The 57,671-nt window shown below is 43.9% G+C and carries 55 protein-coding genes, 1 tRNA gene and 1 pseudogene (1 of these 57 running past the window's edge); 44 read left to right on the top strand and 13 right to left on the bottom strand.

Annotated elements, in window-relative coordinates; translation table 11 throughout:
- Positions 1-182, top strand: partial view of a MotE family protein gene (locus tag HMO_RS0105645; protein WP_010299859.1) — the 3' end only. It extends 586 nt beyond the left edge of the window; the window shows 182 of its 768 coding nt (coding positions 587-768); its start codon lies off the left edge, out of view; the stop codon is at positions 180-182.
- 185 nt (positions 183-367) lie between these two features.
- On the opposite strand, the gene HMO_RS0105635 is transcribed toward HMO_RS0105645, so the two are convergent.
- The 5 genes from HMO_RS0105635 to HMO_RS0105605 all read right to left on the bottom strand — a co-directional run bounded on the left by HMO_RS0105635 (position 368) and on the right by HMO_RS0105605 (position 7,889).
- Positions 368-1,648 (bottom strand): sensor histidine kinase, encoded by a 1,281-nt coding sequence (locus HMO_RS0105635; RefSeq protein WP_010299855.1) that lies wholly within the window; start codon positions 1,646-1,648, stop codon positions 368-370.
- Positions 1,623-2,537 (bottom strand): class I SAM-dependent methyltransferase, encoded by a 915-nt coding sequence (locus HMO_RS0105630; RefSeq protein ID WP_010299853.1) that lies wholly within the window; start codon positions 2,535-2,537, stop codon positions 1,623-1,625. The genes HMO_RS0105635 and HMO_RS0105630 overlap by 26 nt, the downstream gene beginning before the upstream one ends.
- Before the next feature lie 415 nt (positions 2,538-2,952).
- Complete coding sequence (locus HMO_RS13920; RefSeq protein WP_010299851.1) at positions 2,953-4,989, bottom strand: protein-disulfide reductase DsbD family protein; 2,037 nt, start codon at positions 4,987-4,989, stop codon at positions 2,953-2,955.
- Between the two features lie 548 nt (positions 4,990-5,537).
- Positions 5,538-6,680 carry a P-loop NTPase family protein gene (locus HMO_RS0105615; protein WP_010299847.1) on the bottom strand — a complete coding sequence of 381 codons (1,143 nt, stop codon included), beginning with the start codon at positions 6,678-6,680 and terminating at the stop codon, positions 5,538-5,540.
- A 522-nt stretch (positions 6,681-7,202) separates the two neighbouring features.
- Entirely contained in the window at positions 7,203-7,889 is a 687-nt protein-coding gene (locus tag HMO_RS0105605) for a hypothetical protein (protein WP_010299844.1), read from the bottom strand.
- 590 nt (positions 7,890-8,479) lie between these two features.
- Between HMO_RS0105605 and HMO_RS0105600 the strand changes: the two genes are divergently transcribed.
- The 9 genes from HMO_RS0105600 (at position 8,480) to HMO_RS0105565 (ending at position 20,345) form a co-directional block, all read left to right on the top strand.
- A complete protein-coding gene (locus HMO_RS0105600) occupies positions 8,480-14,542 on the top strand; it encodes an HNH endonuclease (protein ID WP_010299843.1) in 6,063 nt (2,020 codons plus the stop codon).
- Positions 14,543-14,553: 11 nt separating this feature from the next.
- Positions 14,554-15,099 carry an SMI1/KNR4 family protein gene (locus tag HMO_RS15505; RefSeq protein ID WP_010299842.1) on the top strand — a complete coding sequence of 182 codons (546 nt, stop codon included), beginning with the start codon at positions 14,554-14,556 and terminating at the stop codon, positions 15,097-15,099.
- Between the two features lie 92 nt (positions 15,100-15,191).
- Positions 15,192-17,222, top strand: coding sequence for a tetratricopeptide repeat protein (locus HMO_RS0105590; RefSeq protein ID WP_010299841.1), 2,031 nt, complete (start codon positions 15,192-15,194; stop codon positions 17,220-17,222).
- A gap of 227 nt (positions 17,223-17,449) precedes the next feature.
- Positions 17,450-17,692 carry an HNH endonuclease gene (locus tag HMO_RS17630; RefSeq protein ID WP_075261227.1) on the top strand — a complete coding sequence of 81 codons (243 nt, stop codon included), beginning with the start codon at positions 17,450-17,452 and terminating at the stop codon, positions 17,690-17,692.
- Positions 17,682-18,086, top strand: coding sequence for a hypothetical protein (locus tag HMO_RS0105585; protein ID WP_010299839.1), 405 nt, complete (start codon positions 17,682-17,684; stop codon positions 18,084-18,086). Before HMO_RS17630 ends, HMO_RS0105585 begins: the two co-directional genes overlap by 11 nt.
- Positions 18,087-18,283: 197 nt before the next feature.
- Positions 18,284-18,664 carry an HNH/ENDO VII family nuclease gene (locus HMO_RS0105580; RefSeq protein WP_010299838.1) on the top strand — a complete coding sequence of 127 codons (381 nt, stop codon included), beginning with the start codon at positions 18,284-18,286 and terminating at the stop codon, positions 18,662-18,664.
- A complete protein-coding gene (locus HMO_RS0105575) occupies positions 18,661-19,107 on the top strand; it encodes an SMI1/KNR4 family protein (RefSeq protein WP_010299837.1) in 447 nt (148 codons plus the stop codon). Before HMO_RS0105580 ends, HMO_RS0105575 begins: the two co-directional genes overlap by 4 nt.
- Positions 19,108-19,254: 147 nt before the next feature.
- Entirely contained in the window at positions 19,255-19,578 is a 324-nt protein-coding gene (locus tag HMO_RS13910; protein ID WP_139016839.1) for a DUF7716 domain-containing protein, read from the top strand.
- Positions 19,579-19,703: 125 nt separating this feature from the next.
- Positions 19,704-20,345: a hypothetical protein gene (locus tag HMO_RS0105565; RefSeq protein ID WP_010299833.1), complete on the top strand. Its 642-nt coding sequence runs from the start codon at positions 19,704-19,706 to the stop codon at positions 20,343-20,345.
- Positions 20,346-20,555: 210 nt separating this feature from the next.
- Here HMO_RS0105565 and HMO_RS16760 read toward each other — a convergent pair whose 3' ends face one another.
- Positions 20,556-20,801, bottom strand: coding sequence for a hypothetical protein (locus tag HMO_RS16760; RefSeq protein ID WP_175282093.1), 246 nt, complete (start codon positions 20,799-20,801; stop codon positions 20,556-20,558).
- A 33-nt stretch (positions 20,802-20,834) separates the two neighbouring features.
- Here HMO_RS16760 and HMO_RS0105555 point away from each other — a divergent pair, with 33 nt between their 5' ends.
- The 22 genes and pseudogenes from HMO_RS0105555 (at position 20,835) to HMO_RS17510 (ending at position 34,899) form a co-directional block, all read left to right on the top strand.
- Positions 20,835-22,151: a polymorphic toxin type 28 domain-containing protein gene (locus HMO_RS0105555; protein ID WP_010299831.1), complete on the top strand. Its 1,317-nt coding sequence runs from the start codon at positions 20,835-20,837 to the stop codon at positions 22,149-22,151.
- 2 nt (positions 22,152-22,153) lie between these two features.
- On the top strand, positions 22,154-22,729 hold the full coding sequence (locus HMO_RS0105550) for a hypothetical protein (RefSeq protein ID WP_010299830.1): 576 nt from the start codon (positions 22,154-22,156) through the stop codon (positions 22,727-22,729).
- A gap of 45 nt (positions 22,730-22,774) precedes the next feature.
- On the top strand, positions 22,775-23,341 hold the full coding sequence (locus tag HMO_RS0105545; RefSeq protein ID WP_010299828.1) for a VENN motif pre-toxin domain-containing protein: 567 nt from the start codon (positions 22,775-22,777) through the stop codon (positions 23,339-23,341).
- Positions 23,334-23,687, top strand: coding sequence for a hypothetical protein (locus HMO_RS17230; protein WP_010299825.1), 354 nt, complete (start codon positions 23,334-23,336; stop codon positions 23,685-23,687). The genes HMO_RS0105545 and HMO_RS17230 overlap by 8 nt, the downstream gene beginning before the upstream one ends.
- Positions 23,688-23,708: 21 nt before the next feature.
- A complete protein-coding gene (locus HMO_RS0105535; protein WP_010299823.1) occupies positions 23,709-24,095 on the top strand; it encodes a hypothetical protein in 387 nt (128 codons plus the stop codon).
- Positions 24,096-24,150: 55 nt separating this feature from the next.
- Positions 24,151-24,531 carry a hypothetical protein gene (locus HMO_RS0105530; protein ID WP_139016837.1) on the top strand — a complete coding sequence of 127 codons (381 nt, stop codon included), beginning with the start codon at positions 24,151-24,153 and terminating at the stop codon, positions 24,529-24,531.
- On the top strand, positions 24,528-25,520 hold the full coding sequence (locus HMO_RS0105525) for a hypothetical protein (RefSeq protein ID WP_010299819.1): 993 nt from the start codon (positions 24,528-24,530) through the stop codon (positions 25,518-25,520). The genes HMO_RS0105530 and HMO_RS0105525 overlap by 4 nt, the downstream gene beginning before the upstream one ends.
- A 144-nt stretch (positions 25,521-25,664) precedes the next feature.
- On the top strand, positions 25,665-26,027 hold the full coding sequence (locus HMO_RS16080; protein ID WP_075261226.1) for an HNH endonuclease: 363 nt from the start codon (positions 25,665-25,667) through the stop codon (positions 26,025-26,027).
- A complete protein-coding gene (locus HMO_RS13900) occupies positions 26,024-26,425 on the top strand; it encodes a hypothetical protein (RefSeq protein ID WP_010299814.1) in 402 nt (133 codons plus the stop codon). The genes HMO_RS16080 and HMO_RS13900 overlap by 4 nt, the downstream gene beginning before the upstream one ends.
- A gap of 213 nt (positions 26,426-26,638) precedes the next feature.
- Positions 26,639-27,064, top strand: coding sequence for a hypothetical protein (locus tag HMO_RS15500; protein ID WP_010299811.1), 426 nt, complete (start codon positions 26,639-26,641; stop codon positions 27,062-27,064).
- Complete coding sequence (locus HMO_RS0105500) at positions 27,061-27,405, top strand: hypothetical protein (RefSeq protein ID WP_010299808.1); 345 nt, start codon at positions 27,061-27,063, stop codon at positions 27,403-27,405. The genes HMO_RS15500 and HMO_RS0105500 overlap by 4 nt, the downstream gene beginning before the upstream one ends.
- A 34-nt stretch (positions 27,406-27,439) precedes the next feature.
- A complete protein-coding gene (locus HMO_RS0105495; protein WP_029448497.1) occupies positions 27,440-27,712 on the top strand; it encodes a hypothetical protein in 273 nt (90 codons plus the stop codon).
- Complete coding sequence (locus HMO_RS0105490) at positions 27,705-28,328, top strand: hypothetical protein (RefSeq protein ID WP_010299802.1); 624 nt, start codon at positions 27,705-27,707, stop codon at positions 28,326-28,328. Before HMO_RS0105495 ends, HMO_RS0105490 begins: the two co-directional genes overlap by 8 nt.
- Positions 28,329-28,616: 288 nt before the next feature.
- Positions 28,617-29,372 carry an HNH endonuclease gene (locus HMO_RS0105485; RefSeq protein ID WP_175282092.1) on the top strand — a complete coding sequence of 252 codons (756 nt, stop codon included), beginning with the start codon at positions 28,617-28,619 and terminating at the stop codon, positions 29,370-29,372.
- Positions 29,365-29,847 carry an SMI1/KNR4 family protein gene (locus HMO_RS13890; protein WP_010299799.1) on the top strand — a complete coding sequence of 161 codons (483 nt, stop codon included), beginning with the start codon at positions 29,365-29,367 and terminating at the stop codon, positions 29,845-29,847. Before HMO_RS0105485 ends, HMO_RS13890 begins: the two co-directional genes overlap by 8 nt.
- A 97-nt stretch (positions 29,848-29,944) precedes the next feature.
- Positions 29,945-30,766, top strand: coding sequence for a hypothetical protein (locus HMO_RS0105475; RefSeq protein ID WP_010299798.1), 822 nt, complete (start codon positions 29,945-29,947; stop codon positions 30,764-30,766).
- Between the two features lie 4 nt (positions 30,767-30,770).
- Complete coding sequence (locus tag HMO_RS0105470) at positions 30,771-31,151, top strand: hypothetical protein (protein WP_010299796.1); 381 nt, start codon at positions 30,771-30,773, stop codon at positions 31,149-31,151.
- A 134-nt stretch (positions 31,152-31,285) separates the two neighbouring features.
- On the top strand, positions 31,286-31,558 hold the full coding sequence (locus tag HMO_RS0105465; RefSeq protein ID WP_010299795.1) for a hypothetical protein: 273 nt from the start codon (positions 31,286-31,288) through the stop codon (positions 31,556-31,558).
- Between the two features lie 465 nt (positions 31,559-32,023).
- Positions 32,024-33,007: a hypothetical protein gene (locus HMO_RS0105455; protein WP_010299791.1), complete on the top strand. Its 984-nt coding sequence runs from the start codon at positions 32,024-32,026 to the stop codon at positions 33,005-33,007.
- 452 nt (positions 33,008-33,459) lie between these two features.
- Positions 33,460-33,636 carry an FAD-binding protein gene (locus HMO_RS16075; RefSeq protein WP_010299790.1) on the top strand — a complete coding sequence of 59 codons (177 nt, stop codon included), beginning with the start codon at positions 33,460-33,462 and terminating at the stop codon, positions 33,634-33,636.
- 12 nt (positions 33,637-33,648) lie between these two features.
- Positions 33,649-34,440: pseudogene (locus tag HMO_RS17515) on the top strand (FAD-dependent oxidoreductase); the annotation flags it as partial.
- A 177-nt stretch (positions 34,441-34,617) separates the two neighbouring features.
- A complete protein-coding gene (locus HMO_RS17510; protein ID WP_280956248.1) occupies positions 34,618-34,899 on the top strand; it encodes an FAD-dependent oxidoreductase in 282 nt (93 codons plus the stop codon).
- 387 nt (positions 34,900-35,286) lie between these two features.
- On the opposite strand, the gene HMO_RS0105440 is transcribed toward HMO_RS17510, so the two are convergent.
- From HMO_RS0105440 to pdxH, 3 genes are all read right to left on the bottom strand, one after another.
- A tRNA-Lys gene (locus tag HMO_RS0105440) sits at positions 35,287-35,362 on the bottom strand.
- A gap of 426 nt (positions 35,363-35,788) precedes the next feature.
- The gene (locus HMO_RS0105430) at positions 35,789-36,658 is read right to left on the bottom strand and encodes a cation diffusion facilitator family transporter (protein ID WP_010299784.1); all 870 of its coding nucleotides are present in this window, start codon (positions 36,656-36,658) and stop codon (positions 35,789-35,791) included.
- Entirely contained in the window at positions 36,655-37,248 is a 594-nt protein-coding gene (pdxH, locus tag HMO_RS0105425; protein ID WP_010299782.1) for a pyridoxamine 5'-phosphate oxidase, read from the bottom strand. Before pdxH ends, HMO_RS0105430 begins: the two co-directional genes overlap by 4 nt.
- 99 nt (positions 37,249-37,347) lie before the next feature.
- Between pdxH and HMO_RS0105420 the strand changes: the two genes are divergently transcribed.
- Positions 37,348-39,006 (top strand): putative bifunctional diguanylate cyclase/phosphodiesterase, encoded by a 1,659-nt coding sequence (locus HMO_RS0105420; RefSeq protein WP_010299779.1) that lies wholly within the window; start codon positions 37,348-37,350, stop codon positions 39,004-39,006.
- A 20-nt stretch (positions 39,007-39,026) separates the two neighbouring features.
- Here the strand turns inward: HMO_RS0105420 and amaB are convergent, their stop codons facing one another.
- The 3 genes from amaB to HMO_RS0105405 form a co-directional block, all read right to left on the bottom strand.
- The gene (amaB, locus tag HMO_RS0105415) at positions 39,027-40,565 is read right to left on the bottom strand and encodes an L-piperidine-6-carboxylate dehydrogenase (RefSeq protein WP_010299777.1); all 1,539 of its coding nucleotides are present in this window, start codon (positions 40,563-40,565) and stop codon (positions 39,027-39,029) included.
- A gap of 61 nt (positions 40,566-40,626) precedes the next feature.
- Entirely contained in the window at positions 40,627-41,508 is an 882-nt protein-coding gene (gene mmsB, locus HMO_RS0105410; protein ID WP_010299775.1) for a 3-hydroxyisobutyrate dehydrogenase, read from the bottom strand.
- 3 nt (positions 41,509-41,511) lie between these two features.
- Positions 41,512-43,002 carry a CoA-acylating methylmalonate-semialdehyde dehydrogenase gene (locus HMO_RS0105405; protein ID WP_029448490.1) on the bottom strand — a complete coding sequence of 497 codons (1,491 nt, stop codon included), beginning with the start codon at positions 43,000-43,002 and terminating at the stop codon, positions 41,512-41,514.
- A 149-nt stretch (positions 43,003-43,151) separates the two neighbouring features.
- Here HMO_RS0105405 and HMO_RS0105400 point away from each other — a divergent pair, with 149 nt between their 5' ends.
- Both HMO_RS0105400 and HMO_RS0105395 read left to right on the top strand, forming a co-directional pair.
- Positions 43,152-44,804 (top strand): hypothetical protein, encoded by a 1,653-nt coding sequence (locus HMO_RS0105400; protein ID WP_010299769.1) that lies wholly within the window; start codon positions 43,152-43,154, stop codon positions 44,802-44,804.
- Positions 44,805-44,814: 10 nt separating this feature from the next.
- Positions 44,815-45,870 (top strand): hypothetical protein, encoded by a 1,056-nt coding sequence (locus tag HMO_RS0105395; RefSeq protein WP_010299767.1) that lies wholly within the window; start codon positions 44,815-44,817, stop codon positions 45,868-45,870.
- Here HMO_RS0105395 and hrcA read toward each other — a convergent pair.
- Positions 45,848-46,891: a heat-inducible transcriptional repressor HrcA gene (gene hrcA / locus HMO_RS0105390; RefSeq protein WP_010299763.1), complete on the bottom strand. Its 1,044-nt coding sequence runs from the start codon at positions 46,889-46,891 to the stop codon at positions 45,848-45,850. The two genes, HMO_RS0105395 and hrcA, sit on opposite strands and share 23 nt — an antisense overlap.
- Positions 46,892-46,972: 81 nt before the next feature.
- On the opposite strand from hrcA, the gene rph reads away from it, so the two are divergent.
- From rph to HMO_RS13875, 9 genes are all read left to right on the top strand, one after another.
- Entirely contained in the window at positions 46,973-47,689 is a 717-nt protein-coding gene (gene rph, locus HMO_RS0105385) for a ribonuclease PH (RefSeq protein WP_010299761.1), read from the top strand.
- Complete coding sequence (gene rdgB / locus HMO_RS0105380; protein ID WP_010299759.1) at positions 47,689-48,285, top strand: RdgB/HAM1 family non-canonical purine NTP pyrophosphatase; 597 nt, start codon at positions 47,689-47,691, stop codon at positions 48,283-48,285. Before rph ends, rdgB begins: the two co-directional genes overlap by 1 nt.
- A 227-nt stretch (positions 48,286-48,512) precedes the next feature.
- Positions 48,513-49,655 (top strand): radical SAM family heme chaperone HemW, encoded by a 1,143-nt coding sequence (gene hemW, locus HMO_RS0105375; RefSeq protein ID WP_010299757.1) that lies wholly within the window; start codon positions 48,513-48,515, stop codon positions 49,653-49,655.
- Positions 49,652-50,113, top strand: a complete 462-nt coding sequence (locus HMO_RS0105370) for a RidA family protein (RefSeq protein ID WP_010299755.1) — start codon at positions 49,652-49,654, stop codon at positions 50,111-50,113. The genes hemW and HMO_RS0105370 overlap by 4 nt, the downstream gene beginning before the upstream one ends.
- 36 nt (positions 50,114-50,149) lie before the next feature.
- On the top strand, positions 50,150-51,739 hold the full coding sequence (locus HMO_RS0105365; protein ID WP_010299753.1) for a serine hydrolase: 1,590 nt from the start codon (positions 50,150-50,152) through the stop codon (positions 51,737-51,739).
- Positions 51,740-52,196: 457 nt separating this feature from the next.
- Positions 52,197-53,303 (top strand): NHL repeat-containing protein, encoded by a 1,107-nt coding sequence (locus HMO_RS13885; RefSeq protein WP_010299751.1) that lies wholly within the window; start codon positions 52,197-52,199, stop codon positions 53,301-53,303.
- Positions 53,251-55,128 carry an autotransporter family protein gene (locus HMO_RS13880; RefSeq protein WP_175282091.1) on the top strand — a complete coding sequence of 626 codons (1,878 nt, stop codon included), beginning with the start codon at positions 53,251-53,253 and terminating at the stop codon, positions 55,126-55,128. Before HMO_RS13885 ends, HMO_RS13880 begins: the two co-directional genes overlap by 53 nt.
- Positions 55,129-55,462: 334 nt before the next feature.
- Positions 55,463-56,614, top strand: a complete 1,152-nt coding sequence (locus tag HMO_RS0105355; protein ID WP_010299748.1) for an NHL repeat-containing protein — start codon at positions 55,463-55,465, stop codon at positions 56,612-56,614.
- On the top strand, positions 56,565-57,671 hold a 1,107-nt coding region (locus HMO_RS13875), incomplete at its 3' end, for an autotransporter-associated beta strand repeat-containing protein (RefSeq protein ID WP_033444550.1). The genes HMO_RS0105355 and HMO_RS13875, both read left to right, overlap by 50 nt.

Here is a 57,671-nt window from a genome sequence, read left to right as displayed (position 1 = left end):
TTGATAAACTTGAATTGACCGCTTTAAGCCAGATTATTAAATTTATGAAGCCTAAAAAGGCGGCCTTAATCCTTGCCCGTATGGATAAGGCAAAAGCGCGCACTGTTACCCTTGTTATGCTTCAGGATACAGCCTCTAAACTAGCAATCAAAGAAGCGCAGCAAGCTAAAGGTAGCAATTAAACTAGGGTATATTAAAGGATCCTTTGGAGTGAGGCTTGTTGATAGATATCAACGCATTAAGGGGGTGGCGTGCAAGATTTTGCAAACTTTATCATTTTTAGCCCTGTTATCCTTAAACTTTGATCTATTAGCCTTCTAGCTTTGTAGTGCGAGAAGGCAGCTTTGGTGAGGAATATAGAGGGCACTTATCTTTTTACACGGGGGAAACTTAAAATAAAGTGGCTAAATTCACCCTCGATTGAGTGGCAGGTAATATCTCCCCCTAGTCTGCGCATCACCATTTTACAGAAAGCCAAGCCAACACCGGTCCCATGGTCAGTACGGCTATAGAACTGATCAAAGATATAAGGCAAAATTGTTGGAGAAATACCTTGGCCCGTATCTTTAAAATGGAGCTCATTTACTTTCTCGCCTGTCTCAGTCCAGATATAAATCTTTCCTTTCCCGGCTGCCTTAACATAGTGAAGCGAGTTCTTGAGAAGATTAAAAAAGACATGCTGAAGAAGTTGTAAATTTGCTTCAAGTTCAAAGTTCTCAATAATTTCAAGAGAGATCAGCTCTTGTTCTTGCTCTGTCAGTGCATAGGCAGTAAGCGCAGACTTGACACAGTCCGCAATGAAGCATTTTTCAGCAGTAATCTTTTTCGGTACTTCTTGAAGATTTATAAGAAGAGTATCGATAACCGCAAAAGTATTTTTGGTGACTCCTTCCAATTCAGTTGGTATTTCTTCAAGATATTCTAATTTTTTAGGGTTAATAAACTGTACCTCTTTATCTTTGTCCTGGGTAAGTCTCTGAGCTTTTATAAGGGAAGGTAGATATAATTTTAACGCTTTGGCCATGAGATTTACCGCCGATAAGGGGGTGCGCATCTCATGAGCAATAGCAGCTGCTTGCATCCTAAGGGACTGCTGTTTTTCTTTTTGGATAATGCTATTCCTCGTAAGGAACAGTTTACCAAATATTATTATAGAACTATATGTTATTAGCACAGGTTGAATACGGTCTAAGGGATAAAAAGGCTGACTGGTGGTGAAATCATAACACAGTATTCCTAAGCCTACGCCGATGGGTAAAAGGACTAATAGGGAAGATATATCTATAAAAATAATACATAAGACAAAGCCAGTTAAAGAGTTTAAAGACCATTCATAAGAAAAATTATTTTTTAAGAGCATGAATGTAAAGAAGAAAGGTAAGGAGTAAAGTATAGTAATATACCAATAATAAGGCAGAAGGTCTAAGAACTTAGCCGACCAATATCTGTGAAATAATAAAGGGATGCATAAAATGTTGATAATTAGCCTAACCGTAAAGCTTTCGTAGGTGGTATTGTCAAAGCAATACCAAAGCAGATAATATATAGGATTGCTGATTGTTTGAAATAGGGCATATACAAAGTAGGGATAACTCTCTTCTGCCGCTTTATCTCTAATCTTACTAGTAACTATTTTTAGTAAGCTCATTCTTTATAACTATAAAATATTGATATATTTCCATCTTATAGCTGTTATTTCCTAAGGAAAAATTACTTTCTATATATTTTTCTAACTCTTCCTTGGGAGCTTTGCCATTAGTATCATGCAGATGCAGACCACAGATATGAAGCATCGTAGTTAAGTCTTTAGCATAAAATGACTCTTTGGATAGAAAAACCTCTACTTTTTTATTGGTTCTGCTGAGTTGATGGATAAAACTTTCTATAGAGTGAGTTTTCCCATTAAAATTATTTCCCAACTTCTCTCTATCCAGTCCACTATTGATGACAACTGCTAATGTTCCCTCAGGTTTTAAGGCATACATAGCGCTTTCTATAGCATTTATCCATTTCTCTTGTGGGAAATGATAAATTACATGGGATAATAGGATGAAATCAAAATAGTTTTTAGGAAGAATAGTTTCTAGAAAAGGCCGACAGATTTTTTTTAGAACAGTGGAACTTGGATAAGATTTTGGCTGTATATTCTCTAAAACTTGCGGTACTGGATCTATGAGAGTTACTTCCTTAAATTTTCTTCCGATCCAACTTGTGATCTTACCATTTCCTGGGCCGACATCTAAGAAGGTATCAAAGTTCGGAAAATAAGGCAGAAGTTTTTTAAGAAGAAACATCCCTCTATTCCGAGTTTCCTCTGTTGCCTTTATGAATAAATCTACTGTTGATAAATAGTCAGCATCACATGAGAATTTACCAAACAAAGAAGGAAGCTTTAAATTCCGGGATGCTTCGGAAAGATAACGTAGCCTTTCAGGATTTACTTCTCTTCGAATAGAGGAATAAAAATTTTCATCCAGCAAGATAAAAGGAAGATCGCAGATAGCAAATTCTTTGTTTAGTAAAGATAATTTTTGCATTTTATTTTTTATTAATATTTATTAGAAGTTAAAGTGTTGCATTATTATCCATTATTTTAAATAATTAAATATAAATAAAATTACGGAAACTAATAATATTTTCATGTCAATTATTGATATATCCATTATAGGTATGAACGTCAATACCCATGGTTGAAAATATCTCCTTATGGTTGACAAAAATAGAGGAAAAAAGGTTATGTTTTTGAGTTTGCTTAGGCGATATTTTAGAGTTGATTTGAGCAATTGAACAACCAACTTTAAGCAGTTATCTTCTTAAAGGCTCCCACGCCCCACTTAAGGGGAAGGTTCAAGCTAAAGATTTATGGAAGATTTCTCTAAATAGGGACTCCTTGAAAAAACAGAGAAAAATCAGGCAGGTTAACCCTGCCTATTTTATATCCTGTCTGCTCTTTTATTTACTAAATTCTTCCTGGGATATCGCCTCAACAATAATTGTTTCTGTTAAGATTTGTGGCAAAATCTTAGATTCCCCGGTCTTAGGATAAAACACGTAGAGCGGCACACCGCTGCGGCCAAAGCTGCTCAGATAATCTGTGATCTCACTATCTTGATTGGTCCAGTCCGCTTCTAAAAGCGTTATATCTTTATCTTTAAACAGCATTTGTAAGGCGGCTGATTTGAGGGAAAGCTCGTTCATCTTACAGGTGATACACCAAGCTGCCGTTGCATAGACGAACACGGGACGATTCTGAGCTCTAAGCTCTTGGAGCCGTTGCCGCGAGAACTTTTCGATGCGGATAATTTCGCTCGGTTCCCGTAGATAAGCTACCGGTGAGACTGTTAAGGCGCTCAGACACAGCGCTATTAGCGCCTTGTTAAACTTTGTCTGTGGGCGATGGCGCTGCCAAACCCAGATGCTGAAAGCCATCAACACCAAACCCATTAAACATATAATCAAGCCCCGAGAGCCCGCTTGCTGGACAAGTACCCATAACAACCAAGCCACCGTCGCATACATAGGAAAGGCCATAAGTTCTTTGAAGGTTTCCATCCAGCGACCAGGCCGAGGCAGAACTTTTAGGATGACAGGGAAAAGACTAATAAGAAGATACGGTACCGCAAAACCTAGGGATAAACTTAAGAAGACTAGCATAATAATTACAGCTGGTTGAGTCATGGCATATCCAATAGCAATCCCCATAAACGGAGCTGTGCAGGGCGTAGCAACTAAAACAGCCAGCATTCCAATCCAAAAGCTGCCCCATTTATTATTTTCATCATCGATGGTGGCTTGCATGTTGCCGAATAGCATCGGCAAGTAGATTACTCCTGATAAACTGAGGCCAATAAAGAACATTAAATAAGCCATAAATACAATAAAATAGGGGTTCTGCATTTGGAAGCCCCACCCCGCAACATCCCCCGTGTGCTGAAATGTTATCAATGCAAAGGCTAGAAGCATGAACGTGCTAATGACGCCAGCCATATAAAGCACGCCTTGCTGACGGACAAAGGCAGGCTGGTAATGGGCCTTTTTAGCAATGGTCAAGGCTTTAAGAGATAAAACCGGAAACACACAGGGCATTGCATTTAAAACTAGTCCCCCTAAAAAGGCAAAGATTAAAATGCCCCATAATGTTCCTTCCAATCCCTCATTTACCGGTGGAACGTCAACTTTGCCAAAATAAAGCTGATACGAATTTATGGTCTTCGTTTCGGCATCGGTGGCTCGGATTAAGCCTGTAATTCGGTCAGGAAAGGTGTGATTCTTGGTGATTTTAATAATAATACGATTTTCCTTAAGAGACCAATGTTGAGTCACCTTATTTTGAATTGTTCCCTTCTCTTCTGGGAAGAACGTAATGTCGCTAATCTTTTTATCGGTTAGAAAGCCAGGAGGGAGATAAAATACCAAGTGATCGCCCTCAATGCGATATTCCCCAAACTGATGGGGTTTTTCTGGTAACTCGCTGACAAGTTCATCAATCAAGGCTTTATGTTGGCTATAAAGCGTATCATTTTCCCCAGATCGATCCAGTGTCAATGATAATTGGGCTTCCTCTGGGATACAGGTTTCTTCACATACAAGCCATTTGGCTTGCACGGAAATGGTGACTTTACCTTCGGGTAAATCCTTGGGCGGCGTAATTTGAACTAGATGATAAGCTTCATTGGTGTACCCAAAAGAAATAAAGGAACCTTGTGGCAATCTTTCTGGCGGCAGCCATTGTATGGGTGAGACTGAAAAGCCATCGGGAAGCTGCCAATTTAACTGAGTCTCGAGGCCAGAATCGCCGGGGTTCTTCCAATACGTATGCCAGCCAGGCTTCATGGTGATTTTAAAGGCTACCCAAAATGGTTGTTGTGGTTTAACAGATTCTACCTCACTTAGTAATTCAACCGTGGTATGTTCTAATTTTGCTTGGGTGGCGAGCCCGGGAAGAGCGATGGCCCAGAGTCCAGTAAGGAGACACTTTAGGAAATTCATGGCTGGTAGATACCCCTAAACATGATGAGATTTATGCCAATTTTAAACGATAACAATTTGTTAAGCCATAGGGTAAATGGACGATTTTAATTTTATTGGCCATGGTGGCAGGTGAGTCAGGGGAATTGGCGAGATTCTGCTTCTAAGGTTTTAATGGTAACAGCCTCAGTGGCGGTAATGTTAGAATAACTATTTAAAGGTAGACAAGGGATAAAACGGCATTCACGGATACATTGCTTCTGGTTGAAGTTGTACCATGAGAAATAGGGTAATGGTTGCCAAAGGCTTCATTAATCAGGCTGTTGGCAATATAATTAGAAGCATCTCACCATTCCTTGTAAGCTTCCTCCCCTGTCATTGCCAAGCTCCTATTATCTTTATTGAGAGGAGAATCTTTAAGGTTGGTAACCTTAATTCAGGGAACTCTCATCCTTTGCCGCATTACTCACCAAAATTGTTACTTTATTGAACTGATCAAAAATTTGAAAAATAAGTCTTTATAATGGAGGCTAAGGACCATTAAAGCAGGACCCTTGCCCCCGTAAATATTAATTGTTGGCTCTTGGGTCGTTATCCTTAATGCTATTCAGTACGCTATAAACCAGAGGGGTTTTTTCATATAACTTAGCTAATTCTGCAGCATCTGGGTTATTTTTGAGGTTAATGTTTAAGGAAGCAATAATAGTGGGGGTGCGAGCCCAGATCTCAGAGCCCAAAGCTTCTAGCAACTTGGAAGGAGCAATATCGGCGGCAGCGGCAGGACCCACGACACTAAATTTGATATACAATTTTTTATGCTTTAACACCGCTGATATAATGCCATTCTGGTACCCCACATACGGTTGGTGGGAAACGAAGACAATGGTCTTGATATCTTTATGATCTGCCAGCCATTTACTGAGCTCAAGAATAGTGGTCTCGGTGGTAGGCCGCGGCAAATTGCCGGCAGGGGTATCAATAATTACTACTTCAAATTTATTGACCAGATCTGAGTTCTCATAGATATCCTTAATCAGATCCGTCTCAGTTAGCATGTCTACTGAGCTCTTTCCTTGGCGTAGCGCTATCTTTGACAAATCTTCTTCACTACCGTCCACGCCAACGGTCACCTTTCTTTCGCCGGCTAAGAGGATTAAATAACGACTTGTCAAGGTTCCCTGTTTAACCAATTTACTGGCATAGTTCATTCTAATCGTCATTGAGGGATGGGTGGATCCCAGGATGCAAATGGCATTGGGTTTTGTTTGAAAAGGATAAATCTCTCGGGTTAAGCCGAGTTCTGTCAACGCCTGTTTAAGCTTTCCCGTATCCTCTTGCATCCAGGAAGGTGTCGTTACTTGCCATCGTTCTTGGCTCCCTTGGCGGATAACAAATTTTTCCTGGGCTGCTTTAACAAATTTCAGGATATCCCTAAAAAGGTCATCGTTATTATGACGCGGTGGAAACTCCTTTTGCAAGTTGGCCTCTTCTTTAATACTCCCGGATTTCTTGAGTAAATACTCTAAAGCTTGCTTCTTTGCTTTAGAATCACAGCCATATAAATCGAGGACCTGATACAGCGAATTAAATTTTGTTGTTTTTGCTGCCTGGCTGTCGCCAATAAAAACTTGCAGAACAATAATGGCAATAAAGGTATTAACAGCGGCTTGCCGCACTATTTGCAAGAAGGCTGTAGATTTCTTTAATTTCATGCTGTCATCCTGTTACTTTGCTCCTACTGGAAATAGGAGAAATTATATAACTGAGGATTATTATCTGTGATCAGCTGCAGAAGTTATAGGTAAAATAGTTTTGTAAATTCTATTTGGCGGTGAGTGCTCAAGAGTAAAACAGGGCTCTTTGAGGAGAGGGAAAAGCCTCCTTACCCTATTGAAGCTGATGAATGTTTTGAGGTTAAAGATAAGGGAAGCTTAATTGTAATGCCATGATATAGGAGAAAACCACGCTGATATTACAAAGGGCTCACAAGTCTGCTGAGAGATTAATCAATAGCCCAGCTATGACTAGAAATTTAACCTTTGACACTGTTCTTTGCCCTTTTAGCATCTCTATTTCAACCTCTTGCCCGTTTAAGGTTCTATTCGTTTCAAATTATCTTAGATTATTTTGTTCCGCTACCCTCTAAACTTCCCAAACTATTGCAGCTGCAGTAAAAGCTGACAATAAAACGGAAGGATGCTTTTTATCCTTCCTTATGTTTTAAATAGGAGTTTCTAGTAGAGAATACCTTTATACCTGTCCACGCCACGGATCATCTTATCGGTATCATCAATGGTCGTGGCAACATAATCATAACTGACGGAAGCGAAAGCTATACTCACCCCTATAGGGGCCAGAGCGGTAGTTACCACCCAGGTAAGCAATGGAGAAGGTCTTACCCCCGGAAAGATCCTATTTCCTACACCATGGCTTAGTACTATGACAGTGCCGATGACCGGAGCTCCAATTAACCCGACGGTGCCACCAATAACACCCCCGACCGCAGCGGCAGGAACACCAATAATCCCTTTAAGGGCGCCGGTCGCAATTTTACTAATCAAAGGCTTATGTTCTGCTCGAGATTCATAACGCTCAATCATTATTTCAGTAGCTTGGTCATGTAATTTAAGTAATTCAAGTTTTCTATTAAAATTATTTGTTGTTTCCTCACTCACAGTGGCATTGTCTTCTGATATTGCCTCTGAAATATCAGAGTCAGTATAAGTGCCAGTTATGCCGGACGCAGTATTGTCCTTTAATTCGCTTGAGATTGCAGGGGTATCAGCGTTAGAAAGGGAAGCTGATAATAGAGAGGGTGCGGTTATCTTCTCATTGGAAGGCATATCTTGGGCGTCCAAGGCCGAACAATGCATTGATGTCATAGAAGCGATAAAGGCAAGCAGGGTTAAAAAGTCTTTCATACAAATCTTCCTTATACTAATTGCTTATAAAATCTAACCTGGAATAGTGAATCCACAATTCCCCTTAAAATTTCAGCAGTAATTTTACAAAAATTAAACTAAATTATTTAAAATTTTATATATAAAACACTGCGGCTTTTTTAAAGAAACAATATACCGTCGTAATATCAAATACTTCACAAAGATAATCTAGATTGCTTTTTTACGCTTACCTCTAATAGTCCACCATTAGGCAAATAAGTTGTTCACCTTGCTGACGAGTAAGTGGCACTATACAAAGGTACCTCAAAAGCAGCCAAATGCTCGTTAGTCTCTGCTCTATACTCTTAAGTCTTGAGATAAGCACAATAAAGAAAAGGATAGAATAATAAGCAGACTCTTTGAGAAAGGAAGCCTTTATCAGGCTCACCAATAACTAGATGCCCTTAAGAGGTAGGAAATGCTTTCTCAAGCAAGCGCAAAATTCAGTTGCTTTTTGCTCGGTATGGAAATATATTTAAATAAAATAAATTTAACATTTAAATAAAAGTACATAATAAAAACTTCCGTGCCAGACTGAAATCACCAATAAAGGCCGGCTCAGGGCTGCGGTGGAAAGAGCTGACCAGGCTTCCCGCATTGATAATGAAGGCGTTTTTGAGACCCGCTTTAACTTGGAGCATGACGGCGCTTATCAACATCAGCATTACTTCTTCGAGAAGTATCTGCATAACAGCGGGTACGTGACGGTTCTGGGGGATTACCGTCCCCGGACGGAGAAGCGTGATGAGAGCCCCATCCTGCACTTATTAACCTACGAAGGAGAACCGATTCGAGTCACCGGGACCCTGTATTTGCCTCTGCTCGATTTATACGTCGGGTACCACTTTTTAAAGGATAAGATTCGCCCTGCGCGCTTGTTGATTGAGGCTCAAGGCGAAGATGTGGTCTTCGATATTGAGGATGCGGATTGGAGCTTTGCCAAGCAGGTGCACATTCGCAACGGCAGACACGTGGTCTTTAAGCAACCGACCACAGTCAATCACTTGCGTTTAGAAGCCATTGACAAAGTTTTTGTGGATCGTCTGCTTCACCTAATTTATGGCGATCTAACCACGCAAGATATCACCTATTTCTATGTGGGCCGAGATAACGACCACATGGCGGAGATTCAAGCCGACGCTGGGGCTATCGATATAGAGGGTCACTATCTGATTGATGCGCGCTATGGTAAGCTGCGCTCTCAGGGGCGGTTGCGCTTACGCGCCCCCCACGGCAAGATTCAGATCGGTGAGCAGGTGGTGGTGCCGGCAAATGAGGTGGCGAGCCGTGTCAAGGTCAATGCGAGCGAGTTGTTAGGCTGTGCTAGCTGGGAAGGGCACACCTTTTACCAAGATTTTTACCTCAGCAATGGCTCGACACTATCGAGTCAGGGCGGCCAAGTGATCTTGGAGGCTCAGCAAGAAATTAACGGGCGATTTGCCACAATCTTGGCGCGTCAAGGCTTAAGGGCCGTGGCCCCCACCATTGATCTGCTGAGTGCTAACCTCATCTTATTAGCCAGCTCTCGTCTCCAAGCCGATCACCTGCTGTTCCATCGCCCCCTCAATAGAGAGGCTTCTTCTCCCTGGCCTCTAATGCATGCTATCGTTCAAACTTCTTATGTGCCTCTGCTGATGGTGCTCGGGGACTTAGAGCTCGCTGTTCAACAGCCGGTGCTAAAAGGCGTGGATATCTTAGTGTCAGGAAGCTTGATCCGTCCTCAGTCTAGCTCCCAAACAGCCCTGATCAGTGAGGCTTATGAACATAAGCGTTATTATACTCCTCCAACAGCGTATAGTAGCAGCGGAAGCAGTTTTCTGGCAGGTTTTGCATTTGCCATTTGTGATGCGCTCAATCGTAGTTTAGCAAGCCGCATTAATATGTACGGCACCAGCGGTGGGAACGTTTTCTTTGGTCAGGAGCTGCGTTTAACGGGGGATGATCTGCTGGTCATCGGCGGCGGTGTGTCCGCGCAGCTTCTCACTGTCGCAGCCAATACCTTAACGCTGCAGGCGTTACGGGCCCATTTACCGCGCGTGGCTTTGGAAACTGCAGGATTAGATAAAGTGGCAGAACGGTTATCTCAGTCGATGACCACGCTGCGTCGCACCAGTTACGGCGGCTTAACTTTGAAGCCGGAGCTGCGAGAAGGGGAAACGGAGCAAGCTGAGCCTAAAACCGCGCCTTTCTGGGATGAGACAACGCAACGCTTCACCCCTACCTATCCGACTAACATCCCCTTCTATCTCGACAATGCCTTAGAGCAGATCGCCTTTACCGAACAGATGCGCGTCAATACCGGGCGCATTTATGATGATCACGGCCATAGTGGGGAACGGGTGGTTCAGGAATCTGTCCGCCGGGCCCAAGAGTTAGCCACTCAAGAGGCCGGTATTACCGAGCAGACCCTGGCAGAGACTCGCACCTGCTTACTGTTCTATCGCTTGCAAAAGATTAATGGCCAAGACTTCCTCGTCGCGACCGCTCATATTCCACAAACCCTCCAAGAAGATCGCATTAATGCCTCGGGCGTCGCGCGCGCTGAGCAGATCCACAGCAAGACTCAGACGTTTAACAGCCAAGGCGGACGCACAGCAGCCACCGGGCCTGGTCAGGCGATGAATCTGGAGACGGAAACCAAAACCGCTGCCTCGGTAAAGGTGGGCGGGCAAACCGTGCGACCCACGGAAGCGGTGGAACGCGGCGACTTCAGGCAAGCCGTGACCGGGGAGGTCACAGAAGAAGGTCTGATTAGTACTGTGGCGGGTAATCGCTCGGTGCGCGTGGATGGCAATCTAACGCAAACCAATTGCCAGAATAACGCCGCCAAAGCTACCACCGTGGAAGTCGGCGGCAAGGCAACGCTCCAGTCCAGCAGCTTTATCAGCGACAAGGGCCCGACCTATCTTAAGGCCGCAGCCTTGGAAATGGAAACCCTGCTGGATACCATTTATACCCATAACGGGTACTATCAACGTCCTCGGGCGGATACGGTGTTAGCCAGCCGCCATGCCGGGCTGGTCGTCGATGTGGCCACGGACATGAAAGCGACCGGCGCCTTGTTTGGCGGGACCTCAGTTGATATTCATGCGGACGGGAGCCGCGAATTCGAGGCAACTCCCATGAGTTGGCATACTGTGGACTCTGGTAAAAAGAGGACCACCACCCGTGACGGCTGCATTCATTTTCCGACCCGCATCGTGGTGACTCAAGCCACAGAGGCAGCGGCTGACCCAGCTCCTCGCGTGTTGGGCAGCGCTCTGCTCTGTCCCGCCCGGGACAGCGACAGCTTAACCGATTATTATGAGAATCCTGTCTCCGGAGACGGTAATGACTGCGCCTTTAACTGTCTGGGGACCTCGCGCACCGAAGCCATCCTTAAGCTGCTGGCCGAGAAAGACAATGAAGAGGCTCGCCGTCTGGTGGCTCCTGAAATTCTCCAGGCCTTCCTTAGCGGTGACATTGATCGCTTGCCCGGCTTCCAAGGTCTCGAAGTTTACCAAACCCTAAAAGCCCAGCAACACCGCCAGCGCTGGCTGAACCAATTTATGGAAAGCCACGGTGCTGAGCTCGGCTTAACTGCCGGTCATAGCTGGCTTGACGCTTACCAGGCCATGGTCGCTCAAGACCGTGCGGAGGCCTACCCAGAGTTTATGCAAGCGGCCGAGAAGTATCTCAGCTTTATGGACGACTTACAGGCCTTTGCCCGGGATGCTGAGGTTTATGAGCGTTATCTTTATCGTTATTTTGACACCAATGAAATGATGGGCTATCTGCCGGATCAATATAACGCCAGCACCGGCACCTGGCGCCGTACCAGCTCCGCCTTTGATCTGTTAGCGCGCTTACAGGGACAAAAGCTGCGGATTATGGTGAAGACAGAATCGGGCGACTTTGAGCTGCTCCATGAAGATGATTTTGACGGCGAGCCTGTTACGCTATTGCATACCTTAGCGGGTGTTGAGGGGGGCTATGCTGCTCCTAAAGAAGCGACCGAGACGGGGCTCAATCACTTCAATGTCTTACTGACGTACGCTCAACAACAAGATTTTAATCGCTTTTATGAGCACAAAGCGGCGGAAGGTCAGGTGTATCTATCGTCTGGCGGCAATGCTTTCGAGCAAGGGCTGCAAACTCAAGCCTTAAAGGGGGTAACCAAACGGTCAGGCGGGGTGTTAGTCGAAGTCGCCATCCAAAACTGGATGCGTGAGCACACGGTCACCCGCAAGAGAAGCGGGATCGGGCGTAAGAAAAACGTGCAGACCACGCACTTCACCCTCCAGAATCAAGGCTGTACCACCGTCACCAAAGAAAACGATGTCGAGTACTATGCCGCCCACGGGATTGCCTTACAAGCCAGCATTATCCGCGCCCGTAAGATCCGGTTGCAAACAGCGGAAGGGGTAATCAAGCTGCTGACCGCTTTGAATGTGGACTGTGTTGAGACCAAAAAGCGCTCCAAAGATGCCGTTTGGCAATGTCAGTCCCAGACCTTTGACTATAACGAAACCCGTCTGCCGTGCCAGTTCTTCTATAATGAGGAAGACGGTATCGAGTTTATCGCTCCAGAGGGCATCGTTGTCGAGTTGGTGCAAGAAAAGCACTCCCGCGCCGACGGTGATGTGGATAAAGGCAAGCCAAGGGAGTGGCACCGTTTTAAGGATTACAGCACTCAACCGGGCTATGAATGGATGAAGCTCCTGGACGCCCGTGATGACGTTATCCGCATCTACGTTGATGAACACCATGACTCCGAGGCGGCGAGTTGGACAAAACAACTGCAAGAGGCCTTCTGTGAAAGCCTGAAGACGGGCATGGCCAACACTGTGGCCAGTGGCCTTGTCTATGGCAACTGGCGTGAGCAGTTGAAAGAAGCCGGCATCAATCTCGTCACTGATACCGCGGCTCACTTTGGCGCTGCCCAAATCGGTGGCAAGCGTTTGGAACAGATTGAGGCTGATCTCAAGGCCGGCAAGACGGACATCTTTAATTATGTTTCCCATAAAGTGACGCATGCGGCCTTAGGAGCGGCCACCCGAGCTGCTGCCGCCGAGATCGTTGCTGAACAAATGATGCCTAAGACGATAAACAGCATTGAAACCCAGCTCGGCGAAGAAGGCCTGCGTTCGGGAACAAGGCGTTACTTTGAGCGTAAGCAAGAGCTTTTGAGCACCGAGCTGATCCGCATCAAAGCTTATGGCCAGATTGCCGCGGTCCTCACAGCCAAAGCAGTAGGCGGCGACATCCATGCGGCCCAAGAAGCCGCCATCAATGCTATGACGTTCAACACCACTCAAGTGTATGAAGGAGTTCTGCAGAGTAACGACCCTGATGACTTATTTGCCGCTATGGTCGAGGCTCAATTAGAAGAAGAGGAGGAAGAGAACTTATGGGGTGATAAGAACCAGGAACTCGAGCAAGAGCAGTATGCTGACCGACGCTCCTCCTCGAGTACTTCTAAAAGCCACTCTAAAGGGAAAGAAAAAGCAGTAGACGAGAATGATTACGAGGATTTAGAAGAGACTGACTCCTTCATAACGGAGAACATTGATACGCAGTTTACGGATAAAAATAACTTTCAGAATCTAATGTGGCATATTGCCGAAGAGGAACCGCGCGGCCGGAGTCGGACACGCGAGCCTCGCTCAAGTTCTTCTCAAGGAAACAGCCCACCAAGGGATCAAAAGGCAAGCTTTGAGAAGTTTAGACGTATGATGAGCGATACGCGTGACTTTCTTTATGAAGGCCAAGCCCGTTTTAGAAACGGTGAAAGAAATGTAAAGACCTTCTTGAGAGCTCATGGTGCAGATTGGTTAGATACTCTTGGGTATGCGGCAAAGGCTGTGGACTTTGTTAGCGGAGGGACTTTCTCGAAAGCAGGAGAACTGATGGGTCAAGCTTCTCAGTCCGCAAACACGAGCATCCGGCGAGGGCTACGGGATCTCACTGGAAATGCTACGTTTGCTCAAGAAACGGCTGACTATATAATGTTAGTTGCTGAGATGGTCACGCCAGGCACCGCGGCAAAGGCTATGAAAGTGGGAGGTGCTAGCAAAATTGCGAGCAGAAGCAGGCTGGCTGCGTTGGATCTGGCTGGGGTAAATCAGGGTAGTGGCACTCGTAAGAGTAGTACGTCGCTAAGGAATGCAGAGAAGCAGCAGCAATCAAGAACATCTAATTCCTCAGTGACAGATCAGAAAGGTTTGCTGCATACTGAATTCAGTAAAAACGTTCGAGCTTATATCCACGATATGGAAACAAGAAGTGGAATTAAGTTTACTAAGGAGCAGAAGGACCATTTGGCTGAAGCTTTACGTAATAATGAGTTTAATAAGTTGAGTGCTGATGCTGCTAAGAAACATAAGGCGCCCTATAAAAATCCAGAGTTGAAGAAAAAACTAAAACAAGAATGGACCCAAAATACCGACCAAGATTGGTTAAAATCTTCACAAAAAAATAAGAGGACTGGAATGGTAGAAGAAGTGGATCATCAATTTCACCATATTATACCTCAAGAGTTAGGTGGCCCCCATACTTGGTGGAATGGGGTTCCAATCAAAGCGGGGGATCATCAAGGAGGAATCCATGGTACAGGGTCTCCTCTAAAAGAAGTATTGAAGCAGGCACAATAAGAGAGGCAAACATGGATAACACCTATGAGTATTTAAAGAAATATAATTGGCAAAATTATGGTAAATCTATAGTTAGGATAGGTAGAGATAACATATTTTATGATTGCTCATTAGAAGAGATACAAAGAGCTGAGGAGCAGTTGGGAAGAAATTTTCCTTCTGAGTTACGTAGTTTTTATTTATCAATTGGATACGGGCATTTGACAACAAAGAGTGGCGAACAAGAAGACGCCATTTTCCCTAATTCAAACGAGATACTACCCCCTCACATAGCAGTCGACTATATGCAGGGCATTATTGAACACCCAGAGGAGGATCCGTATTATATGTCACCTGATACCTATGAGGATTTAGAACCAGGAGATTTGCCGTTCTTTGAGATAGGTGATGGTTCAAGTTTTATGGTAATGAAACTTAATTCCAAAAATCCGAATGCTGTTTGGAGTGACTGTGGGGTAAAAATAGAAGACTCATTTGAAAGATTTATATGGCGGCTTTACTATGAAGACCCAAGTTTTTATGGTCCTATCATCGAAGCATATTATGCTAAAAAATGATAATTAAAGAGCCAGATTAGAAGCCATCTTAACGATATGAAGAATTCCCAAGGCCAACCACAATAATTGAAAACAAAACAAATGGAAAAGCTATGTTGAAAAAAATCTATAAAATAATCCTTTGGCTTCTCTTCACGCTAATCCTGTCAGTTCTATTCGGTTCAGGAATGATATTTACTCAATATTATGAGTTCTACGCTTCAGATTTAGTAAATCCTGAAAAAAGCATCTGGCTTTTAGGGATGCCATTATTTAAAGCAATATTCTCACTTCTCTTTGTCCTATCTGTGCTGGGAGCTCTGATTATCAAGCTTCTTCCTAAGAATAAGTTATCTATAATAAAGCTGCTCTTTGGATCCTCCCTAGTGTTTTTTACTTGTGGCGTACTCGCCAATTTTAACGGGACTCATTATAAACGGTTACTCAATCTTAGAGCATATATGGATACCATTAATAAAATGCCATCTTATCAAAGGACTATCAGCTTAGAAAAGCTCGTAGGAATACATTTCATGGTGATGGCAGCTATTAGAGCAAAAATAGAGACCCTAGAAAATAAGTATCTCCCCTACAACCTAGCAGAAGATTTTATCGATGTCTTAAAAGGAAATAGAAAGCTGGAAAATAGAGAAGCTTATGATCCTTTTATTATGTTGATTAAAGCAAACTTAGAAAAAATCAAAGCTTGCCGACAGGATTATATAGCATACATGAGTAATTTTCTAAGTTTAGACGCCTTTGAAAAGTATATTCATAATTTTCCAGCATTTCATAGATTATCGAGCAAGATTCCTCCGCATGCACTGTATGGAGTAATACTTTATTATATGTTTCCCCTTGTTGAAAGGCACATGTCCTCCAAACTTATTACTTTCCTCACTCTTCTTGATAAAATCTATGAATTAAATGAGAACTATCTTTACCTTACCAATCTAGTAAAAGAAAATTTTATTAACTATACAGTTTATGAGGATAATGGGCCTATTGTGAGCGAAATTGTAGCGACAGAGTATCATCGGCGAATTGAAAAAATAGAGATGCTTGAAGCTGAAATCGATAATCTCTATGAAGCTATGAAAGAAGAGGAACAAGAAAAAAGAGAAACCAACATTAGCAAACATATAACTGAGTGGTCTTTACCAGGAAACTATCTAACCTTATTAGAAAATGCAGGTAAAGGGGATAGTAATGCTCAAGAGGAAATGTGCGCTTTCCTATATAAAGGTATTCTACGCTTTCCAGATAATACCAAAGAGGCTGACCAATTATTGTTTGATTGGTTAAAAGATGAGCACTTACAGCATAGTTTTCAAAGAAAAGTGGCTCGCCTTTTCTATATGCGTGGTCATGTAGCCGATGCAGAAGAAATCTATGAAGCCATTCAAGCTCTAGCTGAGCAAGAAGATATAGATGCTCTACGCTTGATGGGTAATTGCTACTTTTATACCGATGCCATTGGAAGTCAAGATCCTACTATTGCTCTCAATTGGTATAAGAAGGCTGCAGATAAAGGTCATGCTCGTGCCCAGCTGAGTCTTGCAATAAGGCACTTTGATGGTATGGATGTTGAAAAAAATATTGAAGAAAGCTTAAGATTGCTAAACCAGGCTGCAGAAGCCGGGTTACCTGAGGCTCAGCGTCACTTAGGGGAATTATGCCTTATAGCTAAAGTTATCCCTCTCGATATATTCAAAGGGTTTAAACTTCTTACACTAGCTGCTAAAGGGGGCGACGCTTCAGCAAAAAGTATCCTAGCACAATATCATCTAGGCATTCTCAATCTCCCTTTTCCAATAAACAAAGATGTTGATAAGGGTTTAGAGTTATTAGAGGATGCTTGTAGAAGTTTAGATACAGAAGCAATGTACTTTTATGGCCTTCAATTATATGAGGGAAAACATTTGCCCTTGGATCAAAAGAAAGGCTTAACTGTTATTAAACAAGCAGCAAAGTTAGGTTATAAAGAAGCTAAAAGATTCTTAGAAACTGTCGAAAAATCGAAAAGTTTATTCCTTAAAGATACCCCTAATTCTAAGAGCAAAGACAAGCCTAAAGGACCTATTAGCGAAGCGATGGAAAGAAAAGACAAAAGTCTTCATTATTATAAATCCTTAAATTCATGAATCTATAAATATATTGAAACGATATTTGTTTTAAACAGAGGAAAGCTATTATCCTCTGCTTTTTTATGTTTGCACTTATTTGCTGTTTATTGCAACTAAAGGCACTGTCAACTTTAGACACAAAGAAGCTGTAGAGCCGCCTCCAGCCAAATAGCCTTGGCGGCAGAAAAAGCAAGTCGTTGATCGGGAGCTTTATTCTTATTATGACCCACTTCCACTGAAAAGATATTGCGGTCTGTCAACACCGTGCATTAAGAAATGATATAAATGTAGGAAAGATAGATGCGTCCATATTTACGCTAGAACAATTATCAGCTATCAATGGGGGAAAGGCAAAAATTCCTGAGTTGACATGGCATCACGACCAGCAGGCAAGAAGAATGCAATTGGTTAATACACGTACTCATAATAATACGCACCATACGGGAAGTATCAGTTTATTAGAAATGGTGAAAAAGAATGAAAGTTGATCTGAGAACATTATATGAAAATCTATCATTTATAATGGATGCGAAATATTCTGGAACAATTCATTTCCCTGAATTGATAGAGTGGTTATATAGGCAGATCAAGATTTACTCTGATCTGCCTACATTCATGTATGATCTGATTGATTCTCATGAAGAGGGAGACATATTCAGAAGAATACCTCTACCTCATTCAAAGTATATCTATACTAATCTTAGTAATAGCGAACATAGAGCACTAATCGGCATAGCGTACAAACGTGGCCTTTATACCAAAGAAGACCCATGTGATGTCTGTACTGAAAAAACAGCGCTTAAGAATCTTGAGAAGAACCCCCACATTCTTGAAAGGTTTAAGCAAACCTTTCCGTTCATAAAGTTAGAGTGGGGTGAATAATTTCTCCCCTTAAAACCCTCTTCCTGCTTCCCTGCAAAAACAGCTGCAACTCTTCACTGATGAAGTTTTTGAGAATAATCTAAGAGAGGAAGAAAAAGAGGCAGTAGCAGCTCTCCTTGGGAATAGTGAGAAGCGCGACTTAACTGAGGAAGAACTTGAAGCCGCTGTTCAGGGTTACTTTTATATCAAGCGCCGTAATGAAGTTGTCATTAGAATATTTGGGGCCTGGTAGAGTATTATATGATGGTGTAGAATTCAGAGCAGTTAGAGATTTAAGCCATTTAAGTGAGGCTGAGCTAAAGATAATGGCTGCTAAAGGTATAGCTGCAAAGGATCTCAATGGTAAAAAGTTAGATGGTCACCACTATCAACAGCTTTCTCACCGCTCGGCTGATGGGTTTATTGTAGAAATTCCAGAAAATCTGCATGACTATAATAATAAGATCCAGCATCCTAAAGGGAAAGGAGCTGGCTTAGAAGAGCAAGCACGTAAAGAATGGAATAATACTTTAAGAAAGAATTATTGGAAAGAAAGAGCCAGAACAGAATTGCTAAGAAGAGAGAATAAACCTAAATGAATATAGACTTAGTTAAAAGGCTTGACGAGAGCCTAAATGAGATAGAAGGTTTACAGGGAGGGCCTTGTAGCAGGGATGAAATAATGAGAGCAGAGGCGCAGCTTCTCTGTAAATTTTCTAAAGAATATAAAGATTTCTTAGAAAAATACGGAGCAGCTATAATGGATGGGTATATTATCCATGGTTTAAGAAAGTTACTCCTAATGACTGATGATTGCTGGTCAGTTATTGATAGAACTAAGTTTTATAAGGAAGATCGTCATTGGCCAGGCATTGAGAGCTGGTATGTGATTTCTGATGACGGTGCCGGCAATCCTATTGGTATTGATCCGGAGGGGAGAGTATGGGTCTCTGATCATGACGCTGATTTTGAAAAAACTAAACTTGCGGATAATTTTGAAGAGTTCTTAGACAAAATCCTCTCTGATACGCTGTATCAGTAAACTTGTTTAGGCTTGAATTTCCTATATTCTAAAAAGTTCTGCATGAAGTGGAAAGCTTAAGTCGTGTGCTGGGTTTGGGGAACAGGAGTAATATTGTATTTTATCAAGATGACCGATTAGTTCATAGTGTGAGTTAGCCGGTATTTTGTGGATGATCTCATAACAGTAGGGAGAAGAGCCGGTTTAGCGAAAGAGGTAAAGATGAAATTAAGGGATGTGATTAGCAAACTTTCAGAATTAAATGAGTTAGATGATATTTCAATTGCATCAAACTATAAAGATTTGAGCCCCGATGCTGAATGTGATATTGGTCAGGATCTTCAAAGTGACAATAAGATAATAGTGTCAGTTTATGAGCTTGAGGATATCATACTTAACTTGAAGGAACAAAAAGAGAATTACTCTGAGAGCGATTATATACGGGCAATAAAATTCTATATCAATAATGATGCTTTTATAGAAATAAACTAAGGCAATTTCTTAAGTAACTCTATCAGCTGTGTTATTCCCTATTTGTCTAAGGAATCTCCTGGATGAAAGTATTAAGGACACAAGTAAACTATTAGATATATATGAAAAAAATATAGGTAAGCCCAATGGTGGATGAAGAAGATTTTGATTATATAATGACTTTTGAGGAGATCAAGCAGATCTTTGAAGAAGCTAAGAAAACACCTAGAAATGATGAAGGATGCTTGCCTGAGAAATTGGAAATCAAAGTAGGTAGAGCAATTGCAGATGCTGGGCGAGAGGACTATTATCAATTCACCGACGATATCTGGGCTTATTTAGATTACCCGTGGGATCATCTCCAAGAGGAAGCTATTAAATCTTTAGGGTACCCTCATAAGATCTTTGATCGAGGCTTCAGAGATGAAGCTTACAAGATCTGGCATGATGAAAATAGAACTGACCTAACACGAGGCATCGCTTTTGGAATCTGGTATGGTTACTATGATAATACAAAAGATGCAGCCGTATTAGCAGACTTGTATAGAGTACTCACACAATCTTCTAGCTACTTTATGAGAGTAAAAGCGCAGCTTGGTATTTTAGACGTTTGTGGGATCAAAATTTCTTATCAACAAAGCATGGCAATAAGCGATCTAGATGAGAAGGACTCCCATGAGTATATTAATGAGCATACAGATTGGGATAGAATTCACCAGTTGATGCGTCAGTATGCACCGGATGTTAAGCTGGTCGATGTTAAAACCCTTACTATTCCGAACCCTTAGTTCTCTAGTAGCTAAGTTAAGGCTCAACTTGGGCCTTTATACCACTTCTTGTATTGGTGATTACTTCAGATCTGTATCATTTTTTAAACCAGTGTTAACAGAATGAATTAATGCTTGCTGTTTCTAATGATGAAATTAGTTAGTTATCATTCCAGGAAAGCTACCCTCTTAAAATATTAAAACCTAAGATGCTGCGAGGCTGGTCCGTATTTATGTTACTGAGCGCCACGACTCTGGCCGCTTTGCCAGCCAAGGCATGACCGCAGCCGCGAAGATTGTCTTATCCCTGATCATTACGGCCATCACCATGGGCGCAGGCTCATGGTTTGCAGGCGCCGGGGCCGCAGGATCGGCGGGAGCAGGAGCTGGAACAGCGGCTGGCGCAACGGCAGCTGGAACCACGACCATGGCCTCTACCGCAGCGACATCGCTTTCTTGGGCACAAACCGTCGGCAATGCTGCGCCCTTAAACTGGGAATGACCGGCGCCATGGCAGCTAATTTCTCCGCAGGAGTAGCCGCTTCACTTGCCTGTTTAACGTCAAAAACGATTGTCTCTATGGTTGATCATCGCGGCAATATCGCTGAAGTAGGCCATGACTTAGCCAAAGCGAGTACTGTTAAGGAAGTTGTGGGGGCGGGTTTGACCGCCGGCATTACAAAAGGCGTGACCTCCACTCTTAAGATTCCCACTACGGACCTCTCAGGCTTTTCTCAGCACTTTAATTACAATGCCACACGGGCAGCCGTGGGAGCGGGCGTTGGGATGGCCATGGGAGAAAAGCCTGGGGATGCTTTGCGAACAGCAGCAGCCTGCACGGTGGCCAATACCTTAGCGGGTATGGCAGCTAATGAATTGTCGGATCTGCGCAGTGATATGCTGAACGAAGGGGATAATCTTCTTAAGAATGGACTTCACAAAGTCGGGCACTTCGCCGGGGCTGCGGCTTCTTACGGGATTGGTGCTGCTATCCAAGGCGAAGATATAGGCCGAGCTGCGCTGGCAGCGGGAACCGGAGCCGCGGCGGGCGAGATCTTTGGTGAAACTGTTGGCCTCAACGCCATGCGCAAGGGGGCGGTGACAACCGAAACTCTAGAGCAAAATAAGGGCTCGCTTGTTGCGATGTCCAAGGTGGTCGGAGCAACTACCGCTATGCTCAGTGGTCTTGACGCCGGAACCGCTTCGAGAGCTGCTGAGAACGCGGTTGAGAATAACTTACTCCCTGCGTTAGCTGCTGTCGGTGCTGCGTGTGGCGGAACCGCAAGCGTTGGCGGCGGGGTTGCGGCTATAAGTGCAGGAACGCAAACAGCGATCGCTGCCGGTGTAGGCATCTTAACCGCTGTTGGCCTAAATGCCTTGGTTAACAAAGATGGGGAGGGGGAGACACAGTCCACCAATACCACTCAAGGGGCGGCAAGCAGCGGTGGCGGAATGCCTGGCGACGAGGATCCGGAGGATGATAAAAATTATTCAGAAAGAACACAGAAGCTTTTAGGTAGAACAAATGATTACAAAGAACAATTATTTGAGAGAGCTGGTAAAACTAAGCAAGATACTACCTTAAATGCAGCTCGAAGTGAGATAAAAGGAGAGCAAATTGATCTAGCCAAGCATCGCGGTGTAGAATATGATCACATTACGAAGGTTCAAAATGCCCAGAGAGGTTTAAAAGGGCATATTGATAACATTAATAAACGCCTAGAATTTGTAGAACTGCCTCTTGCGGAGCGCCAAGCTTTAAATAGAGAGTTGTCAAATGCAAGTAAATTGCTTGATTATACAGAGCAGTTTGTGCCAAGGAATTAAAAATGGTTAAAAATATTAATACGATCAAGGATGAATTGATAGAGAAAGGTCGTTTATCTCCTCAATCAATTCAAGACTTAAAATGGCATCTACAGAATGATTTACGGCCACACATGGCAATAATATTAGCAACAGATGCACATTTAAAAGAGTTAGGCCCCCTTATTGCTACCAAATTAGATGATGAGGATGATTTTATCCGGGAAGTAGCAGTAGGTTGTTTAATAGGCCGTCTATTCTTAACCGAGTATGCACCGAAGGCGTTAGAGTTAGCTAAAGAGGACCCTTACGAAAATGTGAGAGGATTAGCCATATCAAATTTAGGTGCTGTAATAGATGCGGTTGACAAGGAGCTAAAGAAAGAAATTTCTTCTTATATTTATGAGATCATAAGCAACTCCTTGTATAATGATTTTCTTAAGGAATGTGCTTACCATTCAATTGTTGTAGCAATGGAAGTACCAGTAGATAAATGGCCAAAAGTTAAGAAGGATGGTGATATCCACAAGCTAATGGATAAAGAAATACTTGAGGCTTTCAAGAAGAAATATAGTATAGAAAAGCAATCAAATAAATAGATTAGAGCATACTTTTCCACAACTGCAAGAGTTAGTGGCGATGCTTTGCGAACAGCAGCCGCCTCCACGGCGGCCAATACCTTAGCGGGTATAGCAGCTAATGAATTGTCGGATCTGCGCACTGGTATGTTGCAAGAGGGAGATAATCTTCTTAAGAATGGACTTCACAAAGTGGGGCACTTCGCCGGGGCTGCTGCTTCCTATGGGATTGGTGCTGCTATCCAAGGCGAAGATATAAGCCGAGCTGCGCTGGCAGCGGGAACCGGAGCCGCGGCGGGCGAGATCTTTGGTGAAACTGTTGGCCTCAACGCTGTTAGCAAGGGGGCGGTGACAACCGAAACTTTACGGCAAAATAAGGGCTCACTTGTAGCCATGTCTCAGGTAGTGGGGGCAACCACTGCTATGTTGAGTGGTCTTGACGCCGGGGTTGCTTCGAGAGCTGCTGAGAATGCGGTTGAGAACAACTTGTTGCCTGCGTTAGCGGCTATCGGTGCTGCGTGTGGCGGCAAGCAGCGGTGGCGGCGGGGCTGTTGGTATAGGTGTAGGCGCACAAACGGCAATTGCAGTAGGTGCAGGGATTTTAACGGCTGTTGGCTTAGATGCCTTGGTTAACAAGGAGGGGGAAAGCGAGACTCAGTCCACCAATACTACTGCAGGGGCGGCAAGCAGCGGTGGCGGGATGCCAGGAGATGAGGATCCGGAGAACAATAAAAAGGAAGACGATAAATGGGTTCGAGAGCCAGCTTCCCTGCAAGATGAAATGGCTTTAGATGCTGCTAAAAGAGGAGAAGGAAGAAGAATTATTAAAGGATTAAACGATCCTCGCTATAAAGGTATGGATAAAATGGAGTATAAGGTTAAATCAGGTAATGGAAAAGATACGGTAGTCCATTATGTGAGAGATCCTAAAACAGGAAGGATAATGGACTTCAAATTCAAAAAGAGAAGTGTCGACTAATTTAAATTAAGGTTAAGAGCTATGATAAAGGTAATGTGTAAATATGAAAAGTTAAGTGATATTGCTAATCTTTGCATAGACAATTATAGGAATGATGTAAATCCCCTTGATTATGATTTCTATCTTACAAGTGGCGTATTTTATCAGCTTCTAGGTGTAACATGTAGGTCTTCTATACCATGGCTATATATTATAAGACATGATGAGGAGAATAATGTAGATATATTCCCCGCAGTGCTATTTGACTTTAATTGGCAAAGAGTTCCTGAAAGCTGGCGCATGCGTATCAATGGCCCTTCAGGGGAAAACATTGAGCTATTGCCAGAAAAGTTAGCTTCAATTGAGGACTGGTTTGAAAGATATATCGACGAAGACTCTGACATATTAAATCTCTTGAAGAACTTATAAGGGTTCTCTTCTTTATTCTTAAGATTATCTAGGGGTTAAGCTGTTAGCGCAAGTCTTGTTGCAAGGGGGGCCCCTAGTAGCAAAGTCGATGACGGAGGCGGCCACCAAGACAGCAGCTGAGGCCGCCACTCAGACTGCGACTCAAGCGGCAACCCAAGTTGGCACCCAGACAGCGGCTGAGGCGGCGAGCTGGACAAAACAACTGCAAGAAGCCTTCTGTGAAAGCCTGAAGACGGGCATGGCCAACACTGTGGCCAGTGGCATTGTCTATGGTAACTGGCGTGAGCAGCTGAAAGAAGGGGGGATCAATCTCGTCACCGATACCGCGGCTCACTTTGGCGCTGCCCAAATCGGTGGCAAGCGTTTGAAGGAGGTTGAGGCTGACCTCGAGGCCGGCAAGACCGACCGGCCCAAGAAGCCGCCATCAATGCCATGACCTTCAACACCACTCAAGTGTATGAAGGCCTTGCCACGCACCTTTCTGCCGCCACCGAAGATCCGTTCACGGAAGTTCTTAAGCAGAATTCTCGTCCGGCCTTAAAGAAGTCAAAATCTTTTACGGAACTGCAGCAGCTTTATGAAATGGAGATCGTAGAATCTGTTGATGAAGCGGTGCGCGATGATGCCTTAAACAGTGACAGCATTTTTAAAAAGTTTCTCTATTATGCTAGCACGGCTATAGGGGAAGTTGAGGGAACAACTCCTATGCATGCCCATCGGGATCGTTCACAGATACGACGAGCTTATAAGGATGCGCCAAAGGTTTACCGCGAAAGCAAAGCATTGTTGCAGGATCTATGGCATGGACGCTCTCTCGATGATAGTCGTTTGGATGCCTACGGTCAGCTTTTTGGGGATTGGGCCGCAAATTGCACTGGAGTTATGTCTGGCTTTGTTGGTGGGGGTAAGCTTGGACGTGGCCGAGCTTCGTGGATGCGAACGCCGCATCAGCAGGCCGCAGCAAATGGCCACCTGAGACCTGGAATCCCGTTATATAACCCCGCCAACCAGAATCGTGCTCCCGCGGGCACGCAACGGTCCGCTAATGCTAATCGTCTGTATGAGGATATGAGAGCTGTTGCGAATGGTGGTAGTACTCATAAGTCAGCTTTCTCAGACTTGGGAGCTAGAACTGCAGGCACAAAGTTTGGCATGCCCGAGCGCATGTCTGGTGAACAGTGGATAAATAGAAGCACTAATGTACCGAGTATATCAGCGAGCTCAAGTGGGGGCAGTAATGCCGGCAGAGATGGTTCCGCTTCTACCTCGACTGGCTCTTCATCTGCTCCTCGCTATGGTGCTACGAGCAGCAGTGGTAACCTCACAAGTGACAAGAGGGCGAGTGGATATACAAGCAAGCTAGGCCGCACCCTAGACGGTAAAAAAGAAAGAAAAGGTAAGGAAAGAGAGGGAGGACCACGTTAAGAAGGTAATGTAGGAGCAAGTGACGCTGCTGTCAATCAAGGAATATATGATCCTCATGCATGGCGGCAACATCTTGAGAATACACATGCTGATAAAAAAGTGTCGTCATCGACCCTGCAAAGACCTGGAACGTCTGGCTATAAAATGGCAGGCCAAAGACACGAAAAATCAGATATTGTTTATGACTCTAGAGGAAATCCTGATTTTACCCCTGTCATGAAATATGAAACCTTTATAAAATCAGAACAATTTTATGGTAAATCTAGAGTGGATCACATGGAAGCGGCTACAATGAATTTATGGCAGGATATTATATCTGGTAAAGTCAGTGCTAGTATTTTTACTCACCGACAGTTGAAGGATATTGAATTAGGTAAGAGCAAAATAAAAGATTTAACTTGGCATCATGATCAACAAGCGAGAAGAATGCAATTAGTAAAAGAAAGCGAGCATAAAAAGACTGGGCATACTGGGAGTGTCGGTTTAAATGGGGGAAACAAGTCATGAAGGAGATCACAGAATTAGAAGCGGAAGTTGGTTTTGTATTAGCATCAAGGTTTTCAGGTGCTATATTATTTCAGGAGATAATTGATTGGTGTTTCTATAAAATTGAATCATTTTCGGATTTGCCTACTTATATCTTTGATATAGTTTCAACCTCGAGTATAAGTGAATTGAGGGATGCTGTGGGTATATTGCAATATGGTCGTTTTAATTATGAACTATCTGACTCTGAGTGGGAAGCACTCACCGGCATAGCTTACAAACGTGGCTTTTATACCAAAGAAAATCCATGTGATGTCTGTACTGAAAAAACAGCGCTTAAGAATCTTGAGAAGAACCCCCACATTCTTGAAAGGTTTAAGCAAACCTTCCCGTTCATTAAGTTAGAGTGGGGTGAATAATTTCTCCCCTTAAACCCCTCTTCCTGCTTCCCTGCAAAAACAGCTGCAACTCTTCACTGATGAAGTTTTTGAGAATAATCTAAGAGAGGAAGAAAAAAAGGCAGCCAAGGCTTTCGTCGGGAATGGCGAGAAGCAAGAATTAACTGAGGAAGAACTTGAAGCCGCTGTTCAGGATCACTTTTATGTCAAGTTCCGTAATGAAGGACGGGTAAGATGGAGCTTAAGGATAAAGGAAAGGTGGGGGAGGGAGCTAGCACTACTCAAGGGGGCTTAAGCAATACCGTAAGTTCCTCGGTTAAGGATAGAGGTGGAGCTAAAAATATGACAGACGCTCTTCGTCACAAGGTGGTATTGAGGCTTCAAGAAGGAGGAATACTTACATCTGATGGGAGGCTTACAGAGCAAGCTATAAAGGAGGCAAAACTTATTGATTTGAGGGATGTAGAAATTAAAAATACTGAAGTGGTAAAGGTATTAACTCAGGATGGATCTCTAATAAAGGATTGGAAGAAGTTTACGACAAACACTGTAACTCTACAGAGTGGTCAAAGAGTACAGGTTCATTTTTATATGAATGTTAAAACTGGTAAGATTGATTATCAAACTAGGGACTTTAAAGTGAAAGGAATGATTAAATGATTGTTAAATTTAAAAATCAGGAACGCCAAGATTCTTTTTTGAAGCTCAATAAAGAATACATAGTGTTATCAATGCAGAATAATGAAGAGGGTATTTTTTATAGCGTTTTAGCTGATAACGATAATGGTCCTATTATTGTTAATGCTGATAACTTTATTCTTACTGATAACAATATCCCTTTTGACTGGGTCTGTGAAGTTGATGAAAAAAGGTTATGCATTCAACCCGCAGATTTTTCCAACGATTTTTGGGAAAAATATTATGAGGAAGATGAAAATGCGGAAAAAACTTTCTATAGAGTTTACCAAAAACTGAAAAAGTTTCATGGTTGGGCTGATTAGAGGATGATAACTTTTTGAAAAAGAATTCAGAAATATGGTGCAATTCTGGAAATTATGGGCTGAGAAATATCCGGAAACATTGAGTGCGAGGAACTTAGCAGCTATTTATTCTAAAATCGCACCAAAAGTTGATAATCAATGGCTACAGTATTTTCCAGAGCATCAGCATTATGTAGGAAGAACTTTGGTTCATCATCATATTGAGCATAACCATCTAACAACAGCATTACCTGATAAGCTACATGGTACTGCACCAGGGAGATCAATGTTCCATGCGAACTTAGGAGGGAAAAAGAAGAATGATTAACTCAATTGATGAAGTGCAACAGATGTGCCTATTAAAGGCATCCTTGGAAAATGACCCACTGTTTAAGAGATCATATATGATGCTCAGTCCGGGAAGCCCTACGGAGAAACTCCAGGATTTAATGCAAATGCTGCCTCAAATTCCAGAAAGTTATACTGATATTATTAAATTGTACTCAATTAATGGATTAGAAATCGCAGGTTTTAATGTTTCACCTTATTTCAATACTAATCCAGACGTGGTAGAAGATTTAATTGAAGCATATGAGGATCCATTTTTTCCTAAAGAATTTATGCAAAAGCACAAAATGTATCAGATTGGCTCTTGGAATACAGATATACTTTGTATTACTGAAGGAACGGATCAGTTTGGGGAAGGTGAAATCCTGTACGTTGAAGAAGGCTATGATATTTATAATCCTGAGGACAGTCAGATCCATCCTTTAGCCAAGGACTTTGAACAGTTTCTTATTGTTGCTGGTAACATAGAGCAGCTTCATGAAGAAATGCAAGGAGAGGACTCTTTATACCCTGTAAAGGAGCAAGAATTTTTAGATTGCTTAGCTCGGTTAGAAGTTGATAAGAAATACTATCCTGCCTGGCTGAATGTATTTTAATCTCAACCATGATCTTTTGACTCCTAGTTGCTATAAGCGCTGTCTAAGCAGAGGTGCGACTACTATATCTTTTATCTCGCCGCTATGACCTTTTAGGGTGCCCCTTTCATACAGCCAAAACCAACTTTTAGCAAGATCCCAATAATTTTGGTGCCTTCTTAAGGAAGCAAGCTGATGACGCGCAAGAATGGCAGCGCCAACAAAAAGCTCTGCAGGACGAACAAACCAATCCGATAGTTAGGTTTTTACATTTTATCAGGAATTATAGTCAACAAGCTGATGACTATAATGGCGTGGGCGAGAGCCTCTCAAGGGAGCAAAGGCTCTCAAGCCTATAGGGCCGCTAACCGCAATGGACTATCGTCTCAAAGCCAACGCTCAGAGGCCGCTAACCGTCTATATAGTGACATGAGAGCTGTTGCGAATGGTGGTAATACCCATAGATCAGCTTTCTCAGATCTAGGAGCTAGAACTGCAGGCACAAAGTTTGGAACACCCGAGCGTATGTCTGGCGAACAATGGATAAACAGAAGCACTCATGCATCGAGTATGTCCTCAGGTTCGAGCGGAAGCAGTACCTCTACAAGAGTGGGCGCCAGCTCTATCTCTGCTAATTCTACTAGTGTGAATGGTACGGCTAAACAGGGGACTACTAAAGTACCTTCCACTCACCCTAGAGTTCGCACCATTAATAAGCAAAGACCTTTAAATCACGAATCCGCAGGAAAAGTATATTCTCTTGAAAAGCTTTCAAAGAAACTAAGGCAAAAGTATCCTCATAGTGTTCCTTTTACAGGCACTGGACATCCTGATTTTTCAAGGTATGCTATTAAGAAAGTAGATATAAAGATGACAGGTAAACGTGAAGCGGATAACAAATTAGCTAACCAAGCTGCAGGATTTTCAGAGACACCAAGCGGTTACACATGGCATCATCATGAAAATGGTACTACAATGCAGCTAGTTCCAAGAGATCTCCATAATGCAATAGGGCATACTGGAGGAGTAGCAATTATAAAAAGTAAGGAGAAGAAGAATGATTAAGCTTGAAAATTCTTCGCCCACTTTAAGCAAGGAAACTTTAGAGTGCTTAGAGAGGTTTTGGGAATTCAATCTACCTAAGACATATAAGGTTTTTCTTCTAGAAAAGAATGGTGGCTTTCCAAAAGAAAAGCATTTCAATTTCAAAGGGCAAGATGAAGGCTCTGTCTTGCAAGCTTTCTTAGGAATAACCTTAAACGAGGATCTAGACTTGCTTGAAACCTTAAAAGTATATAACGGGCGTATACCTACCTGGTCTTTTCCTATAGCTTATGATACTTTTGGTAACCTTATACTGCTTTCAGTAAAAGGCCCTGACCGAGGCAAAATCTATTTCTGGGACCATGAAATGGAGGCTGATCCTGCGCAGGGTGAAGTGCCTGATTACTCTAATCTAACTTTAATTGCGGATAGCTTTAATGAGTTTATCAATAATCTCCGTAACGATGAGGAAGTGCCTGATAACGATGAATCATAATACTCCGTCTCTCTAATAATTAATAGCATAAAGCGGTATACTCTTCACCAGCCTCTGAAGCCAACGCTCAGAGGCAGCTAACCGTCTATATAGTGATATGAGAGCTGTTGCGAATGGCAGTAATACCCATAGGTCAGCTTTCTTAGCTCTAGGAGCTAGAACTGCGGGCACAAAGTTTGGCATGCCCGAACGCATGTCTGCCAAAGAGTGGATAAATAGAAGCACTCATGCATCGAGTATGTCAGCGAGCGCGAGTAGCAATAATGCCGGTAGAAGTAGCGCTAGTTCTACATCAAGTGGTTCTGCGACGAGCACGAGTGCTGCTGCAAGCTTTGGAAGTGGTAAGATCACTAGTGACAAGAGGGTGAATGGCCATACAAGCAAGCTAGGTCGCACCCTAGACGATAAAGAAGAAGGAAAAGGTAAGGAAAGAGAGGGGGTACCAAGGTCATCCGCTAACTCTAACCCAGCAACTACCCCCAATATTAGTGAGAATCATGACCGGGTCGCGCATGACGGCTATTATACTCGCAAGAATGAAAGAACCGAGCAGCATAACTGGCAGCAACGGATCAAAAATGCAAAGCCGGCGGATTATATAAAGCACACCAAAGCGCGAACAGCTGAGGAAGCTAAACGCATGAGTGAGACAGGGGAGAGGAATGCCCAGTATTTGCCTAACTTTAATAGGATCGAGTTAGAGCAGAGAGGGTTAAGGAATGGGACTCTGATCAAGCGTGATCAAAGCAAGGGTGCGGACTATTATATATGTCAATTTAATGAAGTAATAGGGTATAATAATGGTCAAGCCACCCAATGGATAAGAGTAGAATTAACTAAAACAGGTAAGCCAGAATACCATGGGCATCCTATTTCAGAAGTTACAGCAAAGCAATATTTAGAAAATCTAGGGAATTAAAGATATGGTAAAAATTCGTCTGAAAGACTTAAAGCTACAGCCTTTAGCTATTCCGAGAGGGTTTAATATAATCTATAATTTCTTTTTTGATGTGTTAGATCAAGGAGAGCCTGTATATTTTGAAGAAGAGCCTGCTAATCCATTTCCCTACGAATTATATAGATCTACGTTGTTTCAAGCTTTACATGAATATCAGCAGATTCTAATTGATATGGGATGGGGGCCTGATGGTGAGCCGGACGGAGCCTTCTATATAACTATGCTTAGAACAGATGATGAATACTGGGAACATCCGTTGGTTAAATTCTCTTCTCGTAACAAAGACGAAATTGTCAACAAGCTGAATGAATTAATGCTTGCTGTTTCTAATGGCGAAATCACGTAGTTATCATTCCCGGAAAGCTATCCTCTTAAAATACTAAAACCTAAGACTCTGGTGAATGCAGTTCAACACTCGCCCAAGGCTATGAAGCCTATGTAAATACTCGCATCCAGCAAGTTTGGAATGGGGCAACGCCGATGACAGTGGAGCACTTAGCTCATTGTCGACAGATGGAGGTTTTTGAAGACAGCTATGGGGACTTGGTCTTTGGCCAAAGTGTTCTCCAGGGAACAGGAACTTTGAGCAGTGTGCCAGGTCTCGCCCTAGAAGCAACCCTCTATCATACTGGTTTAACTAATCAGGTCAACGCCCGAGTGGCGCGGTATGCGGTGGATGATTTGCTGACAGTAGGGGGAGGGGTTGGTTTAGTAAAAGGGGGTTCTCCCCCTTTCACTAAACATTTCTGCTAATTGACGATAGCTGAAGGGATAATGTAACTACTTGCGTAAGCATTACAAGATAACTTCGGGAAGAAAATGGCGGTATTTAAACTCTTTGGACTTCGTCACACAGCTCATCTATTGTGTAATTTTCCTTAACATAACAACTTCTCAAAAATTTGCAACGGAACCACTTGAACTGCCAAGAAACCCATACCTGATAAACGGGTAACTGTCAGATCAAGTCTAAACTTTTACGCTTGATTTGTAAAAAATTACACCCATATTAGGCTTAGATTGAGAAGTAAAAACTCTCTTCTTAAGAAAGTGAACAAGCTTATGAAAAATTATATGAACACTTTTAAAATCTCATTTTCGGCTTTAACGCTCTTCACCTTTCTCTTGAATCCTGCGCCTGCCTCTGACGAGGTATTGCCTCTTGCACATATTTCAAGAGCAAATCATTATCTAACTAATTGAAAGAGAACAAATCCAATGAACTTTAACAATATATCAAGGTATTTGAGAATTTTATCCGTTCTCCTTTTCGGATCACTCTCAGCAGATTTGGTAATTGCTTCACAAGAAGCTATATGTGAACAAGAAAACCAACAAGTGGTTAAGCAGATTAACCCTTGCCATTACGTAGGTCATAGAGTAGGTGACAAAGACTTAAACTTTGTAATGGTCAAACTGACAGATGAGAGTATTAAGACCTGGCAAGATTTTGCGCAAGGTCAGAATACGGCATGTTTAAGAATCTGGGATGAAATTACTGAAAACGACAAAAAACCTTACCCAGAGCAGCCAAAAGAAATACAAAAATATTTAAGATTTATTAATATCACCAGACCAGGGGGCAAGGTTACTATTTTGGATGGGCTAATGGCATTTAGAGAATCTCTTGAGTTATATAAATCTCACGGTTCCGAAGTCTGGATAGCATGTGCATTAGCTGGTCACATTAATCCTTCTTCGCCAATTACAGAGGAACTTTTCCCTCATATTGAAATGGCTCTTACTGTTCTTACTTCTCCCGCGGCTCCCTTCACTATTCATATGGGAATTGCCCGGACTGTTTATCATGCAGAGAAAGCATATAAAAAAGAGCTTCCCCACCACTCTGGTTTATCTATGGCTTTGCATGGGTTTGCCGCACAAGCTATCAGTCTTTATGATCCCCAAAAAATATTTATGATAACTTATCCAGCTTTTCCGATGGTAGAGGTGATTGAAAAGACCTTACTTCCTGAGGAATACTTATGCGGAAAGGCTGTAAGTAAAGTTTATCAATATGATGAGAAAGGGAACCTTCAGATATCTAATTTCAATGGAGAGATAGTGAAATCTATATCAGCTGACGAACGGCAAGATAAAACCTGGTCATTTATTAGGCATTTTTATTTTGGTCGCCCATTACAACCTTACGCTTTTGATCTTAAAACTCTAGGACGCCAGTTCAGCAAAAGGAACTCGTAAGTGAAATAAATTTCCATTAAGTAGAGAACTCAGCCCTCATTGCGGAGGGCTGAATACTCTACTAAGGGAACGAACGTGTAACGGGCCGCTACTTTGGATTAGTTTTAGGCTTGAAACGCGACAAAGATTGATCGCATTCAAGCTCAACTTGGCAAGAATATGCCAGTTGTTGAGGTTAATCCAAGCATAATAAAGTAGAAAGGTAATTAGTATGCCTATTTCCCAACACAGCCGTTCCCAACTTACCTCATTTAATAGCGTCATTAGGGGTTCTCTATCACGCCCACCAAATTACCAGACAATGAGCCGACCGGAACAACTATATACAGCTTTCCAGACTTTGTTAACCCCATCTCCTCTTAACTATAAAAATATATTGTATTTATAAATATTAATTACTATTTGATTTTTATAAAGTTATAAAAACTTTTATTTATTTAAGGAAGGTTGTGATGAAAAAGGTTAGTGCTCTTATTTTTACTTGTTTACTGATGAATATGGTATCCCCTCAAGCCGAGGCTGGAGAAGCCAACTTGGACGTAGCCATTATTGGGGGTGGGCTCTCTGGCCTCAGTGCCGCATTGAATCTTAAGGAAACTACCCAGAACTTTATGGTCTTTGAAGCTTAAGATCGTTTAGGGGGAAGAGGCTGGAACAAAGAAATTAATGGCAAACCAGTTGATGTCGGTGGTGAATTCATTGACAAAGATCACAAGGAAATGCATAGGCTTGTTAAACATTACAAACTCAAAACTAACAAAGCCAGGCTACAGGATGAGGTACTATTTATTTCAAATGGTGAAAAGAAAACCTTGTCACAAATGCAGCCTTGTCTAAAATCTCTCTTTAGAAAGCTCAAAGAAGTATCAAAGAATATAAAGAACGATGATTATATAGAACAAAGAAACGGCCAATGGGCTTTAACTGCTCTCTTTGACGTTGAAGACCTTAAGCTCTCCCAGCAAGAATCAGAGCTGCTTGCAGCGCTTATTGCTGATGAGGAAGGGATTGATGCCCAGGAAGCGCCTCTAAGTTCTCTGAATAGTTTGAAAGATTTAATAAAAGATTATCAAACGATCGTACAGGTTAAGAAACACATAAACTTTTTATTACGGTTTTATAAGGACCAGACCCGCCTTTTAAATGGCACTCAATCGCTCGTCAATGCATTAGCTCAGGAGATTGGAGAAGAGGAGCATATTGCCAAGGGAAATCCGGTAACGCAAGTCAGTTGGGATGATCGTCAGCACTTGTTTGAGATCCAATTCCAAGACAACTCTCTTGTACGCTCTAAAACGGTGATTATGGCAATTCCTTTTTCGGTCTTAAGGAGTTCTGCGTTAAAAAGCTCATCAATTTTAGAGGATACTTCTCTTGGTCTTACCCCTGAGATGAGAACTTATATCGATACTCTTTCATATGGCACCAATAGTAAGATTATTGTACCGTTAGGAAACCTGCGATTGACCTATGGTGTTGACTTACAAGGAGCAACCGCATGGTCTAGTGTTAATCAAGACTTGCATATTCTGCTTGGTGGTAAAGCTGGGAAGAAAGTTAGTAATGCGGCAGCTTCCGTGTATGTTGAACCCTTTTTAAATGCAACCAACATGATTGAGGTTGATACTTCAAATATAACGGTGGTTAATTGGTCCAAGGATCCTTTTGCTCAAGGAAGTTACTCTGTCAGAAAAGCCGGCGATGTGTACGGTACCTATGATGAAATGAATGACATGGATGACCGTTTAACGCGTATCGCAACTGCTCTTTATGATAAAGGATTCTTTTTTATCGGTGAACATGTGTCTGTAAAGTATAAAGGATTTATGGAAGGCGCAGTCCAAAGTGGAAAAGCTATTGCGAAAATAGTGGCCCAAAGGCTGCATCAATAACTGGTACCGCAGGTGCTGCAAGTAGCGGTGGCGGAAACGCCACCAATGACACGTGAATCTTCGGGGCAAAGCTAACAAAGGCTATCATCAATTTTCCGCCGCTTCCCCTAAATTACCCTTATACTCTTCTGATTCTGCACTTATTCTGGTGCTAAATTCTTCATAGCTATCAATTGTTGAGAAGGGTTCCGGGACCCGGCATCCTTACCTCAATTTCAAGAGAGAGGGGAGGCAAGACGTACAGCTATACGCAACTCAGGGAATAAAGAAAAGGTCACCCAAGTGAATCTTTAAAATGCACTGAAAGTTTTTCTAAGGCTAGGATCGGAGAGATAGCTTGATAATTCTTGAAATTAAGTCAGAAAGACTTAAAAGCGGGAGAAAATGTGGTGGGCGCTAAAGGACTCGAACCTTTGACCCGCTGATTAAGAGTCAGCTGCTCTACCAACTGAGCTAAGCGCCCTCAAGTGAGGATATTTTTTTCTAACAAATAAATACCGGTCTTGTCCAGTAAAAAGTTAACCATACAAGAATAAAGGAAAGGAATCAGCTTTAACCTGAGCCATTTTCATGACCTTTGCTATTAACTTTTTATTTCTTGCTGTTAAGAGTGACGTCAGATAAAGTCTGTGGCTTTCTTTCTTGATAAGAAAATAATAATTAAATCTGAGCTGCAGCAGTGTCAGGAGTTAATGAAGCAGGCTCACTATAATTATGGCACTCCTTGTTGCCGTGGGAGGAAAGAAGAGGCATTGCAGATTATTTCACGCATTATTCCCCAACGACTTAAGAAAGCTGGCTTGAATCTCTTAGGCATAGATACGGCGGGGCAGAGGTCATAGAACCTCTAAGACGAGAGACTTAAGAAACTTCATGGGGTTTCTGGGTGCTAATCTACGGGGTCGTGATGGATAATAACCTCTGCTTTAGGGAATTTTTCCATAATTTTTCTTTCAATGTCTTCGCCAATCTCATGAGCTTGCCATAAAGGCAGACTCTTATTAAGGTCCAGATGAAATTGGACAAACATATGATAGCCACTGGTTCGCGTCCTCAGGTCATGGAAATCTTGGATCCCAGGATGAGAGCGAATAAGGCTCTCAATTTCTGCTCGGGTCGAGTCATCTAATTCCTTATCCATCAGCACATCAACTGAGTTCAATGCAATTTTAATCGACGCTATAAGAATATAAGCAGCAATGCCGGCTCCCACCACCGCATCTAGCCATATCCAGCCAAAATAAGTGCATAGATTCATGCTGAGCAAGACGCCAATATTGGTTAAGAAATCCGTTTCATAGTGCACCGAGTCAGCTTTGATCGCCAAAGAGCCGGTACGTTTGACGACATACCGTTGAAAGGTGATTAAAGCGCCCGTAAGAAGGCATGCCGCCACCATTACCATATTGCCAAGATTAAGATGAGTTAACGGCTGCGGTTCAAAAACACGGTGAATGACATCAATAATTAACCAAGCGGCCGAGCCGGCAATAAATGCCGTCTGGATTAAGCCGCCGATAGCCTCTGCTTTGCCATGGCCAAAACGATGATCGGCGTCGGCTGGCTTAATGGCATGGCGAATGATAAGAAAGTTGAGAATAGAGGCGAGAATGTCGAGCATAGAATCGACAAGGGAGGCTTGGAGACTTAAGGAGCCGGTCTGAAACCAGGCGTAGAATTTAGAAATAACCATAATGCCAGCAGCCCCAATGGCCGCTTTTGACGCCAGCTTAACAAGGTTATAATCTGCAGTACTCATGGGTACAATCTTTCAATTGTCCACGCATCGTCATGGCGCGTATAGACGATTCGATCATGGAGACGAAAAGGCTGCTCTTGCCAAAATTCAATTTCTTGAGGGATGACGCGATAGCCTGACCAATGGGGTGGGCGCGGGACATCATCATCCCCGAATTTTAAGGAGTAAGCGGCTAAGGCTTCTTCTAGTTGACCCCGATCTTGTAAAGGACGCGATTGTTGTGACGCCCAAGCGCCAATTTGGGAGCCGACTGGACGTGTGGCAAAGTAAGCATCGGCCTCAGCTGCGGTTACTGGTTCTGCGTAACCCTCAATGCGCACTTGTCGGCGTAAACTTTTCCAATAGAAGCATAAAGCCACCTGGGGGTTGGCTGTCAGGTCTTTACCTTTACGGCTTTCTGTATTGGTGTAAAACACAAAACTTCCATCCGTGATCCCTTTCAAGAGGACAATGCGGACAGAAGGGCGCCCATCTTTATTTACGGTTGCGAGAGACATAGCGTTGGGATCATTGAGTTCCTTTTCGCCAGCTTCTTGAAACCAATCATTAAATAAAACAATAGGATCACTCGGTAGGTGAATAATGTCCATATTTTCCCCTCTTTTCTGCCGATCTTACAGGGAAATAAATTCTGATGCAATTAGGTATTCCTTAAGATTTATCCTCTATCCTGGAATAGAGGAGAGTCAATGATCCGTATTCTATCTTATTCCACTCAGCTTTCTAGCCATTTACGTGTCCGTGAAGCCTTAAAGGGTATGGAAAATTCCATAAGCGGCACTAAAGAAAATATTAAAATTGACTCTATTTTTTCAATAGATATTATTCCCCACTTCATTCATCAAGCTCACGATGAAGGCCAGCCCATACATTTGATTATCTATAATGAGGAGATAACAGCAGAAGTTATTGGTTTACTACCTGACGAGTTCCCTATTATCTGCACTCAAGAATCGAGAGAGTCCCTCAATCATGCCAAAATGCCTAAAGATTTAATTTTCTTTCAGTCCTTGGACGATACAGAGGCATTTCTTTACTTAACGGATAAGTGTTTGCAAATGCAACTTTTACGCGAAGAATTGAGCCGAGTTCAATCTTCAGTATATGAAAAGTGCATATCGCGGGCCAATTTTTTAGAAATACTAGGCGATAATCTGAACTGGTCCTTTGTCATGCATTCTCATCTAGGCTTGGTCTTGTTCAAGTTTATCGTCTATGGACGGCATCAGCAGCAAAGCACAAAGATTAGTCAGCTTCGACATCACTATTATGCCCATATAAAAAGTCTATTTCCGTCAACGTGGAAATTCTATATCTTCGGTAATTCTGAATTAGGACTTATCGTTGACAATATTGAATCCGTTCAAGCATTTGATACTCAGTTGCATCGCCTCCATCATGAAACCAGCGTCTTTTTCTCTAGCCACAATGTGGTACTGAGTATAGATATGGGTGTAGCCATGAGTAGCGGGGATATTGTTGATCCTAAGGAACTCTATGACCAAGCTAAGACAGCGCTTTCTTTTGCGAATCGTAAGGGGCACGGCTTTATAGAGTATTATGGTGAAGAACAAGAACGCTCTTTATTGTTTTCCACGCGCGTTGAATCTGATTTGAAGCAAACGCTGCGAGACCGTAAATTAAATGTGGTCTATCAACCCTTAGTCGATTTATCGACAGGGGGCACGGTTGGGGTGGAGGCTCTTGTGCGGTGGAATCATCCGACTTTTGGACAAATTTCACCGGTAGAGTTTTTACCAATTGTTGAACGGATTGACGGTCTGAATGAATTGGCAGATATTGTTTTTCACCAAGCATGCCAGCATCTGCGGACATGGAAAAATCAGAATATAAATTTATCGTTATCCCTTAATATTGCGGGGCAACAGTTAACATCGGGTAACCTTATTGATCATTTAATGGAAATAACTCAACTATACAATATCTCTCCACGAGATATTGAACTCGAGGTTACAGAAGACTTTGATTTAAATTATATTGATCCGCTGGTGTATCAGCTAGAAGCTTTAAAAAGTTTAGGGTTTAAAATTGCAATTGATGATTTTGGCGTTGGCTACTCATCGCTCCATTATCTGAGCCAATTCCCTGTCGATAAGATTAAAATTGATCGCTCCTTTATCTATAATCTTAACGAGAAAAAAGTCAAAATTCTTCAGGCTATCTATAACTTAGCTGAATTCATGAAGACAGAAACTCTTGTCGAGGGAATTGAGACTCCTCGACAAGTTGAAATGCTGAAATTAATTGGAATTAAATACGGGCAAGGGTATTTATTTTCTCCGCCACTACACGAAGATAAGCTCCAGCAGTACTTGAAAGCAGCTTAAGCATTCCCTTAAAGGATGGTCTAGAAGTTAAATTGTATTCCCTGGGCCAACGGTAGCTGGCTGGAAAAATTAACGGTATTGGTGGCGCGGCGCATGTAATTACGCCACGAATCAGAGCCTGACTCTCGACCGCCCCCAGTTTCCTTGTCACCCCCAAAAGCCCCACCAATTTCGGCCCCACTGGGCCCAATATTAACATTGGCTATGCCACAATCACTGCCGCACGCCGATAAGAATAACTCGGCTTCTTGAAGCGAGTTAGTGAAAATACATGAGGATAATCCTTGCGGAACCTCATTGTTGATGGCGATCGCTTCCTCTAAGGTTTCATAACTGAGCACATATAAAATAGGAGCAAATGTTTCAGTATGGACAATACCATGATGCTTAGGCATATCAATAAGGGCAGGTGCCACATAATAACCCTGGGGATAGTCGCGATCGAGCACCCGTATACCTCCCGTAACCAAAGTGCCGCCTTCCTTTTGAGCTTGAGCAATCGTTGCTTGCAAGGCTAAGAAGGAGGTCTCGTCAATAAGAGGCCCACACAAGGTGGCTGATTCTAATGGATTGCCTATGGGGACCGTTTGATAAATATTCTTAAGATTTTGGATCACTTGCTCCTTTAAGGAGCGATGCACAATCAGGCGCCGAAGAGTGGTACATCTTTGGCCGCACGTGCCGACGGCACTAAAGGTTATTGCACGATAAGCAAGATCAAGGTTGGCCGAGGGGGTGACAATCATGGCATTGTTGCCGCCGAGTTCGAGCAACACTTTGCCAAATCGCTTGGCAACGCGTTGGCCAACAGCCCGACCCATCTCGGTGCTGCCTGTGGCGCTTACCAGGGCCACTTGTGGATGGTCGATCACAGCCTCGGCAATATCCTGCCCTCCATGAAGAAGTAAAGAAAGAGCGTCCGGGGCTGCCCCAAACTTTTTAAGAGCCCTCTCAAATAAGGCCTGGCAAGCAGTCGCCGTGAGCGGAGTTTTCTCTGAGGGTTTCCAAATGGTTGCATTGCCACAGACCACAGCTAAAGCGAAATTCCAGGCCCACACGGCAACGGGAAAATTGAACGGAGTAATCAGCGCCACGATCCCTAAGGGGTGCCAGGTTTCCATCATACGGTGCCCTGGGCGTTCAGAGGCCATGGTTAAGCCATAAAGTTGGCGGGATAGGCCGACCGCAAAGTCACAAATATCAATCATTTCCTGGACTTCGCCTAGACCTTCTTGCAAAATCTTGCCACATTCAATGGTCACCAATCTTCCTAAAGCTTCTTTATGGAGCCGCAGTTCTTCACCAAAAAGACGGATAAGCTCGCCACGACGAGGGGCTGGAACAGATCGCCAATGCCCATAAGCCTGGTAAGCCTGGCTGATTGCTGATTGCGCCTCTGCAACCGTGTTGCCGCGAATACTCCCTAACAACTCGCCATTAATCGGGCTTACAGATAAGACTTCACAAGCATGGGGGGATGACAATTTGATGCCAAATTGATGTAAGATCTCCTGAACTTGATTCTGTAAGGTCTTATTAGCAGAAGGGGTAGCTGTCATCTGATCAGAGCTCCTAGGATATCAGGGGGTAAATTTAATCATTTATGGCGCAGTGATAAAGTTACCGAACTTTTAAAAACTCAATAATTGCTGAAAAATCAAGGGCGCCAGAGTCTCGACAAAAGTCATCATAAAGATCACCAGCTTTTTCTGTTAAAGGTAGCGTGGTGTCATTATTGCGAGCTGCTTCTATCGCTAGATTTAAATCTTTCAGCATCATGGCAGCAGCAAAACCAGCTTTATAGCCATTGCACGCCGGGGTATCTGGTAAGACAGGCGCTGGACAATAGCGGGATAAGGTCCAGCTTTGGCCCGAAGAAGCAGAGGCAATTTCATAGAGGGTGCTGGCTGCAAGTCCAAGCTTCTCAGCGAGAATAAAAGCTTCGGACGTGCCAATCATATGAATGCCCAGCATGAGATTGTTACACATCTTCGCCACTTGACCATGGGTGGCAGCTCCGGCGTGGAACACATTTTTCCCCATTGACGCTAAGATCGGTTGGGCCTTAATAAAGGCATCGTGCAGGCCGCCGACCATAAATGTCAGCGTTGCTTTTTCTGCCCCAGCAACCCCGCCCGAGACGGGAGCGTCAAGAATACCGTGTCCTTTGAAGGTGGCCGCTTCATGGACGTCTTGAGTTGTCGTCAAGTCGATGGTAGAGCAATCAATAAAAAAGCCAGGCTCTTTGAGTTGCTCCAATAATCCGTTTTCGCCGAGTAAAACACTGCGCACATGCTTGCCGGCTGGCAACATCGTGATAATAAAGTCTTTATCGCTGGCGACTTCTAACAGCGAGTAAGCGCCGATACAGCCACCGCGAACAGCGGTCTCGATTGCGGCTCTGTCTAAGTCAAAGACATGCACTTCATGGTGTGCTTTAACCAAATTCCGCGCCATCGGGTTGCCCATATGGCCCAAACCAATAAATCCAATTTTTGCCATAGTCTACTCCACCCTAGGTAATGAAAATTCGACCCCTTGGCGGATGCCAGAGGGCCAACGGCTGGTAATGGTTTTAAGTTGTGTAAAGAAGCGAACACCTTCCATCCCATGCATGCCGTGATCAGCAAATACTGAATTCTTCCAGCCGCCAAAGCTATGAAATCCTACCGGCACAGGAATTGAAACATTAACTCCGACCATCCCCACTTGAACGCGCTGACAGAAATCGCGTGCACTGTCCCCATCACTCGTGAAAATAGCAACACCGTTGGCATAAGGATGGCCATTGATAAGATTAAGGCCTTCTACATAGGAACTGACGCGCACCACGCAGAGAACAGGACCAAAAATTTCATCCTGGTAAATGGTCATGGAGGGCTGAACATGATCAAACAGGGATCCAGCGAGAAAGAATCCTGTCTTTGGGCAGGCGTGCTTGCGCCCGTCAATGATCAACTTAGCCCCTTCCTTTTCCCCTTGCTCAAGATAAGAGGTAACTCTGGTTAACTGATCCTGGCTAATTAAGGGGCCCATTTCTGCGGTTGCATCAGTAGGGGCTCCAATTTTAAGATCCTTAATCTTAGGGGACAATTTCACGATTAAGCGGTCTGCCGTTTGTTGACCCACAGCAACGATGACGGAGATCGCCATGCATCTTTCCCCAGCTGATCCATAAGCAGCGCCCAAAATTGCATCAACTGTCGAGTCTATGTCGGCATCAGGCATAACTAGAGCATGATTCTTTGCTCCTCCAAAGGCTTGTACCCGTTTGCCATGAGCAATTGCTGTTTGCTGAACATACTTTGCCGTGGAGGTTTGACCAACAAAGCTAATAGCGTTAATCTCTGGATGCGTGAGCAAACCATTAACTGCTTCTTTAGCTCCATGGATCACATTGAAGACGCCGGCAGGTAGCCCCGCTTGTAAAGCTAACTTGGCTAACATTAACGCTGCCGATGGGGTGCGCTCGGATGGCTTCAAGACCACCGTATTACCACAAGCGATGGCCACAGAACAAATCCATAAGGGAATCATGGCTGGAAAATTAAAGGGAGTAATAGCACCAACCACACCCACAGGTTGTCGTATACTATAAGAATCAACCGCTCTGCCAACATTGGTGCTAAATTCCCCTTTTAAGGCGGAAGGAATGCCGCAAGCAAATTCCAATACATCAACGCCGCGCCCGATGGATCCTAACGCCTCTGTTTTGGATTTTCCATGTTCCTCACAGATAGCCGTTGCTATCTCTTCCTGGTTTTCTTCGATTAAATGGCGCCATCGGAACAGAATTTTAGCACGAACGGCTGGCGGCGTCTCTGACCAGCTTGATAAAGCTTTTTTAGCGGCATTGACGGCTAAGTCTACCTCTGCGTTTCCGGCAAGCGGAAGCGAACCCAAAGAGTGGCCTGTCGAAGGATTGATGACTGGTAATGTAGGAGACCGAGAACCGTTAACTTCGTGACCGTTTATAAAGTGAGAATAGGAACGCATGATAAATCAACAATAAATCGATGTTACCTAAATGAAAGCATTTTAGTAAAAATCTTTCAATAGAGAGTTTTTTGTCAAGCTTTAAGTATTTGTTTACTAAAGAGATATATCCTTAAGGTTAGTTAAATTTATAAGTAATGGTGGCGAATATGAAAACCCGTTTTACTCCGCTTGCAATTTTTACCCTAAGTCTTTTAATGGGTGAAGGGCACGCATTGCCTTATAAGGACATTTCAATGAGAAGCGGACAGCAAGGGGCTCCTAATGTTGGTGCTTTTGCAAGCGATAGCATTAGAAGTGGGCAAGGAATGCTAGGTAGTCCCAACCAAAGGAAGATGGATAACAATCGGGGTATGCTGGGCAACGCCGAACCAGAACATGGTGGTATCCACAGTACTCATTTAGGACTGGATGAAGAAGACGGTAGTTATGATTCAGAAGATGGCTGGATTATGCCAGAAGCTGAGGAAGAAGGAAGTTATAGCTTTGGCGATGATTGGCTTGATGGAGATGTTATTAATCTTGATGATGATCCCAGCTGGGCTGGAAATGCGACTAAGAGAGCGACAGCTTCTTATGCTGCCCCGCTTGGCGAGCACCCTTCCAAGGTATCGAGAGTTAAGAATTTTGTTAAGGGGAAAATGGAAAGTGCCGCTGACCGTCTGAGAGGCAATCGTGCTGCCCCTGCCCAGAGCCGACTGGAGCAAGAACCTTGGGAACGGGACGAGGATGAGTATGGCTGGAATCAAATGGATGATTTAGATCTGGACACCGGAGCAGATATGAGCAATGTCGCCGGTAATGCAGCGGCTGCGATGGCTTCTCATTCTGCCGCCCAAGCTTCCCACTTAGGTAGGGTTAAGGGCTTTGTTCAGGGGAAAGTGGAAAGGGCCGCAAATTGGGTTCCAGGAAGATTGCCGGCGACAGCACAGCCTACCCCAGCTCAGCAGCCCTGGGAACAGAATCCTCAGAATAACTCTGTTTTAAAGCCGCAGGATTATAACAAGATCAGACCGCAGGCCATGCGAGATGTGGCAGGTTTGAGTGTCTACGGCATGGCTTCTAACTCGCCTGCTCAACCTTCAAAAGTAGCGCAAGCTAGAAACTTTGTTAAAGGGCATCTTGAAAGCGCGGGTGGCCGATTAATCGGGCGGCAGGCCGTACAACCTATCCAGAACCAGGATCCATGGGATCAAGAATATAAGAGTGGGCCTCTTTTAAAGCCGCAAGATTATAGCAAGCTCAATCCGGCTTCCATGCGAGATACAGCTGGCTTGACGGCCGCTGGCATGGCGTCACCTTCTACCTTAGATGCTGATCAACCTGCCAAAGAATCAAGATTCTCACGAGTCAGAAACTTTGTTAAGGACAAAGCTAAAGGGGCTGTTAATCGTGTCAGAGGTAAAAACTCATCAGCCGCTCAACCTATGCCAGCTCAGCCACAAGGGCAGCAGGACTATGAGGATAGATATAGTGTAGATCCTCAAGCTTTTGGTGACTTTGCCCCTGCTGCAAGAAGTAATGATGCGGGTCTGGCAGTACGGAGCATGGCTTCACACTATCCGGTAACGATGGATCAACAGGACCTAGACTCTCCTAAAAAGCCCTCAAGATTTGCCCGAGCCAAAAACTTTGTTAAAGGCAAAGCTAAGGGAGCTGTCGATCGTATCCGGGGTAAGCAATCAAACTTTGAAGAAATCGATGCAGATCAATATACTCAGTCCCTTTCTGTCACCCCTCCTGCAAGCGATGCTCGCAGCAGAGTCTACAGAAACCCTCGCTCCTCATATGAATTAGATTAGGAAATGAATAATGTTTAAATTGTTAGTAAGTTTAGGAATGCTGGTGCTGTCAGTAAATGCGTCAATGCAACCTGCTTCGCCAGCAAACCCAGGACCCTCTGGGGTCCAGAGTGCATCTCCCTTTGCTGCTATGCCCGAATCAGATGTCGCAGGCCTAATGGTGCAGAAACTTGAGCGATGCAAATATGTTTGCGCAAATTGCCAAGATATTCCCAACCGCCGCTTCTGTTTCGATCAATGCTCAGACATTGTGGACACAACTTCCTGTAATGCGACTTTGCCGCGGATTACCGGAATTAGTGATGCTAACCAGCAGGGAAACATGATGCTGACGCAGAAAAAAGAGCAGCTACTTAATCAATATCGAGGCGCACGGAATATCATCGAAAATAAAGCTAGTAGATTTACCCCTACTGAACGCTTTGCCTCAAGCCAAGAAGTTGTCGACACTCTTAATGTGCTGATGGGCCTACGTCAAGAAGCAGCAGTCATCATTGAAAAGCTTAAGAGACAATCAAGAACTCCTGAAGCTATCAAAAGCGTGCAAGAGTTCCAAGCGAACTTGCAACAGATAGATTTTAGTCTACAGCAGATTCAAGGCAATTCTCGTTGGAAAGTTGCTGATTTACGCAAGCTTGCTAATAATGCTGGGCTTTTTGCAAAGAATATTGTTAATCAGGGCTACAGTCAGTATTATCTGCTGCGTAAAAATCGACCTCTTCTAAGACAGGCAAGAGACAGCGTCTTCTGCCGGGCCCAGTGTCGAGCACGAACTTGCAATAAGGATCTGCGTTTATTCTCGAAGTGTATGGTGAGTTGTCCTGAATCTCAGATTAAAAACTGCATTAAAGGGGCACAGATGCCAAGTCGACCAGGGCAAGCTTCTAACTTTGAATATTATAATGGCTTACAAAGCAGCAATTTTAAAGAAGCAAATGGCAACTTCCAGATGAATCAAGCTGAAAGGCAATCGATTCGACCGCATAGTGAGGAGGCTCCGAGTGTTATCATGGATGAGGTGGTCCCTCACCACAATGCCCAGGTTATAGACCCAACAATCGACTAACGAGTTTGGCTGTGTAATCCACCAACGGGATAACACGGCCATAATTCATTCGTGATGGTCCTACCACCCCAATAGCACCAATAATCCGCTCATTCGTTCCTTTATAAGGGGCAATGACCATGGAACATCCAGATTGGGCAAACAGAGGATTCTCTGCGCCGATAAAAATTTGCACTCCTTCGGCTTGGACAGAAGCATCTAAGATGGTCTTTAGGTTTTCCTTAGTATCGAGTAAGTTAAATAAATTGCGTATTTGATCAATTTCTTCAACAACGGTTACATTGTTAAGCAAGTTGGCTTGGCCTTTGATAATCAGTGACCCTGAGCTTTCCTCACCACTCCATACAGCTACCCCGTCAGCAACAATCTTACGGGATAAAACATTCAGTTCTTGCTTATCTTTAATAAGCTCGCCCTTAATAATTGCATATGCTTCCGACAGGGTATGGCCAATCATATGGGCGTTCAAATAATTCGTTGCCTCGGTTAAGACTGAATTGGGAATACCTTCAGGAAATTCAAGGACACGATTTTCAACCAAGCCATCTTGAGTAATAATGACCAACAACACGCGTGTCGGACTTAAGGGGACGAATTCTATATGCTTTAACGGCGACTCGGTCTTAGGCGCCATAACCAACCCGGCACATTGAGAAAGACCAGACAATACTGAGGTGGCATTCTCGAGAATATCATTGAGGCTCCGCCCTTGAGTTTGACAACGGCGTTCAATTTCTTCTCGCTCCTTGTCGCCGATATCTCCTACCTGCAGTAAGCCATGAACAAACAGCTTTAACCCTTCTTCCGTGGGCATGCGCCCCGCTGAGGTATGGGGAGCGTACAGTAAACCCGCATCTTCAAGGTCGGCCATGACATTGCGAATGGTCGCGGGAGAAAGAGTCGTGGTCAGCCGCCGCGACAGCGTCCGTGAACCGACGGGTTCTCCTGTTTCCATATAGGCATCAACCAATTCTTTAAAGATTTCAAGCGATCGATTATTTAAATCACGAATGGATGTCATTGCAACTTTCAACTTTTCACAAATATCAACTTGGTGTAAAACTAAGAAAACTCAATTACCTTAAGGACAGTTTACACAAAAATGCGCCACGATAAAAGAAAGCCAAACGAATTACGCTCAGTTTTTCTTGGGCCGGGATTTTCTAAACATGCTGAAGGCTCTTGCTTTGTTAAGTTTGGAGATACCCATGTGATTTGTACAGCCACTGTAGAGGAAAAAGTTCCACCATTTTTACGTAACACTGGCGCTGGCTGGATCACAGCTGAATATGGGATGTTGCCACGCTCTACCCATGAACGCATCGAACGGGAAGCAGCTAAAGGTAAACAAAGTGGTCGTACTCAAGAAATACAACGCTTAATAGGTCGGGCCTTGCGCTCAGTGATTGATTTAAAGGCTCTGGGTGAACGTCAAATTAAAATTGACTGTGATGTGATTCAAGCCGATGGCGGCACCCGAACTGCTAGTATTACCGGGGCTTATGTGGCCATGCATCAGGCATTACAGAAATTGGTAAACAAAAAAGTATTAAAAGAACTGCCGATTACTGATCAGGTCGCAGCGATTTCCTGTGGTCTGTCGAAGGGCGAGGGGTTGCTCGATTTAGATTATATAGAAGACTCAAGCGCCGAAGTGGATGCTAATTTCATCATGACTGGATCCGGTAAGTTGGTGGAAATCCAAGCCACTGCTGAGAAAACACCTTTCAGCGATAAAGAGTTCGCCCATATGCTTGAATTGGCGCGTTCGGGGATTAATGAGTTAATCGCTCTCCAAAAGCAGGTTCTCAAGATCTAATGCTGAAACCAGGTGACACGCTCGTTATTGCCAGCCATAATTCCGGAAAGATTAAAGAAATCCGTGAGATGTTGGCGGCTTTCTCTCTAAATCTTGTCTCCGCCCGGGATCTGAATATTGCCGAGCCAGAGGAGACAGGAACAACCTTTGTGGAGAATTCTGTTCTCAAAGCAACGTCAATTATGGAAGCTTGCCAATTACCTTGTTTGGCTGATGATTCTGGGCTGTGTGTGGAGGCTTTGAACGGGGCACCGGGAGTCTATTCAGCCCGTTGGGCGGAGCGAGCGAATGGAGAGCGAGATTTTAATTATGCTTTTGCTAAGATTTTTGATTCCTTAGACCGCAGTCAATCCTATTCCGCCCAGATGAGATGCGTATTAACGCTGAGCTTCCCACAAGGGGCAATTCATTCTTTTGACGGAATAGTAAACGGCCATATCAGTCTACCCCCGCGCGGAGAGCATGCCTTCGGTTATGATCCGATTTTTACGCCTGAGGGCTATAATCAAACCTTTGCTCAAATGGATCCCAGTCTTAAATCCCAGATTTCTCACCGGCGTCATGCTTTTAAGCAATTAGTCAAGTTTATAAGTTAGTTTGCTGCTCTCAGCTACAGGCATACTGGAAACACTGCCATTTCTCACTATCGCTCAGCTGGTTGGTATAAACGCTTTTTGGCAAGGCTAGAGGTTTGATGTCTAAGCGGTTACTGACTTCACTCTTAGTAGTTTTCCTCTTTCTAAATAGACAATCTATAAAAGGAGGTAGCCATTTATCTCAAAAGTATGATTTAGTAAAGAAAACAACTCAATAATAAATAAAGATGACTTCACTTGCTTTGTATATCCACTGGCCCTTTTGTGCTTCAAAATGCCCTTACTGTGATTTTAACAGTCATGTGCGCGACCAGATTGATCTGCAAGCATGGCACCAGGCCTATCTTAAAGAGCTTCAGCGTCACCGGGACTTAGTGGGACCGCGTACCATTCAAAGCATTTTCTTTGGCGGCGGCACTCCTTCCCTTATGCCTCCGTCATTAGTCGACAGTATTTTAACAGAGATCGCACGTCTGTGGCCGCTTTTACCAGAAACGGAGATCACTCTGGAGGCCAATCCCAACTCAGTAGAAGTTGATAATTTTCGGGCTTTGGCCCAAGCGGGCATCAATCGCGTTTCGTTGGGAATCCAAGCGTTACATCAGGCGGATCTAAATTTTTTGGGACGTTTACACAGTGCTGAAGAAGGGATGAGAGCTATTGAAACTGCGCAACAATGTTTCCAACGCGTATCCTTTGATCTGATTTATGCCCGGCCCAATCAAACAGTCGCGGCATGGCAAGCTGAGTTATCGCAGGCATTAGCGTTTGGCACGGAACATTTATCTCTGTACCAGTTAACAATTGAGCCGGGTACAGCGTTCGCGACGCGCTATGCCCGGGGGGATTTTGTCTTACCGACTGATGAGCTTGCTGCTGACTTATATGAGTTAACCGCCACGCTTACGTCCCAAGCTGGCCTTTTAAATTATGAAATATCAAACTATGCCCGTGTGGGGTGCGAATCTCAGCATAACCTTGCTTATTGGACCTATCAAGACTACGCAGGTATTGGCCCGGGTGCCCATGGACGCTTGACATTAAATGGTGTGCGTCATGCCACCAAACAATATCGTGCCCCCGAAACCTGGCTGCGTCAAGTCGCTGAAAAGGGAGATGGTTTTGATGAACTATTTGCTTTATCTGCCCAAGAGCAAGCGAGTGAGATGCTGTTAATGGGCTTAAGGCTTAACCAACAGTTTGAAGTGCAGCGTTTGCCATGCTCTGGAGACGAGGTTTTAGACGCTGTGGGCATCGAACGCCTAGTCAAAGCAAATTTAATCACTTATGATGGTAATACGATACAAGTCAGCCCCCAAGGGCGGTTGTGCTTAAATGAAATTTTAAGAATAATTCGGAGGTCTGAATGACAATTGAAGCTCGTCTATCGGAATTGGAGCTAAATATTCCCACAATCCCTAAGGCTGTTGCTAATTACGTCGGCTATAAAATAGTGGGTGACTGGGTTATTATTTCAGGACAGCTGCCCTTTAAAAACGGTGAAATTTTAAATCCGGGTCATTTAGGTGCGACTGTCAGCTTGGAGGAAGGAATTGCCGCCGCACGCCAATGCGCAATCAATATTCTAGCGCAGCTGAAGACGGCCGTTGACGGTGATTGGAGCCGCATTATTCAGTGCATCCGCCTGGGAGGCTTTGTGGCCAGTACGCCAGACTTTACGCAGCATCCCATTGTAATCAATGGAGCTTCTGATCTGATCGGCGATGTTTTTGGAGATAAGGGGCGCCATGCTCGTGCTGCTGTGGGGGTGGCGGCTCTTCCTTTAGGCGCCAGCGTCGAAATTGAAGCTATCTTTCAGATTCGTTAAGCCAAGTGTTTAAGCTAATCCGTTGGGGGAAAAATAATGTTGATCCGTATTTTGGCGATGGTCCTTGCTCTCGTTTCAACTTCATGGAGCCTTAATTATCAAGCGCTGGAATCTTATATTCTAAAAGCCAATGAAGATTGGAAATCTCCCGGACTTGCCATTGCCATTGTTGAAGATGGCAAAATAAGTTATGTAAAAGTCTTTGGGTTTCGCTCAGCTGATAACAAGAAGCCGATAACCCCAGATACAATTTTCCCGATTGCCTCGCTAACTAAAGCCTTTAGTGCACTGCTGATGCTTAAGCTCGCTGAGGATAAGAAGCTTAACTTAGATGATCCTGTCATCAAATATCTGCCTGACTTCAAACTAGCTGCGGATACAGCCACACAAGGGATGACAGTAGCAAAATTGTTTCAACATCGCAGTGGTTTAAGAGGATTTGCTTTTGACACCTTAGTGGAAATGGGATGGTCAGAGCAAGAAATCTATCATGTTCTTGACCAAGTTACTCCTGATAATACCTTTGATGAGCGCTTTGATTACCAGAATATTTTTCCAGGATTATTTTGCTGGATCAGTGAGAAAATTACCGGCCAACCGATTAATCAGACCTTTAAAGAGCAGATATTTGAGCCGATTGGCATGCCCTCAGCCTCTTTAGGCGAATTCGGTGTAACAGCTACAGATGGATGGTTAAAACGCCTATGGGCACGGATCAAATTTCAGTTTACGGATCATGTCCAGCAGCATTACTCCGATTACCAAGGCACTCCTCATATTATTCAAGGAGGAAACCCAGCAATTTATAAGTTTGCCACCTCGCGCGGCATAAATGCCAGCATCCAGGATATGGCAAAATGGTTGCAGTTCTGGGTTAATGGTGGTGTGACTGATCAAGGAAAGCAGATCGTAAGCCCTGATCAGCTTGCTAAGATGCTTGATAAGTTAACCCACGTGGGGGCGCCTCAAGGGGGGCGGTTATTTCCTAAAGAACGGGTAAAAGATATCTATTATGGCATGGGGTGGTATACTCATGATTATGCCGGGCTCAATCGAGTTATATCACATATGGGGGGAATGACCGGGGTACGCGCGCTTATTTCTTACGTGCCTGAGAAAAAGGTGGGTATTGTTATTCTTTCTAATCTTGGAGGAATGCGTGTTAATTTATTACCTGAAGCCATTCGGGCTCGCTTTTTAGATCTGGTTGCCGGAATTGAAGAGGATCATGATTGGAGCGCCGAACTCAAAGCGGATTTATATGGGTCCCGCGAAAAATCTTTAGAAAGCCGGCGTGCCCAGCGGTTAAAAAATCCTGTGCCAGCTCGTTCCTTACAGCGTTATGTCGGTGTTTATGAGAATAAGCTGTATGGTTCCGTGGAGATTGTTCAAGAAGGAGAGCATCTCGTTATAAAGTATCGTAACCTTAAAGCCCCTTTAACCCATTGGAATGGCGATAACTTTACTTTTAAAGCAAATCAATTTACGCCAGCTTATAGTGAAACAGATTATGCAGATATGGTTTTTGGTGGTTCCTCCAAAGATCAAGATACCACTGTCTGTGTGATCAGCCTATTTTATGAAGGCTCTAATACTTACTTTAATCGTAAGAAGGATACAAACTGACGCCACTGGGAGCTCATTCTTAAAGGTAGAATGAATGAGCTGCTTAGTTTTTTATAACAAAGATGAAAAAGTGGGGCTAGGGGGGTAAAGGAGTGCTTTATCTCTCTTTTAGTTTCATAGAGTCACTTTCTTTTCTAAAATATACTCTCAGAGTTTAAGGCGCTTCCTGTATCTTTTGACGATTGTTGCGGCTATTTTTCCTAGATATTGAGTACAGATAAGAACTTTTAAAATTTATCCTTCTTAAATTTTGAGGGTCTAGGCACCCCCTTGGACAAGCTAGGATAAAGCCTGGGTGGTGGCTTTTATTCCTATGCTACCTCTTAGTAATTTTCTTTAATAGAGTTGCGTTAACTAATTGTAAAGAAATAAGAATATTTTACTGCATCACTTCCGCTTTTATCAAAGATAATGCTAAAATTTTAGTATAATACTAGGATGAGATGTATGCCTACTTATGAGCACGGTTTCAAGATCACAAATATTCCTCTCATTAATAAGCGGTTTGCTTATCACCACTCATGCCTACTCAAACCCAACTGTTGGCGTATGGAATATTGTTTCAACACTCGCTGGTAGCACTGGGGGATACGCAGAAGGCACAGGGGCTAGCGCGCGATTTAATTATCCTTATGGTATTGCGGTACATAGTTCCGGTACAATATATGTGGCTGATTCTGCTAATCATCGCATTCGCAGCATTTCATCGGCGGGCACCACAAGCGTCTTTGCAGGTAGCGGTACAGCAGGCACGACAGAAGGCACAGGTGCTAGTGCTCAATTTAACAATCCTTATGGCGTGGCAGTTGACAGTTCAGGAACACTGTATGTATCCGAGTACACAAACCACCGTATCCGTAAAATCACCTCGGCAGGAGTCACTAGTCTTCTGGCTGGCAGTGCGCAGGGTTATGCAGAAGGGACAGGTTCTGGAGCTCGATTTGATAGGCCCTATAGCGTAGCAGTTGACAGTTCGGGAACTGTGTATGTCGCAGACTTTTTTAACAGCCGTATTCGCAGGATCACGTCAGCGGGGGTTACGAGTACCCTGGCAGGCAGTTCTACGGGGGGGTATCTTGAAGGGACAGGAGGGGCTGCGCAATTTGGCACTCCGATCGACGTGGCAGTCGATAGTTCAGGAACAGTATATGTGACAGATACCTATACACAGCGCGTTCGTAAAATTACATCCGGAGGGGTTACTAGCCTCCTGGCAGGCAGCAATACAATAGGTTATGCGGAAGGGACCGGCGCTAGTGCGCGATTTAGTAGTCCTTATGGTATTGCAGTCGATAGTTCGGGGACGGCGTATGTGGCTGACTCTGATAACCATCGTATCCGTAAAATCACATCCGGGGGTACGACCAGCCTTATTGCCGGTACTGGTATTGCAGGCACGGCAGGAGGCTCGGGTGCGGGGGCCCAATTTAATTATCCTGCGGGGATTGATGTGGATAGTTCTGGTTCACTGTATATTGCAGACTCTTCCAATCATCTTATCCGGAAAATCGATGCTTTGCAGATTTATATTAATACGGATACTTACTCGTCTAACTGCTTTTAGTGGTGCTGGAAAGTTCACCAAGAATGGGACCGGCAAAGTGCGGATCACCAATCCTACGCATCCTACTTTTTCAGGACAGCTGGAAATTAACGACGGTGAAGTCAATCTTAATGGTGATATGACCAATGCCCCTATCGTCGTCAACAGTGGTGCAAAATTTACTGGAAATAACACTGTTGCTAACCTGAGCAACTCCGGGACCGTTAAGCCTGGGAACTCGATTGGAGTGATCAATATTGCTGGCAATTTCAGTAATGCTGGAGGAATTTATAACTGTGAAATTGATGCCACGCCGATTTCCGATATTATCAATGTGGGAGGTACTGCGACCCTAGGCGGGACTTTAAATATTTTGCCGCAGCCCGGTAATTATAGTACCCCGAAGACGTATACCATTTTGACGGCTGTCAATCCGATTGTGACCACCTTTGATAGTGTGACCTCCCCTTCTATTTTATTAAAATATACACTTAACTATTTACCAAATATGGTCCAATTAACTGCAACCCAAGGGACGTCCTTAAGTAGTGTGGTTACTCAAGGTAATGCAGGTACTATAGCTCAATATATTGATACGGTTACTCCGGGGGCGGGGTCCAATCTCAGTGATCTTTTAAACGTCTTTCCTACCCTTTCTATAAGTGATCTTTATAACTCTTTGAATCAACTTCATCCGGCTGCCAACACTTTGATCAGTTCTGCGGTTGCTGCGAATGAGCTGAGTGAAATGGATGGAATGTTTACGTCGCTTCTTAATGAGCGGCGTCTTCATAAGCTTAGCAAACGGAGTAACGTGGATGAGCCGCACTCAGCTCAATTTAATTTTGCAGTTGCGCAAGCAAACATGCCTGTTGCAAAAGAGGGGCTTAGCAGCCTTTTCTTTACCAAGACGCCCACTTTCACAGATCCCTACTCTGCTTTACCTCCGCCTCAAGCTGCGCCTCAAAACATGCGAACATCTTTTGGAAGCCTGAATATCTGGTTCCAGCAAGCTACCAGTAATATCAATCACAGATCCGTGAGGGATGGCAGCCCAACACTTGGTGTTCCCGGTGTCAAAGCGAATCTTAATAGCACATCACTGGGGGCAGACACCCAGATTACAGATCAGCTTCTTCTCGGGACCACCGTCGGCCATACTAAAACATCCTACAAATTAAGGCAAAAGTATGGAAGTGGCCAAATTAGTAGTTATCGTTTCGCTCTGTACGGGATGTGGACGCCTAAGAAAAAATGGTATGTCAATGTGTCAGGATTTTACGGTCGACATCGTTTTAAAGGTAAGCGGAACTTAGCGCTCTCGTCCACGACTTACCGTAATCACCAGCGCCATCAAGGGCATCATTATAGTGGGATTATAGAGGTGGGCCGTGATATTGCTCTGCCTAATCAAACAACCTTGACACCATATGGAAGTATGGGGGGATTATCGCTTAAAGAAAATGGCTATACAGAAACCGCCGATGGCTTAAATCCAGGCTTAAGAGTTAAAAGACGCATCAGTCGTTTCATCCAGGCTAAAGCCGGGCTGCAACTCTCAAGCCTACATAAATATAAGGACATCCAGTTGTATGTCTATGCAAAGCTTGGGTATATTTACAAGACTCCGCTCGGAAAACCGCAAGCAATTACTGCTTCCTTTGTTGGCTATGAGGGTAACTTTACAGTTTTCACTCATAATAAGCAGCAGAACATGTTCAATCCAGGTCTAGGGATAACGGCGCTATTGACGGATCAGCTCTCGCTTACTGCCAGCTATACAGGGGAGATTTCTCCAGCTCAGCGCTTACATCAAGCTCTTATTCGCCTCGATTATAATTTCTGAGATTGTAGTAAGTTTAAGAGTGACAGGAAATAAGAAAGGCGCGATTACTTTCGCTAAGCAATTATTATTTCTAGATGAAGAGGTGAGGTTTTAACGGATTATAATAAAATTACCTTTAATTCTTAGGATTTGATAGTCTCGGTAACCCAGTGGAAAAGCTGGAAAAAGCCAGAGGTGGCTCTTTAATTTTGATATTGCCGCTGGGTGGTTTCCTTACTAGTTTTACGTTAACTATTTGTAAAGAATTAAGATTGTTAACGCTTATAGCTTTCATTTCTATTTAAAATAATACTAAAATTTTAACATAGTGTTAAGGTTGAGTGTGTGCCTTCTTATGGTCAAGGTTCCCAAGTCTCGCATATTTTTTTCTTTAATAAGTTGTTTGCTTATCACTACTCCTGCTTACTCAAATCCAAAGGTAGGGGTCTGGAATATTGTTTCAACATTCGTAGGCTCACCGTATAGTCGCGGCTATCAAGAAGGAACAGGATCAGCCGCTCGATTTGAAAACCCATACGCGATAACGATCGATAGTTCAGGAACATTATATGTAGCTGATAACGGTAATTACCGTATTCGTAAAATAACCTCTAGTGGCACTACAAGTTTGCTGGCCGGGAGTGGTACTACAGGTTATGCGGAAGGTACAGGTGCTAGTGCTCAATTTAATACTTTTCAGTGGGGTATTGCTGCCGATAATTCGGGTAATGTGTATGTCAGCGATACCACTAACAATCGAGTGCGAAAGATAACCTCAGGCGGTACAACAAGTCTGCTTGCTGGAAGTACCTCAGGCTACCAAGAGGGTACGGGAGCAGGGGCTAGGCTTTCCAGTCCTAGAGGTTTAGCAGTAAATAGTGCGGGAACAGTATATGTGGCTACCGCTACCAGCGAGCGTATACGGGCAATTACCTCTGGAGGTACCACCAGCCTTCTTGCCGGAAGTGGGGCCACGGGTTATGTCGAAGGCACGGGCTCAGCAGCTCAGTTTAGCACCCCTACTTCAGTGGCAGTGGATAGCTCTGGAACAGTGTATGTTATTGATGCGAATAACTATCGCATTCGCAAGATAACATCGGGCGGCACTACTAGCCTCTTTGCTGGCAGTACACAAGGCTACGCAGAAGGCACGGGCTCTGCGGCGAGGTTTAACTTTTTTAATCTGATTCCTAGTGGTATTACCGTAGATAATGCTGGGACAGTATACGTAGCCGATACTTTTAACTATCGTATTCGCACCATAACCCCGGGCGGAGTCACGAGCACTCTTGCAGGGACGACTCAAGGTTTCGTGGTGGATGTGCCCGGTGCTGTTGCGAAATTTGATCGGCCGGTAGGGATTGCCGTGGATAATAGTTCAGGGGCAGTTTATATCGCCAACTACGACGGCTCTTGCATTGTTAAAATGGATCCGTTGCAGATTTATATCAATACAGATGCTGCGCCAACCTATGTTAACCGTGACCTCAGCCTTAACCTTAGCTAACCCGATCACTTTAACAACCAACGGCACCATCAATACTCAAGCCGATGTCACCGCTTCAGGAGCAGTGACAGGAACAGGTATTCTGACTAAAACGGGAGCGAACACCCTAACAATGACAGGAGCAAGCAGTTTCGGGGGAACGACGATTAGTGCAGGCACGGTAACCTTTTCCGCAGCCGCCAATGTGGGGACGACGGTATCTTTGAATGGCGGTAAACTTCAGCTGACGGCTAGCGCCCCGAGTGCGGTCACGCTTGCCAGTCCATCAATAACGGCTTCAGGCGGTACCATTGAAAATCTAAGCACGCAAACGTTAACACTCACTTCATCAAGTGGTACGGGCGCTCTTATTAAGAACGGTTCAGGTCCACTCACGCTCTCTGGAGCCAGCTCAAGATCAGGGACAACCACGGTGAATGCCGGAGGGCTCCGGCTGGATCATTATCAAAGTCTGGGCAGTGGTAATTTAACCCTGGCCACTAATACATCGCTCGAGCTGGCGGGTAATATTGGCTCTGCCAATCCGGTAGCGAATGCCATTGCGATCACCGGCCCTGTCACTGTGGATAGCAAAGGATATACGGGGTACTTCAATGGTCCGATTACAGGGGCTCAGGCTCTCACTGTTCAAGGAAGCGGCGGTACCGTGGTGGTGGGGGGAACAAATACACCTTCCTCAACAACAGTGACGTCAGGAACCCTCGCCTTATTAAATTCGAGCTCCAGCTTTAGCAACCCAGTTAACGTCGGTTCGGGTGCTACCTTTGATATCAGTCAAGGCCCGGCCACACCTACACTAGCCAACGTTACTACAGTCGTGGGGAGCAATATTAAGCTCGGTAGTCAAGCCTTGAGCCTGACTTCGGGAACTATTGCTGGCAATCTCTTGGATGGAGGGATCAGTGGTACCACCGGGGCCACGCTGACAAAAACAGGCGGCGGCATCTTAACCTTAACCGGCACCAATACTTATGCGGGAGGCACCATTCTGCAAGCCGGTACCATTAATATCAATAATATTCATGCTTTGGGTACCGGAGCACTTAATTATGCGATA

This window comes from Candidatus Odyssella thessalonicensis L13 (assembly GCF_000190415.1).
Lineage (GTDB): Bacteria > Pseudomonadota > Alphaproteobacteria > Paracaedibacterales > Paracaedibacteraceae > Paracaedibacter > Paracaedibacter thessalonicensis.
This window is presented reverse-complemented; position numbering and strand designations above follow the sequence as displayed.

Excerpts from the sequence above, each read along its gene's own strand:
- HMO_RS0105635 (WP_010299855.1), bottom strand. The coding sequence starts at position 1,648 with ATGAGCTTACTAAAAATAGTTACTAGTAAGATTAGAGATAAAGCGGCA.
- HMO_RS0105630 (WP_010299853.1), bottom strand. The coding sequence starts at position 2,537 with ATGCAAAAATTATCTTTACTAAACAAAGAATTTGCTATCTGCGATCTT.
- HMO_RS13920 (WP_010299851.1), bottom strand. The coding sequence starts at position 4,989 with ATGAATTTCCTAAAGTGTCTCCTTACTGGACTCTGGGCCATCGCTCTT.
- HMO_RS0105615 (WP_010299847.1), bottom strand. The coding sequence starts at position 6,680 with ATGAAATTAAAGAAATCTACAGCCTTCTTGCAAATAGTGCGGCAAGCC.
- HMO_RS0105605 (WP_010299844.1), bottom strand. The coding sequence starts at position 7,889 with ATGAAAGACTTTTTAACCCTGCTTGCCTTTATCGCTTCTATGACATCA.
- HMO_RS15505 (WP_010299842.1), top strand. The coding sequence starts at position 14,554 with ATGGATAACACCTATGAGTATTTAAAGAAATATAATTGGCAAAATTAT.
- HMO_RS0105590 (WP_010299841.1), top strand. The coding sequence starts at position 15,192 with ATGTTGAAAAAAATCTATAAAATAATCCTTTGGCTTCTCTTCACGCTA.
- HMO_RS0105585 (WP_010299839.1), top strand. The coding sequence starts at position 17,682 with ATGAAAGTTGATCTGAGAACATTATATGAAAATCTATCATTTATAATG.
- HMO_RS0105580 (WP_010299838.1), top strand. The coding sequence starts at position 18,284 with ATGAAGTTGTCATTAGAATATTTGGGGCCTGGTAGAGTATTATATGAT.
- HMO_RS0105575 (WP_010299837.1), top strand. The coding sequence starts at position 18,661 with ATGAATATAGACTTAGTTAAAAGGCTTGACGAGAGCCTAAATGAGATA.
- HMO_RS0105565 (WP_010299833.1), top strand. The coding sequence starts at position 19,704 with ATGGTGGATGAAGAAGATTTTGATTATATAATGACTTTTGAGGAGATC.
- HMO_RS0105555 (WP_010299831.1), top strand. The coding sequence starts at position 20,835 with ATGGCAGCTAATTTCTCCGCAGGAGTAGCCGCTTCACTTGCCTGTTTA.
- HMO_RS0105550 (WP_010299830.1), top strand. The coding sequence starts at position 22,154 with ATGGTTAAAAATATTAATACGATCAAGGATGAATTGATAGAGAAAGGT.
- HMO_RS0105535 (WP_010299823.1), top strand. The coding sequence starts at position 23,709 with ATGATAAAGGTAATGTGTAAATATGAAAAGTTAAGTGATATTGCTAAT.
- HMO_RS0105525 (WP_010299819.1), top strand. The coding sequence starts at position 24,528 with ATGACCTTCAACACCACTCAAGTGTATGAAGGCCTTGCCACGCACCTT.
- HMO_RS16080 (WP_075261226.1), top strand. The coding sequence starts at position 25,665 with ATGGCAGGCCAAAGACACGAAAAATCAGATATTGTTTATGACTCTAGA.
- HMO_RS13900 (WP_010299814.1), top strand. The coding sequence starts at position 26,024 with ATGAAGGAGATCACAGAATTAGAAGCGGAAGTTGGTTTTGTATTAGCA.
- HMO_RS15500 (WP_010299811.1), top strand. The coding sequence starts at position 26,639 with ATGGAGCTTAAGGATAAAGGAAAGGTGGGGGAGGGAGCTAGCACTACT.
- HMO_RS0105500 (WP_010299808.1), top strand. The coding sequence starts at position 27,061 with ATGATTGTTAAATTTAAAAATCAGGAACGCCAAGATTCTTTTTTGAAG.
- HMO_RS0105495 (WP_029448497.1), top strand. The coding sequence starts at position 27,440 with ATGGTGCAATTCTGGAAATTATGGGCTGAGAAATATCCGGAAACATTG.
- HMO_RS0105490 (WP_010299802.1), top strand. The coding sequence starts at position 27,705 with ATGATTAACTCAATTGATGAAGTGCAACAGATGTGCCTATTAAAGGCA.
- HMO_RS0105485 (WP_175282092.1), top strand. The coding sequence starts at position 28,617 with ATGGCGTGGGCGAGAGCCTCTCAAGGGAGCAAAGGCTCTCAAGCCTAT.
- HMO_RS13890 (WP_010299799.1), top strand. The coding sequence starts at position 29,365 with ATGATTAAGCTTGAAAATTCTTCGCCCACTTTAAGCAAGGAAACTTTA.
- HMO_RS0105475 (WP_010299798.1), top strand. The coding sequence starts at position 29,945 with ATGAGAGCTGTTGCGAATGGCAGTAATACCCATAGGTCAGCTTTCTTA.
- HMO_RS0105470 (WP_010299796.1), top strand. The coding sequence starts at position 30,771 with ATGGTAAAAATTCGTCTGAAAGACTTAAAGCTACAGCCTTTAGCTATT.
- HMO_RS0105465 (WP_010299795.1), top strand. The coding sequence starts at position 31,286 with ATGACAGTGGAGCACTTAGCTCATTGTCGACAGATGGAGGTTTTTGAA.
- HMO_RS0105455 (WP_010299791.1), top strand. The coding sequence starts at position 32,024 with ATGAACTTTAACAATATATCAAGGTATTTGAGAATTTTATCCGTTCTC.
- HMO_RS16075 (WP_010299790.1), top strand. The coding sequence starts at position 33,460 with ATGAAAAAGGTTAGTGCTCTTATTTTTACTTGTTTACTGATGAATATG.
- HMO_RS17510 (WP_280956248.1), top strand. The coding sequence starts at position 34,618 with ATGATTGAGGTTGATACTTCAAATATAACGGTGGTTAATTGGTCCAAG.
- HMO_RS0105430 (WP_010299784.1), bottom strand. The coding sequence starts at position 36,658 with ATGAGTACTGCAGATTATAACCTTGTTAAGCTGGCGTCAAAAGCGGCC.
- pdxH (WP_010299782.1), bottom strand. The coding sequence starts at position 37,248 with ATGGACATTATTCACCTACCGAGTGATCCTATTGTTTTATTTAATGAT.
- HMO_RS0105420 (WP_010299779.1), top strand. The coding sequence starts at position 37,348 with ATGATCCGTATTCTATCTTATTCCACTCAGCTTTCTAGCCATTTACGT.
- amaB (WP_010299777.1), bottom strand. The coding sequence starts at position 40,565 with ATGACAGCTACCCCTTCTGCTAATAAGACCTTACAGAATCAAGTTCAG.
- mmsB (WP_010299775.1), bottom strand. The coding sequence starts at position 41,508 with ATGGCAAAAATTGGATTTATTGGTTTGGGCCATATGGGCAACCCGATG.
- HMO_RS0105405 (WP_029448490.1), bottom strand. The coding sequence starts at position 43,002 with ATGCGTTCCTATTCTCACTTTATAAACGGTCACGAAGTTAACGGTTCT.
- HMO_RS0105400 (WP_010299769.1), top strand. The coding sequence starts at position 43,152 with ATGAAAACCCGTTTTACTCCGCTTGCAATTTTTACCCTAAGTCTTTTA.
- HMO_RS0105395 (WP_010299767.1), top strand. The coding sequence starts at position 44,815 with ATGTTTAAATTGTTAGTAAGTTTAGGAATGCTGGTGCTGTCAGTAAAT.
- hrcA (WP_010299763.1), bottom strand. The coding sequence starts at position 46,891 with ATGACATCCATTCGTGATTTAAATAATCGATCGCTTGAAATCTTTAAA.
- rph (WP_010299761.1), top strand. The coding sequence starts at position 46,973 with ATGCGCCACGATAAAAGAAAGCCAAACGAATTACGCTCAGTTTTTCTT.
- rdgB (WP_010299759.1), top strand. The coding sequence starts at position 47,689 with ATGCTGAAACCAGGTGACACGCTCGTTATTGCCAGCCATAATTCCGGA.
- hemW (WP_010299757.1), top strand. The coding sequence starts at position 48,513 with ATGACTTCACTTGCTTTGTATATCCACTGGCCCTTTTGTGCTTCAAAA.
- HMO_RS0105370 (WP_010299755.1), top strand. The coding sequence starts at position 49,652 with ATGACAATTGAAGCTCGTCTATCGGAATTGGAGCTAAATATTCCCACA.
- HMO_RS0105365 (WP_010299753.1), top strand. The coding sequence starts at position 50,150 with ATGTTGATCCGTATTTTGGCGATGGTCCTTGCTCTCGTTTCAACTTCA.
- HMO_RS13885 (WP_010299751.1), top strand. The coding sequence starts at position 52,197 with ATGAGCACGGTTTCAAGATCACAAATATTCCTCTCATTAATAAGCGGT.
- HMO_RS13880 (WP_175282091.1), top strand. The coding sequence starts at position 53,251 with ATGCTTTGCAGATTTATATTAATACGGATACTTACTCGTCTAACTGCT.
- HMO_RS0105355 (WP_010299748.1), top strand. The coding sequence starts at position 55,463 with ATGGTCAAGGTTCCCAAGTCTCGCATATTTTTTTCTTTAATAAGTTGT.